We start from the raw sequence: 56,641 nt of genomic DNA on the forward strand, positions 1-56,641 counted from the left end.
CGTGTTCAGTGAAAACATCCGCCAACACCTGATTCCGCGGCACCCCGGCAATGAACAGTCGACGCGCGAAGCGTTCGACACTCCCCGGCGCCCCGCACAGCAATGCCATGGTCTGGCGCGACGCCAGGCGCAAACCGGCCAGCGCCTCATCCAACTGCTCGGCCAGCACCAACTCCACCTTCACCCCTTCCAGCGCCTGCAACGCCTCGGCCAGGTAGTGCCCGGCTGGCGAGCGCGCCACATGCAGCAGCCGAATCTCGCCCTGATGCCCCTGGCGCAGCGCCTCGCGCAGAATGCCCCACAAAGGTGCCAGCCCGGTGCCCGCCGCCAGCAGCCACAAAGGCCGCGCCTGCCAGTCAGGGTCGTAGTGCAGCGCCCCGCCGCGCAGCTCGCCCAGCCTCAACGCATGGCCTACGTGCAACTGCCGGGCCCGGTCGCAAAACGCGCCGGGGCGGCTGCAATCCAGGTGAAACTCCAGCGCCTCATCCTCTCCCGGCAGGCTCGCCAGCGAGTAGGGGCGGGCCACGTCGCCACACCACAGCACCAGGTGCTGTCCAGCCTGGTAGCGCAGCGGCCGGCCTGGGCGCAGGCGCAGGCGCAGCACGTCGCCGAACCAGTCCAGGGCAACCACACTGGCCGGCAGGCCATCGTGCAGCGGGTCGAATAACGCCACCTGCAGGTCGCCGGCCACCGAGCACTGGCAGGCCAGGCGCCAGCCCTCGTCGTGCTGGGCGGCGCTCAGGGCCTCTGGCTTGGCATCCAGGGGCTGGCCATCGAGGCAACGCACCAGGCAGGCGTGGCAACTGCCAGCGCGGCAGCTATAGGGCACATTCAAGCCTGCCTCGTTGAGGGCATCGAGCAGATTGCTGCCGCTTGGCACTGCCCATTGGCGCTCGCCCACGTAAAGTTCGGGCATGGTCAGGTTTCTCATTCGATTCAAGATTTTCCGGGGGCGCTTTGCGCCCCATCGCCGGCAAGCCGGCTCCCACAGGGGCTGTGCATTGCCGGCGAAACGCTCCCGATACAACAGCATCGCATGTCATCAGCAAAAAGGATGCCCCTTCCCTGCCGACCTTGGTCCAGACCACGTGCAGGTGTTTCCGCAGGCGGGGCACGGTATACTGCCGCGCCTTTTTTGTGCCGGCCCGACCAGCCGGCGCCTTGCCAGGCGTTCCTGACATACAGGTATGCACTGTCGGAATGCCTTTACGAATGTTCCCGTCTTTAAGAGGAGCGCGCTGCATGACCGTGATCAAGCAAGACGACCTGATTCAGAGCGTCGCCGACGCCCTGCAATTCATCTCGTACTACCACCCCGTCGACTTCATCCAGGCGATGCACGAGGCCTACCTGCGTGAAGAGTCGCCTGCCGCGCGTGACTCGATCGCCCAGATCCTGATCAACTCGCGCATGTGCGCCACCGGCCACCGCCCGATCTGCCAGGACACCGGCATCGTCACCGTGTTCGTGCGCGTCGGCATGGACGTGCGCTGGGACGGCGCCACCCTGAGCGTCGACGACATGATCAACGAAGGTGTGCGCCGCGCCTACAACCTGCCCGAGAACGTCCTGCGCGCCTCGATCCTGGCCGACCCGGCCGGTGCACGCAAGAACACCAAGGACAACACCCCAGCCGTTATCCACTACTCGATCGTCCCAGGCGACAAGGTCGAGGTGGATGTCGCGGCCAAGGGCGGCGGTTCGGAAAACAAGTCGAAGATGGCCATGCTCAACCCGTCCGACTCGATCGTCGACTGGGTGCTCAAGACCGTCCCGACCATGGGCGCTGGCTGGTGCCCGCCTGGCATGCTTGGCATCGGCATCGGCGGCACCGCCGAGAAGGCCGCGGTGATGGCCAAGGAAGTGTTGATGGAATCCATCGACATCCATGAGCTGAAAGCCCGTGGCCCGCAGAACCGCCTCGAAGAGATCCGCCTGGAGCTGTTCGACAAGGTCAACCAGCTGGGCATCGGCGCCCAGGGCCTGGGCGGCCTGACCACCGTGCTCGACGTCAAGATCATGGACTACCCGACCCACGCCGCCTCCTTGCCGGTGTGCATGATCCCCAACTGCGCCGCCACCCGTCACGCCCACTTCGTGCTCGACGGCTCCGGCCCGGCCGAGCTGGAAGCGCCGTCGCTGGACGCCTACCCGGAAATCGTCTGGGAAGCCGGCCCGAGCGCCCGCCGCGTGAACCTCGACGAGATCACCCCGGAAGAAGTCGCCAGCTGGCAGCCAGGCGAGACCATCCTGCTCAACGGCAAGATGCTCACCGGCCGCGATGCCGCGCACAAGCGCATGGTCGAAATGCTCAACCGTGGTGAAGAGCTGCCGGTCGACCTCAAAGGTCGCTTCATCTACTACGTCGGCCCGGTCGACCCGGTCGGTGACGAAGTAGTCGGCCCAGCGGGCCCGACCACCGCCACGCGGATGGACAAGTTCACCCGGCAGATCCTCGAGCAGACCGGCCTCTTGGGCATGATCGGCAAGTCCGAACGTGGCCCGACCGCCATCGAAGCGATCAAGGACAACAAGGCCGTGTACCTGATGGCCGTCGGCGGCGCCGCCTACCTGGTGGCCCAGGCCATCCGCAAGTCGAAGGTCCTGGCCTTTGCCGAGCTGGGCATGGAAGCGATCTACGAGTTCGAAGTGAAGGACATGCCGGTCACCGTCGCGGTGGACAGCAAGGGTGAATCGGTGCATATCACCGGCCCTGCGCTGTGGCAGAGCAAGATCGCCGAAAGCCTGGCGGTGGAAGTGAAGTAAAGCACCGCTCGCCGTCAACGGAACGCCCGGCCCACGCCGGGCGTTTTCGTTTACGGCGCTCGCTTGAGCGACTCAGGAAAGATCATGCGGGCAGCGCCTTGAGCCAGAACGACATGATCTTGGCCGACTGCGCCTGCTCGTCGAGATCACGCCAATGGTAGGCGGTACGCAGCGAAGGCTCATGCAGAAAGCCGCGGTTGCGCCAGAACCCCTGCAGTGGCTTATAGTCCGCCGGGCGCCGCGGGTGCCCAGAGGGGCGCTCCACCGCACAAAACGCACAGGCATCGAACTCGGCCAGCTTGTGCGCATAGGACTCGCGCTCGATGAAGAAGCGTACGCCAAGTCCCTGCCCACGGTACGCCGGCAAAAGCACCGACTCGCCGAAGTAGTAGACCGAGGCCGGGTCGCGCCCCTGGGCGAGAAACGGTTGCTGCAGCTCGGAATCGACATCCACCAACGGCATGCCGGTGGCGGCGCCCACCACCTGGCTGCCGTCTAGCGCCAGCACCACCAGGCTGCGCCCGGATTCGGCGTAGCTGGCCAGGTAATCGGCCTGGTGACTCAGGGTGCTGTCCAGGAGATAGGGAAACTCGCGAAACAGCGTCAGACGCAAGCGCGCGAGGTCATCGATGTAAGGCGCTATGGCGGCGCCATGGAGCAAACGTATTTCCATGCGGGGCGGTCCTCCTGTCGATGGCCATGACTGAGGCCCACCCTAGCATCCACCCTGCCCTGCGGCCTTTCCCCTGCGCGACAGGTATTTCTCCATGACCGCTCCTACAGGTGAACCCTGTCAGTCAGGAGATACGGGTTCCCAGCACTTTCAAAAACGCCGCCAGCCACGCCGGATGCGCAGGCCATGCCGGCGCCGTGACCAGGTTGCCGTCAACATGCGCTTGATCTACCGCGATATCGATGAACTTACCACCCGCCAGGCGTACTTCCGGCGCACACGCGGGGTAGGCGCTGCATTCGCGTCCTTCCAGCACTCCAGCCGCCGCCAGCAACTGGGCTCCATGGCACACCGCCGCGATGGGCTTGCCAGCCTGGTCGAAGGCCTTGACCAGCTCCAGCACTCTGTCGTTCAGGCGCAGGTACTCCGGGGCGCGGCCACCGGGGATCAACAACGCGTCGTAACTTTCGGCGCGCACCTGGACGAAGTCGTAGTTGAGGGCGAAGTTGTGCCCCGGCTTCTCGCTGTAGGTCTGCTCGCCCTCGAAATCGTGGATCGCCGTGCGCACCGTCTGCCCGGCGATCTTCTCCGGGCACACGGCATGGACGGTATGGCCGACCATGGCCAGGGCCTGGAACGGCACCATTACTTCGTAGTCCTCCACATAGTCGCCCACCAGCATAAGAATCTTCTTCGCCGTCATCGCATCCACTCCATCGGTTGTCTGGGAACAGTTCCAGCACGATAGTCTGCTTTGCGTGACGGCGATACACGTCGCTAGTCGCGGCGATCCAGCAGATTGGCCACCAGCCGGTCCAGCCAGCCCCACAGGCGCTGTTGCACCCGCCGCCACAATGGCCGGGCATGCCAGCGCGCCAGGTCGACCTCCAGGCTCTGGGCGAAATCGCGCTCGAAGCTGGCGGCCACGGCAGCACTCAGCGGCGGGTCGATGGCCTCGACGTTGGCCTCGAGGTTGAAGCGCAGGTTCCAGTGGTCGAAGTTGCAAGAGCCGACGCTGACCCACTCGTCCACCAGCACCATCTTCAGGTGCAGGAAGCATGGCTGATATTCGAAGATCCGCACCCCGGCGCGCAGCAGCCTTGGGTAATAGCGATGGCCCGCGTAGCGCACCGCCGGGTGATCGGTACGCGGGCCGGTGAGCAGCAGGCGCACATCGATGCCCTTCTGCGCGGCCCGGCGCAGCGAACGCCGCACACTGAAGGTCGGTAAAAAGTACGGCGTGGCCAGCCAGATGCGCCGCTGGCCACTGTTCAGCGCGCGCACCAGCGCATGCAGGATGTCCTTGTGCTGGCGGGCGTCGGCATAGGCCACCCGGCCCATGCCCTGGCCCTGCGCCGGCACCTGGGGCAGGCGCGGCAGGCCGAAGCCCTCTGGCGGGCGCCAGGCGGTACGGCGCTGGTTGGCGTGCCACTGGCGGTCGAACAAGAGTTGCCAGTCGGTGACGATCGGCCCCTCCATGCGCACCATCACTTCGTGCCACTCGCTGGTGTCGGCTTCGGGTGTCCAGAACTCGTCGGTGACCCCGGTGCCGCCGACCACCGCCCAGCGCTCGTCCACCAGCAACAGCTTGCGATGATCGCGATAGAGGTTGCGCAAGCCACGGCGCCAGCGCAGACGGTTGTACCAGCGCAGCTGGACACCTGCCGCCAGCAGGCGCTCGCGCAACGACGTGGTAAAGGCCAGCGAACCGTAGTCGTCGAACAGGCAACGCACCCGCACGCCCCGTCGCGCCGCCTGCTCCAGGGCATCGACCACCGCCTCGGCGCAGGCCCCTGCCTCGACCAGGTAAAGCTCCAGGTCGACCTGGAACTCGGCGCGCACGATCGCCAGGAGCATGCGCGGAAAGAACTCGGGGCCGTCGATCAACAGTTCGAACTGATTGCCATCCCGCCAGGGGAAGACCGGCCCCGGCATGTCAACGGGCGGTGAAGATCAGCACCGCGCTCACCGGCACCGAGGGGTTGATCGACTTGAGCCCGGCCAGCTTGCGCAGGTTTTCCAGGCCCGGCAGCAGGCCGAATTCCGAGGCGCGCAGGATCAGCGGTTCCAGCGTCACCACCTGGAAACGCCGCTCGTCAAGGCGCGTGGCCAGCAGCAGGGTGTTGTAGCTGCGAGTCTGGCCGTGCAGGGTCACGCTCACCGGCAAGCGCAGCTCCAGCTGCGCGCCGTTGGCCAGGTCGTTGATCGGGCGCAGGTCGATCTGCGCCTGCACCGTGGCCTCGGGGAACTGCTCGAAGGCGAACAGGCCATCGCGCATGCGCTCGTCACGCAGCGGGATGCCGCTGCTGATCGAGTCCATCTCGATGCTGACTTCGGCTGCGCCCTTGCGATCGACCTTGCCATGCAGCACCAGGAAACGATTGACCTCGGCGATATTGCCATTCTTGCCGGTGACGAAGGACAGGCGCGAGGATTCGCCATCCAGGTGCCAGTTGGCGTGGGCGGGCAGGCACAGGGCGAGCAGGAGGGCGGGCAGCAGGCGGGGCGGCTTGAACATGTGAAATCCTGTGAATCAAGGCCGTCAACCTTACCCGCACGGTTTCACGGCAGCAAGCGGCAGCCTTCGCGGTCGCCCTGCCAGGCCGCCTGGTTGCGCCGACCAAGGCCCTCGGCGGTGACCAGTCGTCGGGTGCCGTCCTCTTCCAGCAGGCCCAAGGGCAGGTACTGCTGCACATAGCCTCGGCAATAGTCCTCAGCAAAACCCATGACAAACCGGCACGAGCAGTATTCCTTCGCCGAGTAGGCCGAAAGAATGCCCGGGAAGTCGGCCAACGCCTGGCGCTCGTGCCAGACCCAGGCCGCCACGGCCAGCATCAACAGGAGCACGACCCGCTTCATGCGCCCTGCCCAACCACCGCGGCCAGCACCCGCTTGAGCAGTTCGTTGTGGCTGAAGCTGCCATCGCGGTCATCGGCATAGCGCACGATCACCAGCTTTTGCGCGGGCAGCACATAGAGCGCCTGGCCCCAGTGGCCGAGTGCGGCGAACGTATCCGTCGGTGCATCCGGCCACGGCACCGCCTGCCCGGGCAATGGCTGGTTGAGCCACCAGTGGCCACCGGGGTTGGCTTCGCCCGGCACAGGCTGCGCGGCGCTGAACAAGGTGCGGTTGAACGCCACCCACTCGGCCGGCAGCAACTGTTGTTCGCGCCAGCGCCCGTCACGCTGCACCAGCAGGCCGATGCGCGCCAGATCGCGAGCACTGAGATAGAGGTACGAGGAGCCCACATAAGTGCCCGCGCCATCACGCTCCCAGACCGCACTGTCGATCCCCAGCGGGGTGAACAGGGCTTGCCAGGGATAGTCGGCATAGCGCTCAGGCGCGAGCATGCCGCGCAGGCTGGCGGCCAGCAGGTTACTGTCGCCGCTGGAGTAGACGAACTGCGTGCCGGGCGCACTGGCGGCGGGCCTGGCCGCCGCGTAGGCGGCCATGTCGGTGCGGCCACGGGTGTAGAGCATGGCCACCACCGACGACTTCAACGGCGCGTACTCGTAATCTTCCTGCCAGGCCAGGCCGCTGGCCCAATGCAGCAGGTCGGCCAAGCGCAGCCCGGGATGTCGCTGCAACGCCGGATAGTAGCGGGCGGCCGGATCATCGAGCTTGAAGCGCCCCTCGCTGTAGGCCACGCCCATGACCGTGGCCAGCACGCTCTTGCTCACCGACCAGGTCAGGTGCGCCGTGTCGGCATTCGTCGGCGCGGCATAGCGTTCATGGAGAATGCGCCCGTCGCGAATGATCAACAGCGCATCGGTGCGAATGCCGACGCGCTCAACATCGCGGGGCGCGAAGGCATAGGTGTCTACGGCTTGCCAGTTGATAACGGCGTTATCGACTGGCCACTGCGCCGAGGGCCAGTCTTCGGCCAAGGCCGGGGCTGTGGTCATGGCCAGGGCAAGCATCACTGCCTTCATGGAGAGTCCTGCAAGGGGCTGCTTTGCAGCCCATCGCGGCTAAAGCCGCTCCTACAGAGATTGTGCATGACCTGTAGGAGCGGCTTCAGTCGCGATGGCGCACACAGCGGCCCAGGTTCAAAGATTCCACCAGCCTCTCAGGCTTTCATGACAATCCGGCGGCAGCCCAAGCCTTGGCCAGGCGCTTGTCGCGGGCCACGCCGGCCAGCGCCAGCAAACCCTGGTCGCGCTGCCACAATTGCGCCCAGTGATCCGGGCCCGCAGCCAACGCCCGGTCGATCTCACCCCGCAAACCCTGGAACTGGGCAAACAGGCCGCCCAGCAGCAAGTGGCAAGCCACGCTGTCCGGGCATTGTCGGCTGCCCTCGGCACAACCAGCCAGCAGCCCGATCAGCCGCAGACGCAGGTCCTGCGGCCAGGCGCACTCCTGGGCGACGCCGTGCAACCATGCCAGCAACGCGGCAAGCACATAAAGATCCTCGAGGGAACGGAAGGGTTTGACATAGGCATCCCAACCATCGCCGGCAAGCAATTCGCACGCCGCTTCCTTGAGCAGCAGCCGGCCATGGCCGACTTCGGGCATCAACGGCAGGGTCGGCAGGGCCTCCAGGCTTACACCGGGCTCCCCCGGATAAACCACCGCCAGTTGCAACTGCGGCGCCTCGCCCGGCGCTTCGTTGCGCGCCGCCACCAACAGCCATTCCGCATCCAGCCCAGCGGTGACGAAGTCCTTGCTGCCGGTCAAACGCAAACCATCGAGGCGGGTGCGCATGTCCGCCGGGCGCACACTGCGCCGTTCGGTGGCGCACAGCGCGCCCAGGCTGACCGGCGCGCTCGGCCACAGCACCCGCAGCGCCGCCTGGTAGCCGAGCAGGAAGGCCAGTCCGGGCGTGGCCATGGCGCGCCCGCCGAGTACCGCCAGCTCGAACGGTGCCACCGCGCCCAGGCGCTCGAGCAGCGCCGCGTAGGTTTCACCCAAAGTCGTCACCAGCGGCTGGCGCAGGGGGTCGTTGAGTCGTTGCAACCAAGTCATCGCAAGCTCCTTTCAGGGGTGTCACGCAAGCATCACCAAAGATTCACAGGGGTGACACCGGGCGTACCTAGGCTGACTTTGCACAACAAAGCCGACCGGCCGCAACCCTTTGGCTGGCTTATGGAGACTCACGATGACTCGGATCGCTCGCTCTGGCGACAACTGCACTGAACGCCGTCTGCAAGCCGAACGCCTGGTCGGCGCCGCGGCCCTGCAGGAAGCACAAGCCCTGCGTTTCAAGGTGTTCAGCGGCGAATTCAAGGCCAAGCTCAAGGGCGCCGAACACGGCCTGGACATGGACGACTACGACATCCACTGCCGCCACATCGGCGTGCGCGACCTGGCCACCGGCCAACTGGTCGCCACCACCCGCCTGCTCGACCACCAGGCCGCCAGCAGCCTGGGCCGCTTCTACAGCGAAGAGGAGTTCAGCCTGCACGGCCTGTTGCAGTTGCAGGGCCCGATCCTCGAACTGGGCCGCACCTGCGTCGACCCGGCCTACCGCAACGGCGGCACCATCGCCGTGCTCTGGAGCGAGCTGGCCGAAGTGCTCAACGAAGGCCGCTACAGCTACCTGATGGGCTGCGCCAGCATCCCCATGCAGGACGGCGGCGTACAGGCCCACGCGATCATGCAGCGCCTGCGCGAACGCTACCTGTGTACCGAGCACCTGCGTGCCGAACCGAAGAATCCGCTGCCCAATCTGGCGCTGCCGAACAACGTCATCGCCGAGATGCCGCCACTGCTCAAGGCCTACATGCGCCTGGGCGCGAAGATCTGCGGCGAGCCATGCTGGGACGAGGATTTCCAGGTCGCCGACGTATTCATCCTGCTCAAGCGCGACGACCTCTGCCCGCGCTACGCTCGCCACTTCAAGGCAGCGGTTTGATGCGGCGGCTACGGGCCGGCGCCCGCCTGCTGCGGCTGTTCCTGGTGCTGGCGTTGGGGCTGGCCATGGCCAGTGTCATCGCCTTGGGCGAGCGTCTGGGCCTGAACGCCTCGAGCGACCGCCGACAGCGTTGGACACGGATGTTCATGGGCCACCTGGTCGCCGCTCTGCCCTTCGACGTCAAGGTCATGGGTGAACTGCCGCAGCGGCCAATGCTGTGGGTCTGCAACCATGTGTCGTGGACCGACATCCCGCTGCTCGGCATGCTTACGCCCTTGTCGTTCCTGTCCAAGGCCGAGGTCCGCCACTGGCCGGTGGCCGGCTGGCTGGCCGAGAAAGCCGGTACCTTGTTCATCCGCCGTGGCGGTGGCGATGGTCAACGCCTGCGCGAGCAGATCAGCGAACAATTGGGCGAGCGACGCCCCCTGTTGATCTTCCCTGAAGGCACCACCACGGACGGTCGGACCCTACGCACCTTCCATGGGCGCCTGCTGGCCGGAGCGATCGACCAGAACACGCCGGTGCAGCCGGTGGCAATCCAGTACCTACGCGCAGGCCAAACCGATCCGATCGCGCCATTCATTGGCGAGGACGACCTGGTTTCCCACTTGGTGCGGCTGTTCGGGCAGGATCGCGGGCAAGTGCTGATCCACCTGTTGCCGCCGATCGACAGCACGGGCAAGGAACGAGCGGTACTGGCTTTCGAAGCGCAACAAGCGGTCCATCTGACGCTGTTCGGGGCAAAGAACGTCGAGGTGGCACCGAGGCGACAGGCTCGGGCAGCCTGAGTCCGCGATTGCGGACTCAAGACGATCGCTGTGCCTGGGCAAATGCCTGCAACTGCGGATAGAACTCGCGAAAGTCCGCCAGCAAAGGCTCATACAGCCGCTCCAACTCTCCCATCACCCCATCCATTCCCTCGGGCCGCGACAGGCGCCGGGCAATTCCGCCAAACACCTGCTCCAGGGTGGCGAAGTCGCCATAGGCGCCCAGCCAATCGTCCGCCGCCATGAACGGCGCAATCCGAGCCAGCCGGCCCGGTAGCTCCGGTTCGGCCAGCAGCACCTTGTAGAAGTCGCCGGTGAACTGCGCCAAGGGCCGCTCGGCATATTCGCCCCAATGCCGCGCCAGGCAATGGTCGAAGAACACATCCAGGACGATCCCGGCGAAGCGTCGCCTTTCCCGTGGAAAACGCGCCAGCGCAGCCAGCACCAGCGGGTGGCTGTCGGTGTAGCTGTCGATGTGCCGATGCAGCCGGATCGAAGCCTCCAACAACGGTGGAAAACGCCCCTCGAGCGCGCCCTTGACGAAATCGCCATACAGGCTGCCGAGCTGTTGCTGCGGCGCAGGGCCGCCGAGGTGTAGATGCGCGAGATAGTTCATGGCGCCAGTCTAGCAGCGTTGCAGCCTATATCGTCACAAGGCGATATAGCGAATGGCGCTTGCCTCATAACCCTTTCATATTTGTATATCGCGATGCAGCGATTTATATTTCGCCCCATCGCGATATACCGCTACACACCACGAGCCAACCATGCCCCTCGATCTCGACGAAATAATAAAAGCCCTGGCCCACCCGGTCCGGCGAGACATCCTCAACTGGCTGAAAGACCCGGCCGCGCAGTTTCCCGAGCAGCACCACAGCACCGAGCACGGTGTATGTGCCGGGCAAATCGATCAACGCTGCGGCCTGTCGCAGTCGACGGTCTCCGCCCATCTGGCGACCCTGCAGCGCGCCGGCCTGATCAGCAGCCAGAAGATAGGCCAGTGGCATTTCTTCAAACGCAACGAGGCGACCATCAAGGCGTTCCTCGAGCAAATGAGCCAAGAGCTCTGACAAGGACCTTGCAATGCCCCTTTCACTCGTGATCCTGGCGCTCAGCGCCTTCGCCATCGGCACCACCGAGTTCGTCATCATGGGCCTTTTGCCCGATGTGGCCCAGGACCTTGGCGTCAGCATTCCCGGCGCCGGCTGGCTGGTGACCGGCTACGCCCTGGGCGTGGCCATCGGCGCGCCGTTCATGGCCCTGGCCACCGCCCGCCTGCCACGCAAGGCCGCGCTGGTGACGCTGATGGGCGTGTTCATCGTCGGCAATCTGCTGTGCGCGGTAGCCGCCGACTACGACCTGCTGATGTTCGCCCGGGTAGTCACCGCGCTGTGCCACGGCGCCTTCTTCGGCATCGGCTCGGTGGTGGCGGCCAGCCTGGTGCCAGCCAACCGTCGCGCCTCGGCGGTAGCGCTGATGTTCACCGGCCTGACCCTGGCCAACGTGCTCGGCGTGCCATTGGGTACCGCCCTGGGCCAGGTCGCCGGTTGGCGCTCGACGTTCTGGGCGGTTACTGCCATCGGCGTGGTTGCGCTGATCGGCCTGATCCGTTTCCTGCCCCTGCAACGTGAAGCGCAGAGCGTGAACCTGCGCGCCGAACTGGCCGCGCTCAAGGGAGCCGGCATCTGGCTGTCGCTGAGCATGACCGTACTGTTCTCGGCCTCGATGTTCGCCCTGTTCACCTACGTCGCGCCGCTGCTCGGCGACGTGACCGGCGTCTCGCCCCGTGGCGTGACCTGGACCTTGCTGCTGATCGGACTGGGCCTGACCTTGGGCAATATCCTCGGCGGCAAGCTGGCCGACCGGCGCCTGGGCGCCACCTTGATGGGGGTGTTCGCCGCCATGGCCGTGATCAGCACCGCCCTGAGCTGGACCAGCGTCGCACTGGTGCCGGCCGAGATCACCCTGTTCCTCTGGGCCACCGCTGCCTTCGCCGCCGTGCCGGCGCTGCAGGTCAATGTGGTGACCTACGGCAAGGCCGCACCGAACCTGGTCTCGACCCTCAACATCGGCGCCTTCAACCTGGGCAACGCGCTCGGCGCCTGGGTCGGCGGCAGCGTCATCGCCCACGGCCTGGGCCTGACCCGCGTGCCACTGGCCGCGGCGGCGCTGGCAGTGCTGGCGCTGATCGTCACCTTGATCACCTTCAACCAGCGCGGCAGCGACACCGAATTGGCCGCGGCATCCCACTGATCCAAGCGAGGCTTTTGCACATGACTACGCTCTTCGACCCGATCACGCTGGGCGACCTGGAACTGCCCAACCGCATCATCATGGCCCCGCTGACCCGCTGCCGCGCCGACGATGGCCGCGTGCCCAACGCGCTGATGGCCGAGTATTACGTGCAACGCGCCAGCGCCGGCCTGATCCTCAGCGAAGCGACCTCGGTCACGCCAATGGGTGTCGGCTACCCCGATACCCCCGGGATCTGGAACGACCAGCAGGTACGTGGCTGGCACAACGTGACCAAGGCCATTCACGGCGCGGGCGGGCGCATCTTTCTGCAGCTGTGGCACGTCGGACGCATCTCCCACCCCTCGTACCTCAACGGCGAGCTGCCGGTGGCGCCCAGCGCGATCCAGCCCAAAGGCCATGTCAGCCTGGTGCGTCCGCTCAGTGCCTACCCAACCCCGCGGGCGCTGGAAACCGAGGAGATCGCCGACATCGTCGAGGCCTACCGCAGCGGCGCCGAGAACGCCAAGGCCGCCGGCTTCGACGGCGTGGAAATCCATGGCGCCAATGGCTACCTGCTCGACCAGTTTCTACAGAGCAGCACCAACCAGCGCACCGACCGCTATGGCGGCTCACTGGAAAATCGCGCGCGGCTGCTGCTGGAAGTCACCGATGCCGCCATCGAGGTGTGGGGCCCGGGCCGTGTGGGCGTACACCTGGCGCCACGCGCCGATGCCCACGACATGGGCGACGCCGACCGTACCGAAACCTTCACCTATGTCGCCCGGGAGCTGGGCAAGCGCGGTATCGCGTTCATCTGCGCGCGGGAGAAGCACGCCGATGACAGCATCGGCACGTTGATCAAGACCGCGTTCGGCGGCCCCTACATCGTCAACGAGCGCTTCGACAAGGCCAGCGCCAATGCCGCTCTGGCCAGCGGCAAGGCCGATGCGGTGGCCTTCGGCATCCCCTTCATCGCCAACCCCGATCTGCCGGCGCGCCTGGCCGCCGATGCACCGCTCAATGCGCCGCGTGCGGAGACGTTCTATGCCAAAGGGCCGGTTGGGTATATCGATTACCCGCGGATGTAGGGGCTTGCAAGGCGATCAGAAGTTGTAGCGCAAACCCAGGTTGACCCCGTACGGCTGCTCGATATGCTCGCCGTTGCTGTACTGGAACTCGCCATGCAACTGCAGCACTTGCGAGACCTGCGCCACCAGCCCCACGGCCACCTCGCCACGGGTGCCGGAGAGGTCGTTGGTGAAATGGTTGTCGTTGATCTTCACCTTGTTGCTGTTGATGAACTCATGGGCCGCCGCGACCTTCAGGTAAGGTTGCAGCGTGCTGCCGTTATCCAGCGCCAGGCTGCGCCCAACCTGCGCACCGACCTTGCCGAGCACCGAGTTGGCGCCATCGCTCTCGGCCCGCAGGCCGTTGTCCAAGGTGTAGCTGTCGCCATCGACCCACAAAGCGGACAGCTGGGTGAACGGCTCGACATACCAGCCATCGCCCAGTTTGAAGTGCCGACCAACCTCAACCGAGGCCCCGAGGCCGTCGTTGTGATACTCGCCCTTGGTCTTGCGACCATCGCTCATCACCACATCGTTGCGGTTACGGAAGCGGTTGTACTTGAGCACGGCGTCGATGTAGTAACCACTGTCGGCCATCCAGGTGCTGTAGGCGCCGACATAGTAGCTTTTGATCTTGCCGGAAGAGCCAAGGCTGTAATCCAGGTCCGACTCGCTATAGCCGCCCATCACCCCGAGCAACCAACGACCATCGTAACCAGGCAATGTGCCATCGGCGCCGAAGCTCACACCGTTCTGGTCCTGCTGGTAGGCCACGGTGCTGCCCGCCGACAGGTTGTAACGGTTGCCATAGCCGCGCATCCACAAGCCCTGGCCCAGGCCCAGGCGCAGTTCGCCCATGCGGCTGCGCAGCGACGACAGCTCGCCATACCACACGGTCGGCGCGGCGCTGAACATGCCCAGCACCGCATGAGCGCTTGGGGTCAGCACGTTGCCAGGCTTCTGCTTCAGGTACCAGTTGTCCTCGCCGTCGCCTTTTTCCAAGGTGTAGAGGAAGGTTCCGAAATCGATATCGTGCAACAGGCCAAACGTGGCATCACCGCCAGCGGTCTCGACGATGCGGTGCGGCGCCTGCCCCTCCGCCGGGTCGACACCGGTGCTGGCAATGCTCAGTTGATGATTGCCCTCTGCCGCGCCAGTCACTTTCAGCAGGTCGCCGGTGCCACTGGCCAGGTCGATGCCCATCACGAACACGCCCGAACCCTCGAGACTGTCGAGCGTCAGCGTCTTGAAACCGGGCGTGGTATCCCGGTCGGTGAAATCGACGGTGCCGTCGTCCAGCGCGAGGTCGCCCACCTGCGCATCCTGGGTCAGGATCCAGCTACCGCCGCTCTCAAGCGTCAGGCTCTTTACGTTCACCAGATTGCCCTTGAGCGACGCCCCATTGCGAAACAGCAGATTGGCCGTACTGGTATCGTCGACAACCACGTCCCCGGACAACCGGCTGTTGTCTGCCGTGAACTCGGCGGTCATGCCACGGGTGACCTCGAGGATGTTGCCATTGCCGCCGATGAGCTGGCTGTTATTGCCCACGAGGATGTTTACCGTGCCTGTGTTGCCATCCGCGGAATCGCGCACGAGGATGGCGCTCCCCGTCTTGCCTTCTACGGTCGAGCCGTCCAGGGTCATGCCCGAGTCACCACCGCCAGTGGCCGTGGTGCCCTGGCGCAATTGCACCCCCTGGGTCTGTCCGGTAATGGCCGAGCCTTGCGACGCGTTCAGTGTGGCACCGAGCATGAAGGCACCGACCCCGGTCCTGCCGGTAAGGGCCGCACCGGACAGGCTCAGGGTACTGCCCCCCGTGAACGACGCACCATTGTTGCCAATGATGGTGCCGCCTTGCACCTGCATGCGCGACTCGGTATTGCCGGACACGCCGAAGGTTCCTCCGGTAACGGTCGTGTCGACCAGGGTCGCCTTGCTCTGATCAGACAGGGCGATCCCTACCTGGGTGCCGCCACCGGCCACTGTCCCGGCATTGACGATGAGGGTCGAACGGCTGCGCACATCGATGCCCTCCGTACTCCCCGTGGCCGTGACTTCCAAAGTGCCACGGTTCTGCACGATAAAGTCGTCCGCCACCGCGCCGCTGACCACGTCGGAGCGGTTGTCGATGATCTGCGTCGCCCCGACCACGCCGGCGCTTGCCATCGCCACCAATCCGACCGCGATATTCAGAGGTACCCTTGCATGCTTTGCCTTCATATTGTTCTCCCGCCCTCGTCTCTAACCCGTACTACCGAAAGGTTGAAATCAGCCACCAAGCTGTAGCCAATTGGCCGCAGTCTCGACAAAAAAGGTAAAAACTTGTGTAGGAGAATTCTTGCTTTGCCGCCGGTAAACACTGATCCCTCTTACCTGGGCCCAGCACAGCGCCGTCGCAATTGATATCAGTCGGGTTTGAATGACCGCACCTGGGAATACAACCTTGAGCCGCCCACTTCGATGGAGTAACTGCCGAACACCGTCTTGCGTCTGTCGGCCTGGGGCCAGGTCGGATCCACCTTGACCAGGAAGGATCGCCCGTCCTTGTACACATCGAGAGTGGACTCGCGCAGGGTGGGCTCAATTGCCGGATCCACCTCCCAGCGGATCATGACTTTGTCCCCCTCCTTGATACTGGGATAGCTGAGGCTGAACTTTGGATTGTCTCCCCCGGAGGACAGGTATCCGGGGGCCGGAAGCTCGAGCTTCTGGGCAAGCACAGTCAACGCCAGGGCCTCCGACGGTGCCTCGGGCGGCTTACCACCACGCTCGACGAGGTACTTGACTTCCACCGTTTTTCCGATCGCATCCAGCAACACCACCCGTGGCAACTTGAACACCACATCCCCAGGAGCTTTGATCTCTTGCCACGGCATTTGGTAGGGGAAGTTCGGGCCGGTCCAGACCACTGCGACCTTGTCGCCAACCGCCATGCCGGAGTACCGTGGAACCGTAACGTTCACATGCGACGCATCGGCGAAATCCCGATGGAAATCGAGCTGGTCGTTGTTGTCCCCGAAGGCCTTCTCCACCGCAGGGCGTCGCAAGTCGACCGGCACCACCAGTTCGCACCGGGCAGACTCGGACTCTGCGCCCCCCTCAGCGGTCAGCGTGTAGAACAACTCGAGCGTCCCACCCACCAACTCAAGCACCAGATCCTTCTCGACGAGGTGCTCGATATCGCCGACGCGCTCCACGGGCAAAGTCCATTCATGGTCGTGAGTCGCGCCATCCGCAGCAGTGCCTTTCCACCACAACGACACTTCGTCACCCACGGCCATATGCGCGTAGGCAGCGATGCGAATGGTTACGCCGTCGTCCGGCACATCATGCGGGTCGAGCACCCCGCCACTGGCTTCATCCACGCTGGGGGCGTCGAGCTCAAGGTTGCCCGAGATAGTGATTTCCAGTACCAGCGACTTGCGCCCCAGCTGGTCGTTGACCTGGTACTCCAACAGCGCGCCACCTTGCAATGCAGCGACCGCCAAGCCATTGTCCAACTCAAGCTCAATGCCGTCGGTGACTTCCTGCACGGTCACGGTATGGCGTTTGTCTACAGGGTCCAGGCGCTCCTGGTTGGCATTGATACCCGTCCAGGTCAGCTTCAGCTGATCGCCGTCTTCAATATCGCGGTAAGGTTCAATCCTGACCTTGAGCGACGCACCCTGCAGGGCGTTGAAATCGATGTCGCCGTCCTCGTCGGCATCCAAGGCCACCGGCGCGGCCAGGGTACGTTCGGAAAGATCCACCTCGGCGTTGGCCTCTGGCGACCACAGCGAGCGGTTGTTGACCTCGTCGCGAATCTCATAGCGCACGATCAGCTTTTCGACACTGCCGACCTTTTCGATGATGTCCTTGCCGACCGTGACAGTGAAATCATCCGAGCCTGGAGGCACCGTCCCCTTGATGGATTCGCCATGCCATTGGAGCTCGTAGCGATCGTACGGCCCACGGTTGAGGTAGCCACCCATGATGATGGCCTCCACCTCCTTGGCAGCCTGGTCAGCATCGATGAAAGGCGGGATGCCTCCCGGCTTATCCAGGTTGTCGTTGAAGGGGGTGCTGGGATCGGGGTCGACACCGCCGGGCAGGCTACGCTTGACCATGACATCAAGCTTTAACGAGTCTTCTTCCTGGCTACCGATATCGTCTTCCCACTTGTACCAGACCTCGCCAGCACCGTCGGGAATCTTCGACGGCGGCACCTCGAAATCGATATAGGTGCTGGTTTCGATGCCAGCCGCCTGTGCCTTGCGCACACGCCTGATCACCGACGGGCTGACCGTCCTGCGTTCTATTTCCTCGTCGTTCCAGTACAACGTGACAAAGTCGTTCGGTTGCATGTGGATCGCCAGCACCTGAACCTTCAGTGGTGACTGTTCATCCTCCAGCAAGCGCCAGCCAATCCCCGTTCCTTCGAACGCCGCAGGGATCACAGGTTCGGGTAGTGGCACGGCGTGTTCACCGACAACGGCGCGATTGCGCGGCAGTTCTGCGGACATGGCATTGTCTCCCTGGTAGTGCCCTTGGCGAGCGGATGCGCGCCAAGGGTGTTGCCTCAATCGCGCCGGGTGGGAATCGGGCAGCTATCCTCATCGGCCCTACGCACGGAGACTATCGTGGGTTCGAACTTCGCAAGCACCAGACCGAAAGCGTTTTTGGCGGTGTAGCTCACGTGCGCGTAACCCCGACAAATCATGAAGGCGTATTGGCGCTTGAGCGTCAGTACCACCTCATTGGCATCAATATGGTGTTGCTCGAGGCGGAACGACTGCTCGGTCTCCGGGAGGCCGGGAATCGGATCGTCTGGCATCCCAAAGCCGCGCTTGCCATCGACCGTGATCACGATCTCGTCGTCAACCGCCATGCCTTTGTAGCCCGCGATACGCACCGGCAGATCGCGCTCCGCCTGCTCCCGGCCAATGGCACCATTGCCGTTGAGGTTGGTGAATTCCAGCGAAGGCAGCGGGTCCCCTCGCCCCGGCAACTCGTCGGCACGCAAGACCTCGACCATCTTGGGCGGTGAGTACGAGGTGTTTTCCGGCCCTCCAGGTTCGGTTTCCCGGGTGACGGCATAGACCATCACTACTTGGCCACTGGGCTCGCTACCCAACAATGCTGCTGGCACGGCACGGACGATAGGTAGCTGGTCAGACGCCTCCTGCGCAGTGACCGGATCGAGCGGATGAGGCGGTTGGTTCCCCCACCACAGTGCGAGTTTGTCTCCCTCGGCCAGGATTTCCTTAGCACTGACCCCCATCCAGTCAATGGTCACCTTGGCGCCTGCCGCGACATCCTCGGGGTCCAGCTTGTCGTCCTGGCCTGTGCTATCACCTTTGATCGTGGCGGGCACCAGGTCGTCATGCTCGGGCGTTTCCGGATCTGGGTCGGGGCCACCAGGCACCCGCAGATCGACCTGTACAGTCGCGGCGCCATCCGATGTACCGATCAACGAACCGGCTCGCCACAGTTCATAAGTGACGGCCACCGAGCCGTACTCCGTTTCCGCGCTGGTCAGCGGATAAGGCAGCTCAAGTATCATCAGTGGGTCCGGCGGTGGCGGAATCAGGTTGACCCGCTTCGGCTCGTCACGTTGCTTACCCCACAACACGACGATTTCATCACCGACCGCGACGTCGGAGATCTCGGGAATATGCACCTCCACTCCAGCCCGGGCATCTTCCTCGTTAAGGGTTCGAGTGGGTGGATCACCTGGCTCTTGCTTACCGTCGAAGCCAGGTACTCTGGGCACCGGCAGCAGTTTTGGGATATCCGTCAACAGCAATTCGAGCGTGTCGTGCGGGACCGAAACCAGCGACACATTCCCCGCCCGGTCGGTCGACTGGTAGGTGAAGATGATGGGTGTTCTGTCGGCCAACTTCTGCAACTCGACCAACGGCAACTGCACGGTAGTGGCATCAATTGCGCTAAGTACGGTGATCGGCCCGATCGATACCGTACTAGCACCATCGGTCATGCTGACCATGATCTGGTCACCCACCTGCTGCGACACATACCCCTTGATCTCGGTGTTCAGCAGGCCGGAAGTGAAGTCGGACACCAGAATGCGCCTCCTCTCCTCCACCACCTTGGGAAACTGCAGTTTGGCCAAGGCTCCATCGCTGCCTCCCGGAGCTTCCCGGTCGATGCGCACAAGGCGCCGGGGCCCTTTATCCCAACGGTCATCCGGGAACGGCATGACGTCATAGCCCAGGCGAAACCGTACATCCTCTCCCTCAGCCACCGAGGCCCAGTACGTGGCCGGCACGCTGAGCTCAAACTTGAAATCAGGGTCCGCCTGCTCTGCCGCAAGTATGGAGTGGAAAGCGCCAGGAATGTCGTCGAGACGCACTTCGTCCCATGTCAATGCGATGATGTAGTCGGCCACGGACTCTGGCCAGTTCGGAACGATTACCTTTAGTGCGTCCCCTTGCTTGGCTTTAGGCAGCAGATCAACGGTGCCGGTACCATCATCAATCAAATCTTCAACGATGAGATCGCCCATCGCGAATTTCGGAAAGACCAGCGTCGAAGCCTTCGTTGCTTTTGCTCTACGGGTCAACGGGTGAGCAGGCGTATTCATGACAACCCCCCTTGCATTTGGCGTGTTCAGGTGTGTGCTGTTGCGAGCGTGAACTGCGCGCTACCTGAATGCGGGCACCACCACTTTGTCGTTGGCCCGGATGATGTTCAGCCCCGGATGACGAGGTGCCGAGATCATGATCGTGGCCGCTTGGCCGCCACCGTCTGGGTGAAGCAGTAATAACAAAGTCCATCCAGGCCCACACCTGACAAAAATGCTAGGTGCGCACTGCCACAGGCCTGAACGCGGACGCTGTTTCGTCCGGGTTCACAAACACCTGTGGAGTGCAAAAGCAGCCTGAAACCGTTGTGCGCAAACAACGAGGAAGCCCTGGGCGCGGGTCACGCGCGGGGCTTCGAAATAGGGAGGGATACAACGAACGGGGCGTTGAAGCGTGGTCAAGGACGGGCGTTGATCTGCTGTTGCAGGTTCTGGATCTGGCTCTGCAAGGTACTGAGATTGCGGGTCACCTGCCCGCGAAAAGCATCGAACTCCTGCACCGAGGCCCCCCCCGCCGCTGCGGCCGGGCGATTGTCCACCTGGCTCTTGAGCACCAGCACATCCTGCTCCAGACTCTCGATCGCCGCGCTCGGGTTGCCCTGCTTTTTCAGCGCTGCCACTTCGTTGCTCAGGCTCTTGAGCTGGCCATCGAGCTTGCCGCCATCCACCTGCCCAGACTTGAGCGCTGCCAATTCGGCATTCACCGCCTTCAGTTGGGCCTGCAGTTGAGCTTGCAGCTCAGTCACCGCCTTCTGCTGCTCGCGGGTATCGGCCAGTACCTGCTCCAGGCGCTTGCCCAGGTCCCCCGCTTGCCCGGCGACGCCCTGCTGCTGTTTGCCCTGCTCGGTCAGCGAAGCCTGCAACTGGCGAATCTGCAGTTTCAACGCCTCGCTGCCGGTGCTGTTGCTGGACTCGCTGGCATCGACCTTGCCGCTGATCGCCTGCAGGCGCCCGGCGGCCTCTTCGCTGATACGGGCAAAACTTTCCTGGGTCGCGACCAGTTGCTGCTCCATCAGCGTGATCTGCTGGAAGCTCCACCAGCCAAGCCCGGCCAGGGCGATGAACGAAGCGCCGAGCAATGCCCACAACGGGCCGTTGCTGCGTGGTCGTACAGCCTTCTGGCGGCTACGGGCCACGTGGGCAGGCAGCAACTCATCGTCATCGGGGGTGCCGGCACGCAGGGTGGGCACATCGTCGAAATCATCGTGGGCGTCGTTACGCATGGGTGCATTCAACCGCGGTGGTAGCAAAGAGACATGAGTATAAACCGCCTGGGCGGCGCACTGATGACCATCATCCCGCACACAGGTTCAGCGTTGCCCCGGTTGCGCCTGCCACCAGGTGCAGAATTCATCCAACGCGGCCCACACATCGGTCCCGGGCCGATAGTCCAGGTACTGGCGGGCGCGGCTGATATCGAGGGTGAAGTCCGTGCTCATCACCCGCACCGCCGTGCGGCTCAGGGTCGGTTGCGGGCGCCCGGGCCAGAGCAGGCAGGCGGCCTCGTTGAGTGCCGCAAGGCCGTAGGCCAGGCCAGGCGAGCGATAGCGGGTGACCTGCGGCAGTTGCATGCGGCGCATCACGTAGTTGACCACATCCCACAGCGGCAGTGGTTGACCATTGCTGATGTTATAGGCCTGGCCGAGCGCCTGGCCCTCGGCGAACAGCGCGCTGAGCAGTGCCTCATTGAGATTATGCACACTGGTGAAGTCGACCTTGTTCAGGCCGTTACCGATGATCGCCACGCGCCCCTTCGCCTGCATACGCATCAACCGCGGGAAAATGCTCGCATCGCCGGCACCGGTGACGAAGCGCGGTCGCAACGCCAGCACCTCCAGGCCGAACTCCTGGGCACCGAACACCTTCTGCTCGGCCAGGTGCTTGGTCAGCGCGTAAGGGTCGTGGAAGCGGCGCGGCACCTGATCCTCGCGGATGTCCAGGCGCGAGCGGCCATTGAAGTAGATCGACGGCGAGGACAGATGCACCAGGCGTCGTACATGTTCTTTGATGCAGCCTTCGACCACGTTCTCGGTGAGCACCACGTTGCCTTGGTGGAAATCCTGGTAACGGCCCCAGGTGCCCACCGCGCCGGCGCAATGCACGACCGCGTCGACGCCCTGGCACAGGCGCCGAGCCAGCTCGGCATCGCCAAGGTCGCCGGGGATGAACTGCGCCCCGCGTTTGACCAGGTGTTCCACGCCCTCCGCCCGCCGACCGTTGACCCGCACCTCCAGGCCCTGCTCCAGGGCGAACCGCGCAAAGCGCCCGCCGATGAAGCCGCTCGCGCCGGTGACCAGAATTCGCATGTAAGACTCCGCCTTGCCCAATTTCGGATGTAGCTGACGCTTGAAGTGCCTACAAGGGCACCAGCCAATCCCGCGCCGAATGGCGCAGATGCTCGGTCAACTGGGCGAGCAACTGCCCGCCGTTGCGCCAATGATGCCAGTACAACGGCACATCGATGGGTGTATCTGCACAGATTTCCACCAGCTCGCCACGCGCCAGTTGCTTGGTCACCTGTCGTTCCGGTACCAACCCCCAGCCCAGGCCGGCCTCGGTCATGCGCATGAAACCTTCTGACGAGGGGCACAGGTGATGCAGGAAACCCTCCTGCACACCCAACGACGCCAGGTAGCGATGCTGCAGGAAATCGTCCGGCCCGAACACGACCGCCGGAGCACGGGCCAGGCGTTCGACCGCGAACCCCTGGGGAAAGTAACGCGCCATGAACGCGGGGCTGGCTAGCGCCCTGTAGCGCATCGAGCCCAACGGCAGGCTGCGCGCACCAGCCACCGGGCGCTCGCTGCCACACAGGCAGGCCGCCACCTCGCCGGCGCGCATGCGTTTCAGGCCGACTTCCTGGTCCTCAACCACCAGGTCGAGCAACACCTGCTGCTCGGCGCAGAATGGCCCCACCGCCACCGCCCACCAGGTCGCCAGACTGTCGGCGTTAAGGGCGATACGCAGGCGCTCGGGTATGCCCTCCTCATCCAGTGCCGGCACCTGACGTTGCAAGTCACGCTCGAGCAGGCGCACCTGCTGCACATGGTTGAGCAGTTGACGCCCGACCTCCGTCGGGCTGGGTGGTGTGGCGCGTACCAGCACCGGCTGGCCAACCCGCGCCTCGAGCAACTTGATGCGTTGCGAAATTGCCGACTGCGACAGCCCCAGCACCTGGGCGGCGCGCTCGAAGCCGCCTTGTTCGATCACTGCGGCGAGGGCGGCGAGCAATTTGTAGTCGAACATCGATTTCTCTAATGACTGATCAGCTCTATTTGTTTTTCTTATACCGCCGCGACCGCCACAATGGCCACCTCTTTCTTGGTAACCCGCGCCGATCCCGCATCGGCGCCCGTGGAGTGATTCCGCTATGTGGCAAAGCTATCTCAACGGCATGCTGGTGGCCTTCGGCCTGATCATGGCCATCGGTGCGCAGAACGCCTTCGTCCTGGCACAAAGTCTTCGTCGTGAGCACCACCTGCCCGTGGCGGCATTGTGCATCGTCTGTGATGCGCTGCTGGTCGCCGCGGGGGTTTTCGGCCTGGCCACGGTGCTGGCGCACAATCCGACACTGCTGGCCGTGGCCCGCTGGGGCGGAGCGCTGTTCCTGATCTGGTACGGCGCCAAGGCCTTGCGCAGCGCCTGCTCGAAACAGAGCCTGCAGCATCAGGAAGGCCAGGGCATGCGTTCGCGCCGCGCGGTGCTGCTCAGTGCCCTGGCGGTGACCCTGCTCAATCCGCACGTCTACCTCGATACCGTGCTGCTGATCGGCTCCCTCGGCGCCCAGCAGACCGTGCCCGGAGCCTACGTGGCCGGTGCCGCCAGTGCCTCGCTGGTATGGTTCTCGACCTTGGCGATCGGCGCCGCCTGGTTGGCACCGTGGCTGGCACGTCCGGCGACCTGGCGCATGCTGGACCTGATGGTGGCGGTGATGATGTTCGCGGTGGCGGCGCAGTTGATCTTCAACTGACGCCGCGAAAAAACCGGGTATCCCACGCTGGGCCGCGACAGTCACGCAGCCCACCTGTCGGCCCCAGCCAACCGCTCTGGAACCTCTATTCCCTATAGATGTTGCGTGGTTAAGCGCCGAGGCCGGTGCTATGATCCAGCCCTTGCGTCGCAAAGAGTACAAACTCGCCGACGCTCACCGGGCCGCCCGTGATCGGCCTTGCGCATACCGCGAACAGACCTGAATCAGGAGATCCACCATGGCTTTTGAATTGCCGCCGCTGCCATACGCCCACGATGCCCTGCAGCCGCACATCTCCAAGGAAACCCTGGAGTATCACCACGACAAGCACCACAACACCTATGTCGTGAACCTGAACAACCTGGTCCCAGGCACCGAATTCGAAGGCAAGACCCTGGAAGAGATCGTCAAGAGCTCTTCGGGCGGCATCTTCAACAACGCCGCTCAGATCTGGAACCACTCCTTCTATTGGGAATGCCTGTCGCCAAACGGCGGCGGCCAGCCGACCGGTGCCCTGGCTGACGCCATCACCGCTGCTTTCGGTTCCTTCGACAAGTTCAAGGAAGAGTTCACCAAGACTTCGGTCGGCACCTTCGGTTCCGGCTGGGGCTGGCTGGTGAAGAAGGCTGACGGTTCCCTGGCCCTGGCCAGCACCATCGGCGCCGGCTGCCCGCTGACCAGCGGCGACACCCCGCTGCTGACCTGCGACGTCTGGGAACACGCCTACTACATCGACTACCGCAACCTGCGTCCGAAGTACGTCGAGGCGTTCTGGAACCTGGTCAACTGGAAGTTCGTTGCCGAGCAGTTCGAAGGCAAGGTCTTCACGGCCTGATCGTTCGCCAAGCCAGCAAAAAGACCCGGCCTCGTGCCGGGTTTTTTGTTGCCTGGCATGACGCTATCGCCAAGCAAGCCCGCTGGTACCAGGGCCAACCTGACAGAATTGCTTGCAACCCATCCGCGCGCTCTTGCTCAGCCCGCATAGCGCGCTAACATCAACCTTCTGGAAAGTTGACGCAGCGCACTCAAGTCGCATGACCGCTCAACCGATATAGAGCCAAGGGCAGCCCCGTCGACGGACGTGTTGCCTGCCGGGGCGTTCGGTCGATAGTCTGTCGCCATGATTGATGGCAAAATAATGGCATGCGCATGGATTAAGGAAACCCCATTGAAGCTGGAATTCCGAAACAGCTTATCGGTCAAGTTGCTGCGGGTCGTACTGCTCTCGGCATTGGCTGTCGGCGTCGTACTCAGCTGTGCGCAGATCGTCTATGACGCCTACAAGACCCGCCAGTCCGTGAACAACGACGCCCAACGCATCCTCGACATGTTCCGCGACCCCTCGACACAGGCGGTGTACAGCCTCGACCGGGAAATGGGCATGCAGGTAATGGAAGGCCTGTTCCAGGACGGCTCGGTACGCATGGCCTCCATCGGCCACCCCAACGAAACCATGCTCGCGGAAAAGTCCCGGCCACTGCAGGACATGTCCATGCGCTGGCTGACCGACCTGATCCTCGGCCAGGAGCGCACCTACACCACGCAACTGGTTGGGCGCGGCCCCTACAGTGAATATTACGGCGACCTGAGCATCACCCTCGACACTTCCGCCTATGGCGAGGGTTTCTTGGTCAACGCGGTGATCATCTTCATCTCCGGCGTGCTGCGCGCCCTGGCCATGGGCCTGGTGCTGTACCTGGTGTACCACTGGCTGCTGACCAAGCCGCTGTCGAAGATCATCGAGCACCTGACGCAAATCAACCCCGACCGCCCCAGCCAGCACCAGATCCCCCTGCTCAAGGGGCACGAGCGCAACGAACTGGGCATCTGGGTCAACACCGCCAACCAGTTGCTGGCCTCGATCGAGCGCAACACCCACCTGCGCCACGAAGCCGAGAACAGCCTGCAGCGCATGGCCCAGTACGACTTCCTCACCGGCCTGCCCAACCGCCAGCAACTGCAGCAGCAACTGGACAAGATCCTCGTCGACGGTGGCCGCCTGCAGCGCCGCGTCGCCGTGTTGTGCGTGGGCCTGGACGACTTCAAGGGCATCAACGAGCAGTTCAGCTACCAGGTCGGCGACCAGTTGCTGCTGGCCCTGGCCGACCGCCTGCGCGCCCACAGCGGCCGCCTCGGCGCCCTGGCCCGGTTGGGCGGCGACCAGTTCGCCCTGGTCCAGGCCAATATCGAGCAACCCTACGAAGCCGCCGAGTTGGCCCAGAGCATCCTCGACGACCTCGAGGCGCCCTTCGACCTCGACCACCAGCAGATCCGCCTGCGCGCCACCATCGGCATCACCCTGTTCCCCGAGGACGGCGACAGCACCGAGAAGCTGCTGCAAAAGGCCGAGCAGACCATGACCCTGGCCAAGGCCCGCTCGCGCAATCGCTACCAGTTCTACATCGCCAGCGTCGACAGCGAGATGCGCCGCCGCCGCGAACTGGAAAAAGACCTGCGCGAAGCCCTGCCGCGCAACCAGCTGTACCTGGTGTACCAGCCGCAAATTAGCTACCGCGACCACCGCGTGGTCGGCGTCGAAGCCTTGTTGCGCTGGCAGCACCCGGAGCTGGGCATGGTCCCGCCCGACCAGTTCATCCCCCTGGCCGAGCAGAACGGCAGCATCATCAGCATCGGCGAGTGGGTGCTCGACCAGGCCTGCCGGCAGTTGCGCGAATGGCACGACCAGGGCTTCAGCGAACTGCGCATGGCGGTCAACCTGTCCACGGTGCAACTGCACCACAACGAGCTGCCACGGGTGGTCAACAACCTGCTGCAGGCCTACCGCCTGCCACCGCGCAGCCTGGAGCTGGAAGTCACCGAGACCGGCCTGATGGAAGACATCAGCACCGCCGCCCAGCACTTGCTGAGCCTGCGCCGCTCAGGGGCGTTGATCGCCATCGACGACTTCGGCACCGGCTACTCCTCGCTCAGCTACCTGAAGTCGCTGCCACTGGACAAGATCAAGATCGACAAGAGCTTCGTCCAGGACCTGCTCGACGACGATGACGACGCCACCATCGTTCGCGCCATCATCCAGCTGGGCAAGAGCCTGGGCATGCAGGTGATCGCCGAAGGCGTGGAAACCGCCGAACAGGAGACCTACATCATCGCCCAGGGCTGCCATGAGGGTCAGGGCTACCACTACAGCAAACCGTTGTCTGCGCGCGAACTGACCAACTTCCTAAAGCAGGCGCAACGCAACCAGGTTTCCGCGTTGTAACCCCACGCCAATCTTGGCCAAGCAGCGCAAACGGGCGTTTGCATGAAATGCGCGCCCGCCCCTTTACAGCAAATGCAAATCTTTCGCATGATGTTGCGGTTTCGCGTGCCACGGAGCACGGTCCAACCACACGACGCAGGAAACCAACAATGATTCGAATGCCTCTGGCCTCCGCCAGTCTGCTGGCCATCGCCATCGCCCTCGCCGGTTGCGGCGAAGGCAAGGACGACAAGGCCGCCGCACCGCAAGCCCAGGCACCTGCCGCTGCCACCACCACCGCGGCACCAGGGGCTGTCGATGAAGCCGCCGCCAAGGCCGTGGTCAAGCACTACGCCGAGATGGTCCATGCCGTGTACAGCGACTCGCTGAGCACCGCCAAGCAGTTGCAGACCGCCGTCGACGCCTTCCTCGCCAAGCCAGACGACCAGACCCTGAAGGCCGCCCGTGAAGCCTGGGTCGCCTCGCGCGTGCCGTACCTGCAAAGCGAAGTGTTCCGCTTCGGCAACACCATCATCGACGACTGGGAAGGCCAGGTGAACGCCTGGCCCCTGGACGAAGGCCTGATCGACTACGTCGACAAGAGCTACGAGCACGCCCTGGGCAACCCGGCGGCCAACGCCAACATCATCGCCAACACCGAGATCCAGGTGGGCGAAGACAAGATCGACGTCAAGGACATCACCCCCGAGAAGCTGGCCAGCCTGAACGAGCTGGGCGGTTCCGAAGCCAACGTCGCCACCGGCTACCACGCCATCGAATTCCTGCTCTGGGGCCAGGACCTCAACGGCACCGGCCCAGGCGCGGGCAACCGCCCGGCCTCCGACTACCTCGAAGGCAAAGGTGCCACCGGCGGGCACAACGACCGTCGTCGTGCCTACCTGAAGGCGGCTACCGACCTGCTGGTCAAGGACCTCGAAGAGATGGTCGGCAACTGGGCGCCGAACGTCGCCGACAACTACCGCGCCAGCCTGGAAAAAGAGCCGGCCAACGATGGCCTGCGCAAGATGCTGTTCGGCATGGGCAGCCTGTCGCTGGGCGAACTGGCGGGCGAGCGCATGAAGGTCTCGCTGGAGGCCAACTCGCCGGAAGACGAACACGACTGCTTCAGCGACAACACCCACTACTCGCACTTCTACGACGCCAAGGGCATCCGCAACGTCTACCTGGGCGAGTACACCCGTGTCGACGGCAGCAAGCTGAGCGGCCCGAGCCTGTCGTCGCTGGTGGCCAAGGCCGACCCAGCCACCGACGCCACCCTCAAGGCCGACCTGGAAGCCACCGAAGCGAAGATCCAGGTGATCGTCGACCACGCCCTCAAAGGCGAGCACTACGACCAACTGATCGCCGCCGACAACGCCGCCGGCAACCAGATCGTGCGTGACGCCATCGCCTCCCTGGTCAAGCAGACCGGCGCGATCGAGCAGGCCGCGGGCAAGCTGGGCATCGACAACCTGAACCCGGACACCGCCGATCACGAATTCTGATCAGCGTTGCGGTTCAGCAGAGGCGGCCTTCGGGCCGCCTTTTTCATTTCCATGCCATGCGCCTCCGGGAGCGGAATGGGTGAGCGCGGACATTTCCAGGTAAAGCCAATTTCATCTGGCAATTGCAAATTGCTCTTATTCAATCACCCCCGGCCTGATAAGCTTGCACGCCGGTTTTTCGCCCATGCCCAGGATCCTCGATGTCCTTGCTCCGCCTAAGCCCCCTGCTGCTGGCCTTCGCCCTCGCCGCCTGTGACGACGCCCCGCGTTTCACCCAGGCCGAGCCCGGCGAGGCGCTCTCCGGCGGCAAGGCGACGGTGCAACGCAGCGATCGCAACGCCTATTCGCTGCCCTCGGCCAACCTCACGCCCGAGCGACGCCTGGACTTCGCCGTCGGCAACAGCTTCTTCCGCAACCCCTGGGTGATCGCTCCCTCCACCACCACGGCCCGCGATGGCCTCGGCCCGTTGTTCAACACCAACGCCTGCCAGAACTGCCACGTGCGCGATGGTCGCGGCCATCCACCAGAGCCAGACGACAGCAACGCGGTGTCGATGCTGGTACGCCTGTCGATCCCCGACCAGCCGTACTACGCGCGAGTGATCGAACGCCTGGGCGTGGTCCCGGAGCCGGTCTACGGCACCCAACTGCAGGACATGGCCATCCCCGGCGTGGCCCCGGAAGGCAAGGTCCGCGTGACCTACGACAACCACAGCGTCGCCTTCGCGGACGGCCACCAGGTCGAGCTGCGCCGCCCGACCCTGCAAATCAGCCAGCTCGGCTACGGCCCGCTGCACCCGGACACCCGCTTCTCCGCCCGGGTCGCCCCGCCGATGATCGGCCTGGGCCTGCTCGAGGCCATCCCCGAAGCCGACCTGTTGGCCAACGAGGACCCGGACGACCACAACCGCGACGGCATCCGTGGCCGCGCCAACCGAGTGTGGGACGATGCCCAGGGCAAGACCGTGGTCGGCCGCTTCGGCTGGAAGGCAGGACAGCCCAACGTCAACCAGCAGAACGTGCACGCCTTCGCCGGCGACATGGGCCTGACCACCACCCTGTTGCCCAAGGACGACTGCACCGCAGCGCAGGTCGATTGCCTGGCCGCGCCCAACGGCGATGGCCAGGGCGGCGAAAAGGAGGTCAGCGACAATATCCTGCGCCTGGTCACCTTCTACACCCGCAACCTTGCCGTGCCGGCCCGGCGCAACGTCGATGCGCCGCAGGTACTGGCCGGCAAGAACCTGTTCTTCCAGGCCGGTTGCCAAGGCTGCCACACCCCGCAATTCACCACCGCCGCCAATGCGGCCGAGCCGGAACTGGCCAACCAGGTGATCCGCCCCTACAGCGACCTGTTGCTGCACGACATGGGCCCGGGGCTGAGTGACGAGCGCACCGAATTTGCCGCCAACGGCCAGGACTGGCGCACCCCACCGCTGTGGGGCATCGGCCTGAGCGAAACCGTCAGCGGCCACAGCCAGTTCCTGCATGACGGCCGCGCCCGCAACCTGCTCGAGGCCGTGCTCTGGCACGGCGGCGAAGCCCAGGCGGCGCGCGACCATGTACTGACCTTCAATGCCGAGCAGCGCGCCGCGCTGCTGGCGTTCCTGAATTCACTTTAAACGCACAAGGAGCCGGGCATGTTCCGACCCAAACTGTTGTTCACCAGCCTCGCCGCACTCGCCCTGGGCGCCTGCTCGCCGCAGGACCCACAGGCAGTGACCTCCGCGGCCATCGCCAAGCAGGTGATCCTGCCGACGTACAGCCGCTGGGTCGAGGCCGACCGGCAACTGGCCGCCAGTGCCCTGGCCTACTGTGAGGGCAAGCAGGACCTCGAGACCGCCCGCGCCGACTTCCTCAGCGCGCAAAAAGCCTGGGCCGAATTGCAGCCATTGCTGGTCGGCCCGCTGGCCGAAGGCAACCGTGCCTGGCAGGTGCAGTTCTGGCCAGACAAGAAGAACCTGGTCGGCCGCCAGGTCGAGCAACTGGTCAACGGCGAGCAGGCGGTCACCGTCGAATCGCTGGGCAAGGCCAGCGTCGTGGTCCGTGGCCTGTCCGCCTACGAATACATCCTGTTCGACAGCAAGCCGGACATCGCCAGCGCCGAACAGAAAGCCCGCTACTGCCCGCTGCTGGTCGCCATCGGCGAACACCAGAAGGCCTTGGCCGAAGAGATCCTCAAGGGCTGGAACAGCACCGACGGCATGCTGTCGCAGATGACCAAGTTCCCCAACCAGCGCTACGCCGACTCCCACGAGGCGATCGCCGACGTACTGCGTGCCCAGGTCACCGCCCTGGACAGCCTGAAGAAAAAGCTCGGCGCGCCGATGGGCCGGCAGAGCAAGGGCATTGCCCAACCGCTGCAGGCCGAGGCCTGGCGCAGCCACTCCTCGATCAAGAGCCTGGAAGCCTCGCTCAAGGCCGCCCAGACCGTCTGGGTCGGGGTCGACAACCAAGGCCTGCGCGGACTGCTGGGCAAGGACCAGGCGGCACTGGCACAGAAGATCGACGACGCCTATGCTGCTGCGCTCAAGCTGCTGGCCGACAACCAGAAGACCCTCGGCGAACTGCTGGCCGACGACGCCGGCAAGCAGACCCTCAACCAGATCTACGATGCCCTCAACGTCGTCCACCGCCTGCACGAAGGTGAGCTGGCCAAGGCGCTGAACATCCAGCTGGGCTTCAACGCCAACGACGGTGACTGATCATGCTGCGACGCCAGGCCCTGAAACTCGGTAGCGTATTGCTCAGCGCCCTGACCTTGGGTGGTTGGAGCCTGTTCCGCGGCAAAGGCAGCGAACCCTTGCTGCTTTCGGCCCGCGACGACGGCGACGGCAAGCACTACGCCGTCGGCTTCCGCCTGGACGGCACCCAAGTGTTCAGCACCCAGGTGGCCCAGCGTTGCCATGCGATCATCAACCACCCGACGCTGCCTATCGCGCTGTTCGTCGCGCGCCGGCCCGGCACCGAGAGCTATCTGGTCGACCTGCGCGACGGGCGCCTGCTGCAAACCCTCGCCTCGCAACCCAACCGCCACTTCTACGGCCACGCGGTGATCCACAAGGACGGCGAGTGGCTGTATGCGACCGAGAACGACACCAGCGACCCGGGCCGTGGCGTATTGGGCGTCTACCGCTTCGAGGGCGAGCGCCTGGTGCATAGCGGCGAGATCCCCACCCACGGCATCGGGCCCCACGAAGTGGCCTGGCTGCCCGATGGCGAGACCCTGGTGGTGGCCAACGGCGGCATCCGCACCGAGGCCGAGAGCCGGGTGGAGATGAACCTCGACGCCATGCAGCCGAGCCTGGTGCTGATGCAACGTGACGGCACGCTGCTGAGCAAGGAGACCCTGGCCCAGCAGATGAACAGCGTGCGTCACCTGGCAGTTGGCGAAGATGGCACCATCGCCGCCTGCCAGCAGTTCATGGGTGGCTCGGAAGAAACCGCCGAACTGCTGGCGATCAAGCGCCCGGGCGAGCCGTTCCAGGCCTTCCCGGTGCCGGAGCGCCAGCTGCAATCGATGGCCCAGTACACCGCCAGCGTCGCCATCCACAGCGACCTGCGCCTGGTGGCGCTGACCGCGCCGCGGGCCAACCGCCTGTTCATCTGGGACCTGGACAGCGGCGCAGTCAAACTTGATGCGCCGATGCCCGATTGCGCCGGGGTCGGAGCGGTGAAGGATGGTTTCGTCGTCACCTCCGGGCAGGGCCGCTGCCGCTTCTATGATTGCCACAAGGCGCAGTTGATCGGGCAGCCCATGGACCTGCCGTCCGGGTTCTGGGACAACCACCTGCATCTGGTCTGATCGTTCTATTGCCTGCACCGGCCCCATCGCCGGCAAGCCGGCTCCCACACCAGCAACACCCTCCTGTGGGAGCCGGCTTGCCGGCGATGGGGCCACAACAGGCAATCTATCTCCTCCCCTTTTCCAGAAAACCGACAATACTTGCCCCATCGCACGTGGGCCGGATCGCCCGTGGTCGTGCCCGACGAACAACAAAATCCACCTCCAGGGAACCGGACCATGTTGCGCCGCCGCATGCTGATCATGTTGGCCGTCGTCCTGCTGATCGTGTTGATCCTGGGGGGCATCAAGGCCTTTTCCATCTACCGGCAAGTGCAGATGTTCTCGCAGCCCAGGCCCCCGGTCAGCGTGGCCGCGGCCCAGGCCGAGCTACGCCAGTGGCAGGAGCGCCTGCCGGCGGTCGGTAGCCTCAAGGCCTACCAGGGCGTTGAGTTGAGCCTGGAAGTGGCCGGCACGGTGAAGTCACTGCATTTCGAGTCCGGGCAGCAGGTCAAGGCCGGCCAGTTGCTGCTGCAACTGGACAGCGACCAGGAAACCGCCCTGCTCGGCACCGCCCAGGCCGACCTGGGACTGGCCAAGGTCGACTTCGGCCGTGGCAGCCAACTGGTCGGCGACTCGGCGATCTCCCGTGGCGAGTACGACCGCCTGACCAGCCAGTACCGGCGCAACCAGGCCGTGGTCGACCAGCTCAAGGCGTCACTGGCGAAAAAGAGCATCAGCGCCCCGTTCAGCGGCACCATCGGCATCCGCCAGGTGGACGTCGGCGCCTACCTGCCCAGCGGTACGGTGATCGCCACCCTGCAGGATCTGTCCAGCCTCTACGTCGATTTCAATGTGCCCGAGCAGGCGCTGCCACGCCTGAGCCTCGGCCAGCGGGTGCTGGCCCAGGTGGCCGCCTACCCTGACCAGACCTTCCCCGCCAGCCTCAGCGCGATCAACCCCAAGGTCGAGGAAAGCACGCGTAACCTGCTGGTCCGCGCCACCCTGGCCAACCCCGAGGGCAAACTGCTGCCGGGCATGTTCGCTAGCCTGCAACTGCTGCTGCCCGACCCGCAACCGCAGGTCGTGGTGCCGGAAAACGCCATCACCTACACCCTCTACGGCAACTCGGTGTATCGCGTCAGCCCGAAAAAGGGCGAGGACGGCCAGCCGCTGCGCGATGCCGACGATCAGCCGCAACTGATCGCCGAACAACTCACCGTGCAGACCGGCGAACGCCGCGAGGGTTGGGTCGTGGTGCTCAAGGGCCTGCAGGCCGGCGATCAGGTCGTCACCGCCGGCCAGCTCAAGCTGAGCCCGGGCGCGGCGATCCGCATCAGCGCCGATTCGGCCCTGAAACCCGCCGCGCCTGGCGCGCAGTGAACCGGAGGCGGCCATGGCGTTCACCGACCCGTTCATCCGCCGCCCGGTGCTGGCCTGCGTGGTCAGCCTGTTGATCCTGCTGCTGGGCCTGCAGGCCTGGAGCAAGCTGCAGATCCGCCAGTACCCGCAGATGGAAAACGCCCTGATCACAGTGACCACCGCCTACCCCGGGGCCAACGCCGAGACCATCCAGGGCTACATCACCCAGCCGCTGCAGCAGAGCCTGGCCAGCGCCGACGGCATCGACTACATGACCTCGGTGAGCCGGCAGAACTTCTCGATCATTTCGGTCTACGCGCGGATCGGCGCCGATACCGACCGCCTGTTCACCCAGTTGCTGGCCAAGGCCAACGAGGTGCGCAACAAGCTGCCCCAGGACTCCGAGGATCCGGTACTGAGCAAGGAGGCCGCCGACGCCTCGGCACTGATGTACATCAGCTTCTACAGCAAGGAAATGAGCAACCCACAGATCACCGACTACCTGTCACGGGTCATCCAGCCCAAGCTTGCCACGTTGCCAGGCATGGCCGAGGCCGAGATCCTCGGCAACCAGGTGTTCGCCATGCGTATCTGGATCGACCCGGTGAAGCTGGCCGGCTTTGGCCTGTCGGCGGTGGACGTGACCAACGCCGTGCGCCGCTACAACTTCCTCTCCGCGGCCGGCGAAGTGAAGGGCGAGTACGTGGTCACCAGCATCAACGCCACCACCGAACTCAAGTCTGCCGAGGCCTTCGCCGCCCTGCCGGTGAAGACCAGCGGTGACAGCCGGGTGCTGCTGGGTGACGTGGCCCGAGTGGAAATGGGCGCGGAAAACTACGACACGGTCAGTTCGTTCGACGGCACGCCCTCGGTGTACATCGGCATCAAGGCCACGCCGGCGGCCAACCCGCTGGAGGTGATCAAGGAAGTGCGGCGGATCATGCCGCAGCTCGAAGAAGAACTGCCCTCCAGTCTGAAGGTGTCCATTGCCTACGACGCCACCCTGTTCATCCAGGCCTCCATCGACGAAGTGATCAAGACCCTTGGCGAAGCGGTGCTGATCGTCATCGTCGTGGTGTTCCTGTTCCTCGGTGCCTTGCGTTCGGTGGTGATCCCGGTGGTGACCATCCCACTGTCGATGATCGGCGTGCTGTTTTTCATGCAGATGATGGGCTATTCGCTGAATCTGCTGACCCTGCTGGCGATGGTACTGGCCATCGGCCTGGTGGTGGATGACGCCATCGTCGTGGTGGAAAACATCCACCGCCATATCGAGGAAGGCAAGACGCCCTTCGAAGCGGCCCTTGAGGGTGCCCGCGAGATCGCGCTGCCGGTCGTGTCGATGACCATCACCTTGGCTGCTGTGTACGCCCCCATTGGTTTTCTTACCGGGCTGACCGGCGCCCTGTTCAAGGAGTTCGCCCTGACTCTGGCCGGTGCCGTGGTCATCTCCGGCGTCGTCGCCCTCACCCTCTCCCCCATGATGTGCGCCGTGCTGCTGCGCCACGAACAAAACCCCAGCGGCCTGGCCCACCGCCTGGACCTGATCTTCGAATCGCTCAAGGTGCGCTACCAGCGCCTGCTGCACGGCACGCTGAACAGCCGCCCGGTGGTGCTGGTGTTCGCCGTGCTCATCCTGTGCCTGATCCCGGTGCTGCTGATGTTCACCCGCAACGAGCTGGCGCCGGAGGAGGACCAGGGGGTTATCTTCATGATGAGCAGTTCGCCGCAAACCGCGAACCTGGACTACCTCAACGCCTATACCGACCAGTTCACGCCGATCTTCAAGGGCTTCCCCGAGTACTACTCGTCATTCCAGATCAATGGTTTCAACGGCGTGCAGAGCGGTATCGGCGGCTTCCTGCTCAAACCCTGGAACGAACGCGAGCGTACGCAGATGCAACTGCTGCCCCTGGTGCAGGCCGAACTCGAACAGATTGGCGGCCTGCAGATCTTCGGCTTCAACCTGCCATCGCTGCCCGGCACTGGCGAGGGCCTGCCGTTCCAGCTGGTGATCAACACCGCCGGTGACTACCCCGCGCTGCTGGAGGTGGCGCAACGGGTCAAGGAGCGCGCCCAGGCCTCGGGCAAATTCGCCTTCCTCGACATCGACCTGGCCTTCGACAAACCCGAGGTGGTGATCGACATCGACCGCGCCAAGGCGGCGCAGATGGGCGTGTCGATGGACACCCTGGGCAGCACCCTGGCGACCTTGCTGGGCGAGGCCGAGATCAACCGCTTCACGCTGGAGGGCCGCAGCTACAAGGTCATCGCCCAGGTCGAACGGCCCTACCGCGCCAACCCCGGCTGGCTGAACAGCTACTACGTGAAGAACGAGCAAGGCCAGCTGTTGCCATTATCGACCTTGATCACCTTGAGTGACCGGGCCCGACCGCGACAGCTCAACCAGTTCCAGCAGCTGAACTCGGCGATCATCCAGGGCGTTCCGCTGGTGAGCATGGGTGAAGCACTGGAAACCGTGCGCGCCATTGCCCGCGAAGAGGCACCGGAAGGTTTTTCGCTGGACTATGCCGGGACAGCACGGCAGTTCGTCCAGGAGGGCAGCGCGTTGTGGGTGACCTTCGGCCTGGCGCTGGCGATCATCTTCCTGGTGCTGGCGGCGCAGTTCGAGAGTTTCCGCGATCCGCTGGTGATTCTGGTGACCGTGCCATTGTCCATCTGCGGGGCGCTCTTGCCGCTGTTCCTTGGGGTCTCGAGCATGAACATCTATACCCAGGTGGGGTTGGTGACCCTGATCGGGCTGATCACCAAGCATGGGATTCTCATTGTCGAGTTTGCCAATCAGTTACGGGACGAGCGGGGGCTTGGGGTACGTGAGGCGATCGAAGAAGCCGCCGCGATTCGCCTGCGGCCGGTGCTGATGACCACGGCGGCCATGGTGTTTGGCATGGTGCCCTTGATTTTGGCAACTGGGGCCGGGGCAGTCAGCCGGTTTGATATCGGGATGGTGATTGCTACCGGGATGTCGGTGGGGACTTTGTTTACGTTGTTTGTTTTGCCGTGCATTTACAGTGTTTTGGCGCATAAAGGGGGCGGGGTATTACTTCACAAACCAACACCAACTACCCACCCCACTATGAAACCCAAATAAACAAACGCCAGGGATTCATGAATTAACCCCTGGCGCCCAACACAAAAACCAATTCAACCAACCGGTCGCAGACCCTGACTCATCCCGAACAGAAACAGTAAAAGATCATGATCCGGCTGAGCCTGCGCCTGGTCAGCCTTCACCACACGAGGCAACGGGCACTGCCCGCCCTCCCCGGCCTTGCTGAACACCATGGGCCGCGGCTGCTCCCAGGCTGCCGCCGCAGCGGTTGTCACCGCCAACGCCGCAACCAGGAACAAAGCTCGAGCGATTTCTAGTTTCATTGCTCTAAACCTTTGACAGCGCTGCCAAACGCCATTTGGTAAAAATAGAGCAAGGTCTGCCATTCCGCCTCGCTGAACGACGAGTGGCGCCGCAACTGCCGCAGGTCGTTATAGGCCGCCCGCTGGCAACTGATCCGCCGCCGGCATTTCTCCAGGTCCAGCAACGCCACTTCCACCCGCGCCTGCTCACCCTCACCAAGCACCTTGACGAACACATGCTTGCCGTACAGGCAACCATGCTGCCAATGCCCCAAGTGCATGCGCGCCAGGTTGTCGGCCAGATCCTTGAGCATGCGCTCGTGTACCGCCTGCGGATAATGCTCGCGAGCCCCCGAGGCATGCCAGGCATCGAGATCGACAAAACCATCGAGGGCTTCACTGACCAGCAACGCACGCCACTGGTGATCGGCGTCACGCTCGGCACCGGCATAGACGATACGCGGCACCCGCACCCCCAACTGCTCGAAACTGTGCAAGGCATCGAGCTCGCGCAACACTGTGGGGCGCCCGAACGGATGCAAAAGGCTGCGGTAGATATGCCCGACCTGGCGCTTGGCATACAGCATGTGGCCATGGTCGTCGCTCAGCCGCTGCACACCGCTCTCGCCACCACGGCGCTGGTTGGGTTCCTCGACCCATTCGCCTTGCTGCTGCCAGTAATAATCGAACTGCCTGGAATGATGCTGGGCTACCGCCATTACTTTTACCCCTTGCGCAATACGTACACTCGCCACATGGCATAGAACGGCAGGAAGTCGAGACGTTCCTGAATCCTGAAACCCGCTGAGGAAAACTCTTCTTCAACTGTAGCCGCCGGTAACACAAATCGGTTCTGGTAGCTGTCCGGCGAGGCCCGGAGGCTGCGCCGCGCTTCGAGCTTGCGCCGACGCCATGCTTTGAAATTACCGTCCACCCACAGCGACAGAATCACACTGTCACGACTAACCCTTTGAAATTCCGAAAGAATTGTCTTGCGATGAGCGGGGTCGCCGATGTGATGGAACAGGCGCATGCAAAATATGCTGTCCACCGCGTTGTCCGGCAGGTCAATAGCAAAGGCGGAAGTCTGCAAGGGCCGTACCCGTGCGACGATTTCTGGCGGTTGTGCCGCACAGGCTGTCTCGATCATCGCGGCGGAATTGTCTGCACCAATGATGACGCGGTTGGCCTTTTCCGCCAGCAGGGGCCAGAAACGCCCGGCGCCACAGGGCAGGTCGAGGACCAGCCCCGGCTCCCCGGCCAACGCCAGGGCGCGCCGGGCCAGCTGTTCGTCGCGCTGGTGGGAAAGACGTCGAGCCAGGCCATCCTGGTGCTTGAGGAAGTACTGACGGGCATGATCCCGATCGTACTTTTCCGAAAATTCGAGTTTGATGGGGCTACGCATGGGCATCTCCTGACTCCAGTGCGCCCACCTTAGGCAGTTGGGCGTTGGCGTCAGGTCATGCCGATGTGAAAAATCTGTAGGTTAAATCCGCAGGTGTTACCGGAAGTTAATCCGGATCCAACATCCCGTCACGATCCTGGGCCATTGGAGATCCCTGGCTCAGGTCGACCTGGAAGCGGCAGCCATGGGGCAGCGTTGCCGTCAGCGTCACGCGCCAGCCCTGGTCGTCACAGATGCGCTGGACCAGCGACAGGCCCAACCCCAACCCCTCGCCCCGACGCTCGTCACCGCGTACGAAGGGCCGGAACATCGCTTCGCGCTGCTCCTCCGGGATGCCCACACCACTGTCTTCCACGCTGAAGCCGTTGGCCTCCAGGCTGAGACGGATGTAACCGCTGTCGGTGTAGTGGGCGGCATTGCGCAGCAGGTTACCCATTACCGATTGCAGGAAGGTGGCGTTGTACAGCACCGGGCTGGCGCTGACCCGGCCATCGTAGTAAAGCGCCAATCCTTTCTGTTCGATGGTATCGCGCCAAACCCCGATCAAGTCATCGCCCACCTCACGCAGGGTCGCCCGCGACGCGACCGCACCTTCATCGCGTTGGGCCCGGGCCAGCATCAGGAAAGTCTTCACCAACTCGCGCATCTCCTCGGTGGCCCGGGCGATACGTTCGACCTGACTACGAGCACGGCTCTCGAGATTGGGGTTCTCCATCAGCAGCTCGCACGAGGTGGCCAAGACCATCAGCGGGGTACGCAGTTCATGACTGACATCGCTGGTGAACAACCGCTCACGGGTCAAGGCATCACGCAGGCGCCCGAGGGTATCGTCGAAAGCGACGGCCAACTGACCGACCTCATCCGCCGCATAATCCGGCGCCAAGGGCGGCGCCAGCCCCAGCAACTGGTCACGGTGGCGGACCTGGCGCGCCAGGCGGATCACTGGCGCCATCACCCGCCGCGCCAGCAGCCAGCCGAGGATCACCGCAAGGGCGAGGCTGAGCACGAAGCCAACCACGACGACGGCGAACAGCACCCGTTCGCGCTCCTCGAAGTCGCTTTGGTCCTGCAACAGCACATAATGGCGGCCATCGACGATCTCGACCATGGCGTGGTAAGAAAGCTGGTCGCGAAACACCTCGTGGAAGCCAGCCTCCAGATGGCGTAGATCCTTGGGCAATTCGAAATCGTCACGCCCGCCACTGAAGTAGAACAACTGGTCGGGGCGTGGCCGGTGGCTCCAATCGCTGACGCTGTCCATGCGTAGCAGACGCTGCAGGTCGCCGCCGAGCACCGACGAGATCAACCTCTCCTCCACCAGATGCACGGTGGCGACGATGCCGAAGGCAAAGGCCCCGGCCACCAATGCGCTCATCAGCGCAAAGGCGATGATGATGCGCTGGGCGAGGCTCTGCTTAAACTCCATCGCGGCCCTCGGCGAGGCGATAGCCGACGCCATGGACGGTATGCAACAGCGGTTTGTCGAACGGTTTGTCGATCACCTGGCGCAGCTGGTGGACGTGGCTGCGCAGGCTATCGCTGTCGGGACAGTCGTCGCCCCACAAGGCTTCTTCCAGTACCTCGCGGCGCAACACATGAGGGCTCTTCTGCATCAGCACGGCCAGCAGCTTCAAACCTACGGGGTTGAGCTTGAGCAGGCGGCCCTGGCGGCTGACCTCCAGCGTGTCGAGGTCATAGCTCAGATCAGCGACCTGCAATGCACGCCGGCCACCACCCTGGGCGCGGCGCAGTACCGCTTCGATACGCGCGGCCAGCTCCGACAGCGCGAACGGCTTGAGCAAGTAGTCGTCGGCCCCCGAGCGGAAACCTTGCAGACGGTCGTCCAACTGATCGCGGGCGGTGAGCATGATCACCGGCGTGTCGCGGCGAGCATCCTCGCGCAGGCGCTTGCACAGCGTGTAGCCATCGATGCCCGGCAGCATGATGTCGAGCACGATCAGGTCGTAGTGTTCGGTCGCGGCCAGGTGCAGGCCGGACAGGCCATCCTGGGCACAGTCGACGGTGTAGCCCTTCATGCCGAGGTAGTCGGCCAGGTTGGCCAGAATATCGCGGTTGTCTTCAACCAAAAGAATGCGCATCGAGATCTCCTGTGCGGCGCTTCGCCGGGCGCGGCAGGCGCAGCTTACGGCCATTTGCCCGCATGGTGCCATGCCCTGAGCCGAATTCACCGGACTTGACAGTTTTTTCACCGATCATTCACGGACACAGGATAGCGGCCCCACGACAATGCCCCGTCTCTTACACCTTCTGGAGTCACCATGCAGGCTAGCGTCCCTCCTCGCCCGATCAATTTGTGGCTGTACCTGGGCATCCCATTCATCACTGTCGTGACCCTGGTCCTGCTGGAATGGACCTCACTGGACATGGACCTGGCCAACCTGCTCTACGACCCGGTCGCCGGCGGGTTCATCGGCCGCCATAGCTATGTGCTGGAAAACATCCTGCATGACCGCGTCAAGCAGGGTGTGATCCTGTTCGGTCTGCTTGCAGTGGCCGGGTTCGCCCTGAGCTTCTTCTGGAGCCGGCTGACGGGCTGGCGCCGCGAGTTGGGTTGCCTGGTACTGGCGCTAGCGCTGTCGACGGCCTTCGTCACACCACTGAAGAAGGTGACCCAGGTGCAATGCCCATGGAGTCTGACCCAGTTCGGTGGCAAGGAAGCCTACAGCAAGTTGCTCGAAGCCCGCCCGGCTACCGACAAGCCTGGCCTGTGCTGGCCCGGTGGGCATGCGGCGACCGGGTTCTGCCTGTTCGGCCTGTTCTTCATGCTGCGTGACCGCAAGCCACGCCTGGCCCGGCTCGCGCTGGCAGTGGCCTTCGTGGCCGGCTCGGTGCTGTCGATCGGGCGGATGATGCAGGGCGCGCACTTCCTCTCGCACAACGTATGGACGGCGGTGTTCTGCTGGCTGATCGGGCTGGGGTCGTACTACCTGATTCTGTATCGCCACGCGACGGCCAAACTACCTGCCGTCGAGCGCAGCGCAGCCTGACCCTTGGCAGGGGCAGGAAAACGAAGAAGCCCCGGTTCTCACGAACCGGGGCTTCTTCTTGGTACTGGGGGTAAGGCTGGCTTACATCATGCCGCCCATGCCACCCATGCCGCCCATGTCAGGCATGCCAGCAGCTGGCTTGTCTTCCGGCAGGTCGGCAACCATGGCTTCGGTGGTGATCATCAGACCGCCGATCGAAGCTGCGGCTTGCAGGGCCGAACGGGTGACCTTGGCTGGGTCCAGGATGCCCATCTCGATCATGTCGCCGTATTCGCCGGTAGCGGCGTTGTAACCGAAGTTACCCGAACCTTGCTTGACCTTGTCAGCGACAACGCTTGGCTCGTCGCCGGCGTTGGCAGTGATCTGGCGCAGCGGCGCTTCGACAGCGCGACGCAGCAGGGCGATACCGACGTTCTGGTCTTCGTTGTCGCCTTTGAGGTCAACGATGGCAGCCAGGGCGCGCACCAGGGCAACACCACCGCCAGGCACCACGCCTTCTTCAACGGCTGCACGGGTGGCGTGCAGGGCGTCTTCGACGCGGGCTTTCTTCTCTTTCATCTCGACTTCGGTGCCTGCACCGACCTTGATCACGGCAACACCGCCAGCCAGCTTGGCCAGACGCTCTTGCAGCTTCTCACGGTCGTAGTCCGAAGTGGTGTCGGCAACCTGGGCGCGGATCTGGGTGACGCGAGCCTGGATGTCGGACTCTTCGCCAGCACCGTCGATGATGGTGGTGTTTTCCTTGGACAGGATGACGCGCTTGGCGTTACCCAGGTGCTCCAGGGTGGCGGTTTCCAGGGACAGGCCGATCTCTTCGGAGATCACGGTACCGCCGGTCAGGACAGCGATGTCCTGCAGCATGGCCTTGCGGCGATCGCCGAAGCCTGGCGCCTTGACCGCGGCGACCTTGACGATGCCGCGCATGTTGTTGACCACCAGGGTAGCCAGAGCTTCGCCTTCGACGTCCTCGGCAACGATCAGCAGTGGGCGGCCGGCCTTGGCAACGGCTTCCAGAACTGGCAGCAGCTCACGGATGTTGGAGATCTTCTTGTCGACCAGCAGCAGCAGCGCGCCTTCCAGCTCGGCAACCATGGTGTCCGGCTTGTTGACGAAGTACGGCGACAGGTAGCCGCGGTCGAACTGCATGCCTTCGACGACGGACAGTTCGTTTTCCAGGCCCGAGCCTTCTTCAACGGTGATCACGCCTTCCTTGCCGACTTTTTCCATGGCTTCGGCGATGATTTCACCGATGGAGTTGTCGGAGTTGGCGGAGATGGTGCCTACCTGGGCGATGGCCTTGGAGTCGGCGCATGGCTTGGACAGGTTCTTCAGCTCGGCGACGACGGCGGCGGTGGCCTTGTCGATGCCGCGCTTGAGGTCCATCGGGTTCATGCCGGCAGCGACGGCCTTCAGGCCTTCGTTGACGATGGCCTGAGCCAGAACGGTAGCGGTGGTGGTGCCGTCACCGGCAGCGTCGTTGGCCTTGGAAGCGACTTCCTTGACCAGCTGGGCGCCCATGTTTTCGAAGGCGTCTTTCAGCTCGATCTCTTTGGCGACGGAAACGCCGTCCTTGGTGATGGTCGGCGCGCCGAAGCTCTTGGCCAGGACCACGTTGCGGCCTTTCGGGCCGAGGGTCGCTTTTACCGCGTCAGCCAGAACGTTGACACCAACCAGCATTTTCTTACGGGCGGAATCGCCGAATTTTACGTCTTTAGCAGCCATGATCGTTTAATCCTTGGAATTCTTTGGAGTAACGGGAAGTCGGGGAAATCAGCCTTCGATAACGGCCAGGATTTCGTTCTCGGCCATGACCAGCAGGTCTTCGCCATCGACTTTCACGGTGTTGCTGCCCGAGTAAGGGCCGAAAACCACTTTGTCACCCACTTTCACGGCCAGCGCACGTACTTCGCCGTTGTCCAGGATACGACCGGTACCGACGGCAACGACTTCACCGCGGTTTGGTTTTTCAGCGGCCGAACCCGGCAGGACGATACCGCCAGCGGTTTTCGATTCTTCTTCGCTGCGACGGATAACGACGCGGTCATGCAGAGGACGAAGCTTCATTGTCGATCTCTCCCAAATTGTGGTTTTCATCGGCCGGTGTCAGCACCGGCGGGTTGATTCGATCCGGCGTTGCCGGGGGTGGCCCGCACCGGGCGAACCACCTGTGTCATGTCTGGTGTCGCCACCAGAAACCTTGCGGTGACCACATACATGAGGCCGACAAAATCGATTACAAGGCTTGCAAGGAAATTTTTTCACCCCCATCGCAACAGCGGGCTTGCCTCGCGACAGCTTCAGCCATCGCGGGACAAGCCCGCTCCAACAACCCACCCTCGGTATTACTTGTCGCGGCGCTCGTACTCGCCCTCGATCACGTTCGGACGCTGGCCGCCATCGCGGGGCTGGGCCTGGAACGGATCGTCCTGGAACGCCCGTTGGCGCATGGCCTGCTCTTCGGCGCGGCGGCGCAACTTGCCGGCCACCAGGCGGCGGGTAAAGGGCAGCAGGCACAGCAGGCCCAGCACATCGCTGATGAAGCCCGGCAACAGCAGCAGGCCACCACCGACAGCGAGCATCAAGCCCTGGAACATGTCTTCGGCTGGCAGCTCGCCGCGCTGCAGGCTCTCCCGGGCACGCAGGGCGGTGGCCAGGCCGGCCACGCGCATCACCAGCACACCCAGGGCGGAACCGGCGATGATCAGCAGCAGCGCCGGAAAGAAACCGATGGCCGCGCTGACCTTGACGAAGACGAACAGCTCCAGCACGGGGAAAAGCAGTAACAGCAGTAGAAAAGCACGCATCAAGTGTTCCTCGACGGAAGAGAATCTTCCTGTAAGACCATCAGATGGATGCCTCGACGTCGGTTTTCAACCCTCGGCACTTTCCACGACCGGCCACTGGTCAGCGCGAGCCAGTAATACCAAGGCTTCGCGGACTTGTGTCGGCGTATTGCAAGTGCTCGGGAAGGCCAACCAATGCACCCCCTGGCCAATACGTAGGTGCATGCCTTCGCTGTCGATACCGACCAGCTCGGCCGGCGTGCTGCGCGGCAGCCCGGTCAACTCGACGTAGTGGGCAATAGCGTTGGCATGGTCACTGTTCATATGCTCGATCATGCTGGTCTCGGCCTTGCCGGCGAAGGGATTGGCCAGCGTGACCTGATCGAGCCAGTGGATCGCGCCGAAGCCGCCGATGTAACGGTGACGTACCGGTTCGAGTACCCAGAAGTCGAAATCGTGGGCCTTGTGGTAGTTGGCCGACTCGGGGAAGTAACGGTAGTAGCGGCCCGCGGCGGCTTCAATAGTTGCTTCGTCCGTGAGCTTGCGCGCCTCGGCCATTACCGTCAGCCGCCCCACCGCCTGGACATCTTCGGCCTCGCGCTCGCCAACCAGCATCGAGCACTTGGGATCCTTCTGCAGGTTATGGGTGTGCTGGGCGATGCGGCTGATGAGGATCAGCGGATGGCCGTCGGCGTCGAGGCAGTACGGCACCACCGAACCGAAGGGGAAACCGGGCATCGATTTGGAATGGGTGGAGAGGACGCCGCGGTACTCCTTGAGCAGCAGTTCCCGGGCGGGGCGAAGGGCGTTGGTACTCACTGTAGGGCTCCTGGCGGCGGACTGGATGGGTGACAAGATAAGCATTATCACCCACCGCTGCCACTGGGTCTGCTGCGCAGACCATCGCCGGCAAGCCGGCTCCCACAGGAGGCGAGGTGCCCCTGCGATCTACCAGGTAACGCCGAACCCGGCGGTATAGCGGGTCTTGTCCAGGTCGCTGTCGCTGGTGCCCTTGATCAGGTCCTTCTCCGCCTTGAGGTTGAGCGAGGCCCACTCGGTGACCTTGTAGCGCAGGCCCATCTCGGCATCCAGTGAGTAGTCGGCCACGCCGCCCAGCGGCTTGCCGAATTCGCCATTGGTGAAGAACTCGACCTTCTTGCCGATCAGGTAACGGTTGTAGTCCCACTTCACCGCGGCGGAATAGAAATTGTCCTTGCCACCGTCGCGGTACTCGAAGTCGGTGCGGTTGATCAGCGAACCCAGCGAGAACGCGCCGAGCTCGTCATCCCAGAACTGATAGCCCGGGCCGGTACCGACGGTACGCTGGCGGGCCAGATCCTCGATATGGTCACGCTTGTATTCCAGGCGCCCCTGCCAGAACCACTTCTCGGTGATGAAGCGGTCCAGCGCGTACTCGGCGCTCCAGTTGTTGGTGGTGGTGACGTCGTCCTTGGTCTCGCGGTTGTATTCGCCTTCGGCGTTGTGCCGCCAGCGGCCATGGCGGGCGGTGGTCTTGAAGCTGACGTCATAGTCGTCGGTGTTGTTCTCGGCGCGCTTGTAGTCCATCGCCACATCGACGTTGCCCTTCCACAGGAAATCCTCCAGCACCGGACGCGGCTTCATGATCTGCTCGATGCTGGCCAGCTCGACGGTCTTCGGTGCCTCGCCGTTGGCCAGGGTCACCTTGCCGGGTTCGGCGGCCTTCAGCGCCTTGGCCTTCTCGCCGCTGTAGGCGTCTTGCTTGACCAGCAGTTCCTGATCGCTTTCCAGCGTCTTTACCTGCTTCCAGTCCAGGGCGATCGACCCGCCGTAGGGGGTTTCCAGCAGCAGCTTGCCGCCGTCGAAGACCTTGATCTTGCCGCTCAGGCGGTCACCGTTCTTCATCCACACGGTGTCGGCGAGCACGGGCGTGCAAAGGGACGCAGCGATAAGGCACAGCAGGGTTCTAGAAGACATAAGCGCAATATGGGTTCGATTCGACGAAAAAGCCGGGCATTATCCAGATACCGACAACCTGAGCAAGGACAGACCCATCCCATGCCGATGAGTTCCACTCGCATTTGTCGCCCCCTTCTGTCCGGTTTCATCTACAGCACAGGGATCCTCTGATGTCCGCAATCGATCCGCAAGCTGCCCAGGATGTAGAAGCCCGACGAATGGCGCTGTATTCCGTCCTCGGCCAGGTGCCGTCGGGAAAGGTTGTCAGCTACGGGCAACTGGCCGAGCTTGCAGGCCTTGGCCGCGCGGCGCGCTGGGTCGGGCGCACACTTTCGCAGCTACCCCAGGACACCCGCCTGCCCTGGCACCGGGTACTGGGCGCGGGTGGCAGGCTGAGCCTGGCCCTGGGCACGCCGTCGGGCGACGAACAACGCGCCCGGCTGCGCGCAGAAGGCGTGAATGTGGCCAATAATCGTGTGGATATGGCGCGCCATGGCTGGCGTCCGATGGAGCACAGCGGTTAGAGTGCGCGCTTTGTTTTCGCAAACCTTGAGGCAGATGTTGGCCCATGCCCCGTAAAACCTGGCGCGCTGCGCTCGCTGCCTATGCCAGCCCGTCAACTTTGGTGCTTTTGCTGCTCGGATTCGCCGCCGGCCTGCCGTACATGCTGGTGTTCTCGACGCTGTCGGTGTGGCTGCGCGAGGCCGGCGTGGCCCGCGAGACCATCGGCTATGCCAGCCTGATCGGCCTCGCCTACGCGTTCAAATGGGTCTGGTCGCCGCTGCTCGACCAGTGGCGCCTGCCGCTGCTCGGCGGCATGGGCCGGCGCCGTTCGTGGCTGCTGCTGTCGCAGCTGCTGGTGGTACTCGGGCTGGTCGGCATGGGCTTCTGCGACCCGCAGAAACACCTGTCGTGGCTGGTCGCCCTGGCAGTGCTGGTGGCCTTCGCCTCGGCGACCCAGGACATCGCCGTCGACGCCTACCGCCTGGAAATCGCCGATGACCAACGCCAGGCAGCGCTGGCTGCCAGCTACATGGCCGGCTACCGGGTCGCTGCCCTGCTTGCCACCGCCGGTGCGCTGTTCTTCGCCGAGTGGTTCGGCTCCACCGGTTTCAGCTACCTGCACGAAGCCTGGACCGGTACCTACGTACTGTTCGGCGTGCTGATGCTGCCTGCGGTGTTCACCACCCTGGTGATGCGTGAGCCCCCGGTACCACTGCGCACCCAGCTGTCGGCCGCGCGCTATGGCTTGATGCACCAGCTGGCGTCGGTGTTCGTGCTGATCATCCTGCTGGTCTCGGTGCCGGCCAGTTTCACCCAGATGTTCAACACCGATTGGGGCAGCGTGGCGTTCGGCGATGCGACCATGCTCGACCTGCTGCTCGAAGACCGTGCCTTCCTGCGCCTGATCCTCTATGTGCTGCTGACCTGGGCGTGCCTGTCGTCCCTCGGTCGTCGCGGCCTGGCGCCGGTGCTCACGCCGGTCAACGACTTCATCGTGCGCTATCGCTGGCAGGCCCTGCTGCTGCTCGGGCTGATCGCCACCTACCGCATGTCCGATACGGTGATGGGCGTGATGGCCAACGTGTTCTACATCGACATGGGCTTCACCAAGGACCAGATCGCCAGCGTCAGCAAGATCTTCGGCCTGATCATGACCCTGGTCGGCGCCGGCGCCGGCGGCCTGCTTATCGTGCGCTTCGGCATCCTGCCGATCCTGTTCATCGGCGGCGCTGCCTCCGCAGCCACCAACATCCTGTTCCTGATGCTGGCCGACATGGGCCCGAACCTGGAAATGCTGGTGGTCACCATCTCGCTGGACAACTTCAGTTCGGGGCTCGCCACCTCGGCCTTCGTCGCCTACCTGTCGAGCCTGACCAACCTGAAGTTCTCGGCCACCCAGTACGCCCTGCTCAGCTCGATCATGCTGCTGCTGCCGCGCCTGATTGGTGGCTACTCCGGGGTCATGGTAGAGAAATTCGGCTATCACGACTTCTTCCTGGTCACCGCCCTGCTGGGCGTACCGACACTGATACTGATCGCCCTGCATTGGCGCCAGGAAATCGGTCGGGGAAAGCCGGCGCCGGTGGAAAGCCCGGCGGCTGAACAACACTAGGCCATTACCGGCCTTTATCGCGGGGCAAATCGCATCGGTGCGCCGATACGACTTGCCCCGCGATGTTTCTACTGCGTCACAGCTCCTTCCCCGGAGCGCCCGCCCACCACGAACCACAACGGCCACAGCGCCAACGCACCCGCCACGCCCGCCGCCAGGGCGAAGTGCATCAGGCTGGCACCAGCCCCCAGCATCGCCAGCACCGCGCCGCCCAGGCCCAGCAAGGCGATGGTGATCATCCCCAGCATCGCCGATACCAGGCCCTTGCTCTGCTCGCTGGAGAACAGCGTCATGCGGTACAGCACCGCGTTGGCCACGCCCAGGCCCAGCGCGTACAGCGACATGCCGGCCACCACACTGGTCACCGTCGGCCAGAACCAGGTGGCCACGACCATCAGCGACAGGCCCGCCAGGTAAGGCCACAGGGCGCCGCGCACCAAGGACGGCAGCGGGTAGCGATCAGCGATGCGGTTGATGATCAGGTTGCCCAGGATCAGCCCGCCGAACACCGGCAATTGCCACAGCGCGTATTCCATCGTGCTCAGGCCTTCGTCATGGATCAGCAGCACCGGCGACAGCCCGATCCAGCCGATCAGCGGCAAGCCCACCAGCCCCAGCGCCGCGCTGCCGGCGACGAAGCGCCGGTTGCCCAGCAACTGAGCGTAACCTGCCAGCAAGGGCAACAGGTGGATCGGCGTGAACGGCAGGCGCGAACCGTCGCGACGCTCCACGCCCAGCGTTTCCGGCATCAGCCGATAGAGCAGCAGCCAGCACAGCACCGCGCCAGCGGCGAAGGCCACGAACAGCCAGCGCCAATCCAGCCACTGCAGCATCAAGGTGCCCACCAGCGGACCGAGCAGCGGCGACAGCAGCGCAATGTTGGCCAGCAAGGCCATCATGCGCACGGCGTCGGCCTCACTGAACGCCTCGTTGAGCGCCGGGTAGCTGACCGTGACCACGAAGCCCAGGCCGATGCCTTGCATCAGACGCAGCAGGTTGAACAGGCCGATGTCCTGCACCCAGAAGGTCGCAAGGCAGGCCAACCCGAAGAAAATACAGCCGCTCAGCAGCAACGGGCGCCGACCATAGCGGTCGGCCAACGGGCCGATCAGCCACTGCAGCAGCACCCCACCCAGCAGGTAGAGGTTGAGGGCATGGGGAATGTATTCGGGGCTGGCCTGGAGATCGCCGACCACGACCGGCATGGCGGGCATGACCGCATCACTGGCCAGGTAGGTCAATAGTTCGAACAGCGCCAGGGTCAGGCCGAACAGCAGGGCGCGCAATGGGGTGATATACAGCAGAGGTTTCATGGCGGACATCGGGTTGGTAGGCAGGATCAGGGTGTATGCCAGATATGGCAGCACCTGGCTGTGAACAAGTGTAAAAAACAGGGCCGCTTCGCGCCCCATCGCCGGCAAGCCGGCTCCCACAGGGTCAATGGTCAACCCGTGGGAGCCGGCTTGCCGGCGATGGGGCGCGAGGCGGCCCCGATTTCGCGGACGCTTACTGTTACGCCACGGTCTCCTGCACCACGCGAATCACCCGCTGCGGAAACGGAATATCGATCCCTTCAGCCTTTAGCCGGTCGCGGGCATGCTCGTTGAGCATGAACATCACGTCCCAGTAGTCGGCGGTCTTGGTCCAGATGCGCAGCGACACGGTGATCGAGCTGTCACCCAAGGTCGAAATCACCGCCTGCGGCGCCGGATCCTGCAGTACGCGCGGATCCTGGGCCAGCTCCAGCAGCACATTGCGCGCCTTCTGCAGGTCGGCCTCGTAGTCCACGCCCACGTCGAACACCACCTTGCGCGTCGGCTGGCGGTTGGTGTTGGTGATGATGCCGTTGGACAGGCTGCCGTTAGGCATGATCACGGTCTTGTTGTCGCCGGTGCGCAGCACGGTGTGGAAGATCTGGATGCTGTCCACGGTGCCACTGACACCCTGGGCCTCGATCCAGTCACCGATACGGAACGGGCGGAACATCAGGATCAGCACACCGCCGGCGAAGTTCGCCAGGCTGCCTTGCAAGGCCAGGCCGATGGCAAGGCCGGCGGCACCGATGGCGGCGACGAACGAGGTGGTCTCGATACCGATCATCGACGCCACGCTGACCATCAGCAGCACCTTCAGCACGATGTTGGCCAGGGTGCTGATAAAGCCCTGCAGCGCGGCGTCGGCACGCAGGCCCACCAGCTTGCCAAGACGGGCACTGAGCTTGTTGATGATCCACCAGCCGATGGCCAGGGTGAGCAGTGCCAGCAACAGGCGGCTGCCGTATTCCATGATCAACGGAACCCAGGTCTGCGATTGGCGGACGAGCTGATCGACTTCAGCGTTCAAATCCATGTTTATCTCCTGATGCCGAACGGCAAGTACACAGTGAAGCGGGCAGCGCAAAGCCAGCGGCCCGGACCCCGATGGACATCAATGCGCCATCAAGGTTCCGGGCCGCCGTGCGATCAATCGCGGAAGTTGTTGAACTGCAGCGGCATGTCGAATTCTTTGGTGCGCAGCAGAGCAATGGCCTCCTGGAGGTCATCGCGCTTCTTGCCGGTGACGCGAACCTGCTCGCCCTGGATGGCGGCCTGGACCTTGAGCTTGCCGTCCTTGATGGTGGCGACGATCTTCTTGGCCAGGTCCTTGTCGATGCCTTCGCGGAACTTGGCTTCCTGCTTCTTCTCCTTGCCCGAAGGGTAGGGATCCTTGGTTTCCAGGCATTTGACATCGATCTTGCGCTTGACCAGCGCCAGGCGCAGGATTTCCAGCATGGCCTCGAGCTGGAACTCCTCCTCGGCGGTCAGCAGGACGGTCTGCTCTTTGTCCTTGAACTCGAAGGTGCCCTTGCCCTTCAAGTCGTAGCGACGGTCGAGGTCCTTGATGGCGTTGTCGACAGCGTTCTGCACTTCGTGCTTGTCCAGTTCCGATACCACGTCGAACGAAGGCATGGTTGATCTCCAGAAAAAAAAGCGCGCTCGGCCTGAAGATGGAGCGCGTCGGGTTTGATGGTTAAAATGCGGACTCATTATAACGGGTTGCGAAACGCAGATGAGCAGCACCTGGCATATTCTCGGCGCCGGCAGCCTCGGCAGCCTGTGGGCCTGCCGCCTGGCCCGCGCCGGCAAGGCGGTCCGTTTGATCCTGCGCGACCAGCAGCGTCTGGCCGCCTACGAACGCAAGGGTGGACTGACCCTGGTGGAACAGGATGCCCAGCACCACTATGCAATCCCCGCTGAAACGTTTGACGCGCCCGGCCCGATCCATCGTCTACTGGTCGCCTGCAAGGCCTACGACGCGGCACCTGCCGTGGCGCGTCTGGCCCCCAGGCTGGCCCAGGGCGCCGAGCTGATACTGCTGCAGAACGGCCTGGGCAGCCAGGACGAGGTTGCCGAACAGGTGCCCCACGCCCGCTGCATCTTCGCCTCCAGCACCGAGGGCGCATTCCGCGAAGCCGACTGGCAGGTGCGCTTTGCCGGCCACGGCTTCAACTGGCTGGGTGATCCGGCCAGCCCCGGCATGCCGTCCTGGTTCGACGACCTGCACGACGCCGGCATACCGGCCCAGTGGGCGCTCGACATCCCTGCTCGCCTGTGGCGAAAACTGGCGCTCAATTGTGCGATCAACCCGCTGACGGTACTGCACGACTGCCAGAATGGCGGCCTGCTCGGGCACCTGACCGAAGTCGATTCGCTGTGCGACGAACTGGTCAACCTGCTGCACCGTTGCGGCCAGCCCGAAGCGGCCAGCGACCTGCACGAGGAAGTACAGCGGGTGATCCTGGCCACCGCGGCCAACTACTCTTCCATGTACCAGGATGTCCGCCATGGCCGGCGCACCGAGGTCCACTACCTGCTCGGCCACGCCTGCCGCGCCGCTGGCCGACACGGCTTGGCAGTGCCGCAACTGGAACACCTGCACCGGCGCCTGGTCGATAACCTGCAGGCGCGTGGCCTGCGCAGCGACTGATCCTGCCCATTCATCGGAAACGGACACCCTCAGACCCATGACCCTGCGTCAACGCCTGGAAAACCTCCCGGTCGGGCAAAAGCTGCTGGCGGCCCTGCTGGTGCTGCTGGTGACCATCCTGCTGGTGGCCAACCTCGCCTTCATCAGCGCAGCCTACTGGATCACCCAGGAGAGCATGGCGCCTCAGGCCCTGCAGACCATCGGCAAGCTGGTGTCCAATCCGCAGTTGTCGGCCCGCGCCGGCGACACGCCGGAAACCGCCACCGCGCTGCTCAAGGAACTCGACAGCTATACGCCTCTGCGCGCCGCGGCGATCTATGGCGGCGATGGACGTCTGCTGGCGCAACTGCAGCACGGCGACCCACTGACCCTGCCCAAGCGCTACCGCAACATCGACGGCTGGCGCCTGATGGAGTTTCGCAGCACCCAGCTGATCCGCCTGCCACGCAACGCCGCGCCCCCAGCACACCTGCTGCTGGTGGCCAGCAGTGAACTGCCCACGGCGTTCTACACCGGCACCCTCTCCGCCAGCCTGGCGATCCTGGTGTTCAGCGTGCTGCTATGGCTGCTCATCGCCAGGCAGATCAAGCGCCTGATCACCCTGCCGATCAACCGCCTCGAAGAACTGACCCGCCAGGTCACCCGCGAGGAAAGCTATGCCCTGCGCGCCCAGCGCGGCAACGACGACGAAATCGGCGGCCTGGCCGAAGCGTTCAACACCATGCTGTCGCGCATCGAAGCCCGCGAACAGCAGCTCAAGCGCACCCGTGACGAGTTCCAGGATGCCTACGACCAGGCCCAGGGCCTGGCCGAGGAAACCCGCCATACCAACCGCAAGCTGGAACTGGAAGTCCAGGTGCGCAGCAAGATCGAGAAAAAGCTCACCGGTTTCCAGAACTACCTCAACAGCATCATCGACTCGATGCCCTCGGCGCTGATCGCCCTCGACGAACAGCTCTACGTCACCCAGTGGAACCACGAGGCCACGGTGCTCTCCGGGACCCCGCTGGACGAAGCGCTGAACCAGCCGATCTTCCTTGCCTTCGAGCCGCTCAAGCCGTTCCTGCCGCAGCTCAAGGAAAGCGTGGAGAAGCACCGGGTCGCCAAGATCGAGCGCGTCACCTGGCCCAAGGGCGAAGACCTGCGCCACTACGCGCTGACCTTCTACCCACTGATGGGCGGTGGCGGACGCGGGGTGGTGATCCGTATCGACGACATCACCCAGCGCCTGTCACTGGAAGAAATGATGGTGCAGTCCGAGAAGATGCTCTCGGTCGGCGGCCTGGCCGCCGGCATGGCCCACGAGATCAACAACCCGCTGGGCGCGATCCTGCACAACGTGCAGAACATCCGCCGCCGCCTGTCGCCGGACCTGCCGCGCAACCAGGAGCAGGCCAGCGAGCTGGGCATCGACCTGCCGGCCGTCAATCGCTACCTGGACAGCCGCGAGGTGCCACAGTTGCTCGACGGCATCCAGCAAGCCGGCGCACGGGCCGCGAAGATCGTCACCCACATGCTCAGCTTCAGCCGCCGCAGCAACCGTCAACTCGCCCCTTGCGACCTGCCGGCGTTGATCGACCAGGCGGTCGAGATCGCCGGCAACGACTTCGACCTGGCCATCGGCTTCGACTTCAAGGGCCAGGCCATCGTCCGCCAGTTCGACCCACAGCTGGGGCCGGTGCCCTGCACCGCCAACGAACTGGAGCAGGTGCTGCTGAACCTGCTGAAGAACGCCGCCCAGGCCATCCACCAGCGCCCGCAACCCAGCGAGCCCGGGCGTATCACCTTGCGCACCCGGCTCAACCCGCCCTGGGCGGAAATCCAGGTCGAGGACAACGGCGTCGGCATGCCCGAGACGGTGCGCAAGCGCACCTTCGAGCCGTTCTTCACCACCAAGGAGATCGGCCAGGGCACCGGCCTGGGCCTGTCGGTGTCGTACTTCATCATCACCAACAACCACAAGGGGCAGATGGAGGTACAGTCCACCCCCGGCCAGGGCACCTGCTTCACCCTGCGCCTGCCCCTGAACCAGGCCCAACCGGCCCCCCTGAACACGGAGACATGACATGGGCTATCGCCTGTCGAAGATCTATACACGCACCGGCGACAAAGGTGAAACCGGCCTGGGCGACGGGCGCCGGGTGCCCAAGGACCATCCGCGCGTCGAGGCGATCGGCGAGGTCGACAGCCTCAACAGCCAGCTCGGCGTGTTGCTGGCGGGTCTGGCCGAGGCAGGGCTGGGCGAGCTGATCGAAGTGCTGGCGCCTTGTCAGCATCGGCTGTTCGACCTGGGGGGCGAGTTGGCGATGCCCACTTACCAGGCGCTGAACAGCGTTGAAGTGGAGCGCCTGGAGGCTGCGATAGACCGCTGGAACGACGAGTTGGGGCCACTGAAGAACTTCATCCTGCCGGGTGGGTCGGCACTGGTGGCCCAGGCGCATGTGTGCCGCAGCCAGGCGCGGGCGGCGGAGCGGCGGTGTCAGCAGTTGAATGCCATTGAGCCGCTGGAAGGGGTGGGGTTGGCGTACATCAACCGGCTGTCGGACCTGTTGTTCGTGGCAGCGCGGATCATTGGGCGACGGCAAGGCATTGCTGAAATACTTTGGCAGGCGGCCGAGAAGCCTCAGGGCTGAAGTCGCCGGGGCTGCTTTGCAGCCCTTTCGCCGCGGTTCGTCGCCACGACAAGCCGGCTCCCACAGTTACATCGCCGACCTTCGCTCAGTGGCGAACCTGTGGGAGCCGGCTTGCCGGCGAAAGGACCGCAAAGCGGTCCCTCTCACGAGTGACTCAAATCTCGGGCCAGAACGCCCGAATCCCCGCCACGCCCTGAGCACCGGCATCCCACGCCTGTTCCCGCTCACCCGGCCCGACCCCACCCAACAGGAACACCGGGCGGCTGATCGTGCCGATCAAGCGCTGCGCCTCATCCCAACCGAGCGGTGTGGCATCCGGATGAGTCTGGGTCGCCTGCACTGGCGACAGGGTGACGAAGTCCACCCCCATCTGCTCGGCCAATGCCAGCTCCTCGGCACTGTGGCAGGACGCCGCCAGCCAGCGCTCCTTCGGGAATGGCCGGCCCTTGGCCGCGTACTTGCGCAACTGCGCGGCGGTCAGGTGCCAGCCGGCCGACGGGAAGTCGCCCAGCCATTCCAGCGGCCCCTTGAGCATCAGTTGCGCCTTGCCTGCGCACAGGCCAACCGCGTCCACCGCCACATCGCGGTACTTCGGGTCGTACATGTCCGGTGCGCGTAGCTGGATCAGCCTGATACCGCTGGCCACGGCCTTCTGGATACCCTTGAGCAACTCAGGCACTTCCAGGCCGTCCGGGGTGATCAGGTATTGATCGGGCAAACGCGCGGCGGCGACGATCGGCTTGTTGGCCTCGGGGAACGCATACTGCCCCAGGTCACGCGGCGCCACCCAGGCCAAAGGCTGGCCCTCTGCCCCGTGAGGTTCGCCGGTAAAGGCATTCACCTCACGCACATCGAGCAACACCTGCTTGTCCGGGTAATCGTGGCTGACCTTGATCAGCGGGCGCGAGCTCGTGACCTCAATGCCCAGCTCCTCACGCAGCTCACGGGCCAGCGCCGCCTCGACGCCCTCCCCCGCTTCTACCTTGCCGCCGGGGAACTCCCACAAGCCGCCTTGATGCTGAGTATCCGCACGACGGGCGATCAGGATGCGACCATCGGCACCGCGGATGACCGCGGCCACTACATGAATCCGTTTCACCCTTCACGCTCCGCCAGGCCCGCCCGCTGCCAGGCCTGGAAGGCCGGCCACTGGTAGATGGTTTCGATATAGGCGGCGGCCTCGGCCGGCACCTCGACGCGGTAGCTGCGCAGGCGCACGGCCACCGGGGCGAAGAAGGCATCGGCCAGGGTCGGCCGGCCAAACAGGAACGGGCCGCTATCCTTGGCCACCAGGCGGCACTCGGACCATAGGGCGACGATGCGGTCGATGTCGACCTGCACATCCAGCGGCACGCTTTCCAGCGCCTGGTCGCGGGACAGGTCGAACGGCATGGCGCCGCGCAGGGCGAAGAAGCCGCTGTGCATCTGGGCACAGGCCGAACGGGCCTGGGCGCGAGCGGCGATGTCTTCCGGCCACAGGCATGCTTGCGGGTGCTGCTCGTTGAGGTATTCGGCGATGGCCAGGGAATCGGCGATCACGCCATGCTCGGTCTTGAGCAGCGGCACCTTACCGGTGGCAGAGAACGCCAGCAGACGCTGACGGGTATCGGGCTGGTTGAGTTTGATCAGGGTTTCTTCGTAGGACACGC

51 protein-coding genes (2 of these 51 only partly in view) are annotated in these 56,641 nt (G+C 64.1%); 21 read left to right on the top strand and 30 right to left on the bottom strand.

All coding sequences use genetic code 11. From position 1 onward, the window contains the following. A protein-coding gene (locus tag KSS90_RS20835) for an iron-sulfur-binding ferredoxin reductase (protein WP_217867093.1) crosses the window boundary here: on the bottom strand, positions 1–916 show its 5' portion. It extends 5 nt beyond the left edge of the window; 916 of the gene's 921 nt are visible here — the first part of the coding sequence; the start codon lies at positions 914–916; its stop codon lies off the left edge, out of view. A 326-nt stretch (positions 917–1,242) separates the two neighbouring features. Here KSS90_RS20835 and KSS90_RS20840 point away from each other — a divergent pair, with 326 nt between their 5' ends. Further along, complete coding sequence (locus tag KSS90_RS20840; RefSeq protein WP_217867094.1) at positions 1,243–2,766, top strand: fumarate hydratase; 1,524 nt, start codon at positions 1,243–1,245, stop codon at positions 2,764–2,766. 82 nt (positions 2,767–2,848) lie between these two features. Here KSS90_RS20840 and KSS90_RS20845 read toward each other — a convergent pair whose 3' ends face one another. The 7 genes from KSS90_RS20845 to KSS90_RS20875 all read right to left on the bottom strand — a co-directional run bounded on the left by KSS90_RS20845 (position 2,849) and on the right by KSS90_RS20875 (position 8,404). Continuing rightward, complete coding sequence (locus tag KSS90_RS20845) at positions 2,849–3,439, bottom strand: GNAT family acetyltransferase (protein ID WP_217867095.1); 591 nt, start codon at positions 3,437–3,439, stop codon at positions 2,849–2,851. A 124-nt stretch (positions 3,440–3,563) separates the two neighbouring features. Further along, the gene (locus KSS90_RS20850) at positions 3,564–4,142 is read right to left on the bottom strand and encodes a DJ-1/PfpI family protein (protein WP_217867096.1); all 579 of its coding nucleotides are present in this window, start codon (positions 4,140–4,142) and stop codon (positions 3,564–3,566) included. A 74-nt stretch (positions 4,143–4,216) separates the two neighbouring features. Further along, positions 4,217–5,374, bottom strand: a complete 1,158-nt coding sequence (locus KSS90_RS20855) for a phospholipase D-like domain-containing protein (protein ID WP_217867097.1) — start codon at positions 5,372–5,374, stop codon at positions 4,217–4,219. Position 5,375: 1 nt separating this feature from the next. Beyond that, complete coding sequence (locus KSS90_RS20860) at positions 5,376–5,957, bottom strand: YceI family protein (RefSeq protein WP_217867098.1); 582 nt, start codon at positions 5,955–5,957, stop codon at positions 5,376–5,378. Between the two features lie 44 nt (positions 5,958–6,001). After that, positions 6,002–6,298, bottom strand: coding sequence for an amidase (locus KSS90_RS20865; RefSeq protein WP_217867099.1), 297 nt, complete (start codon positions 6,296–6,298; stop codon positions 6,002–6,004). Further along, the gene (locus KSS90_RS20870; RefSeq protein ID WP_217867100.1) at positions 6,295–7,371 is read right to left on the bottom strand and encodes a serine hydrolase domain-containing protein; all 1,077 of its coding nucleotides are present in this window, start codon (positions 7,369–7,371) and stop codon (positions 6,295–6,297) included. Before KSS90_RS20870 ends, KSS90_RS20865 begins: the two co-directional genes overlap by 4 nt. A 145-nt stretch (positions 7,372–7,516) precedes the next feature. Then, positions 7,517–8,404 carry an acyl-CoA dehydrogenase middle domain-containing protein gene (locus KSS90_RS20875; RefSeq protein ID WP_217867101.1) on the bottom strand — a complete coding sequence of 296 codons (888 nt, stop codon included), beginning with the start codon at positions 8,402–8,404 and terminating at the stop codon, positions 7,517–7,519. 133 nt (positions 8,405–8,537) lie between these two features. Between KSS90_RS20875 and olsB the strand changes: the two genes are divergently transcribed. After that, entirely contained in the window at positions 8,538–9,293 is a 756-nt protein-coding gene (gene olsB / locus KSS90_RS20880; RefSeq protein WP_217867102.1) for an L-ornithine N(alpha)-acyltransferase, read from the top strand. Further along, positions 9,293–10,081, top strand: coding sequence for a lysophospholipid acyltransferase family protein (locus KSS90_RS20885; protein WP_217867103.1), 789 nt, complete (start codon positions 9,293–9,295; stop codon positions 10,079–10,081). Before olsB ends, KSS90_RS20885 begins: the two co-directional genes overlap by 1 nt. A gap of 16 nt (positions 10,082–10,097) precedes the next feature. Here KSS90_RS20885 and KSS90_RS20890 read toward each other — a convergent pair whose 3' ends face one another. Further along, positions 10,098–10,676 carry an acyl carrier protein phosphodiesterase gene (locus tag KSS90_RS20890; RefSeq protein ID WP_217867104.1) on the bottom strand — a complete coding sequence of 193 codons (579 nt, stop codon included), beginning with the start codon at positions 10,674–10,676 and terminating at the stop codon, positions 10,098–10,100. A gap of 151 nt (positions 10,677–10,827) precedes the next feature. Between KSS90_RS20890 and KSS90_RS20895 the strand changes: the two genes are divergently transcribed. The 3 genes from KSS90_RS20895 to KSS90_RS20905 are packed head-to-tail and all read left to right on the top strand — an operon-like array spanning position 10,828 to position 13,383. Next, the gene (locus KSS90_RS20895) at positions 10,828–11,130 is read left to right on the top strand and encodes an ArsR/SmtB family transcription factor (protein WP_023628827.1); all 303 of its coding nucleotides are present in this window, start codon (positions 10,828–10,830) and stop codon (positions 11,128–11,130) included. Positions 11,131–11,143: 13 nt separating this feature from the next. Further along, entirely contained in the window at positions 11,144–12,313 is a 1,170-nt protein-coding gene (locus tag KSS90_RS20900) for an MFS transporter (RefSeq protein WP_217867105.1), read from the top strand. Positions 12,314–12,333: 20 nt separating this feature from the next. Continuing rightward, positions 12,334–13,383, top strand: a complete 1,050-nt coding sequence (locus tag KSS90_RS20905) for an alkene reductase (protein ID WP_217867106.1) — start codon at positions 12,334–12,336, stop codon at positions 13,381–13,383. Between the two features lie 15 nt (positions 13,384–13,398). On the opposite strand, the gene KSS90_RS20910 is transcribed toward KSS90_RS20905, so the two are convergent. The 6 genes from KSS90_RS20910 to KSS90_RS20935 all read right to left on the bottom strand — a co-directional run bounded on the left by KSS90_RS20910 (position 13,399) and on the right by KSS90_RS20935 (position 23,194). After that, positions 13,399–15,531 carry an autotransporter outer membrane beta-barrel domain-containing protein gene (locus tag KSS90_RS20910; RefSeq protein WP_217867107.1) on the bottom strand — a complete coding sequence of 711 codons (2,133 nt, stop codon included), beginning with the start codon at positions 15,529–15,531 and terminating at the stop codon, positions 13,399–13,401. 239 nt (positions 15,532–15,770) lie between these two features. Further along, positions 15,771–17,867: a hypothetical protein gene (locus tag KSS90_RS20915; RefSeq protein WP_217867108.1), complete on the bottom strand. Its 2,097-nt coding sequence runs from the start codon at positions 17,865–17,867 to the stop codon at positions 15,771–15,773. A gap of 56 nt (positions 17,868–17,923) precedes the next feature. Further along, entirely contained in the window at positions 17,924–19,948 is a 2,025-nt protein-coding gene (locus KSS90_RS20920; RefSeq protein WP_217867109.1) for a hypothetical protein, read from the bottom strand. A 398-nt stretch (positions 19,949–20,346) separates the two neighbouring features. Next, entirely contained in the window at positions 20,347–21,171 is an 825-nt protein-coding gene (locus KSS90_RS20925; RefSeq protein WP_217867110.1) for an ATPase, read from the bottom strand. A gap of 87 nt (positions 21,172–21,258) precedes the next feature. Further along, positions 21,259–22,254 carry an NAD-dependent epimerase/dehydratase family protein gene (locus KSS90_RS20930; RefSeq protein WP_217867111.1) on the bottom strand — a complete coding sequence of 332 codons (996 nt, stop codon included), beginning with the start codon at positions 22,252–22,254 and terminating at the stop codon, positions 21,259–21,261. Between the two features lie 49 nt (positions 22,255–22,303). After that, complete coding sequence (locus tag KSS90_RS20935) at positions 22,304–23,194, bottom strand: LysR family transcriptional regulator ArgP (RefSeq protein ID WP_217867112.1); 891 nt, start codon at positions 23,192–23,194, stop codon at positions 22,304–22,306. Positions 23,195–23,318: 124 nt separating this feature from the next. On the opposite strand from KSS90_RS20935, the gene KSS90_RS20940 reads away from it, so the two are divergent. The 9 genes from KSS90_RS20940 (at position 23,319) to KSS90_RS20980 (ending at position 36,880) form a co-directional block, all read left to right on the top strand. Continuing rightward, positions 23,319–23,918, top strand: coding sequence for a LysE/ArgO family amino acid transporter (locus KSS90_RS20940; protein ID WP_038705505.1), 600 nt, complete (start codon positions 23,319–23,321; stop codon positions 23,916–23,918). Between the two features lie 238 nt (positions 23,919–24,156). Beyond that, positions 24,157–24,753 carry a superoxide dismutase gene (locus KSS90_RS20945; RefSeq protein WP_046856954.1) on the top strand — a complete coding sequence of 199 codons (597 nt, stop codon included), beginning with the start codon at positions 24,157–24,159 and terminating at the stop codon, positions 24,751–24,753. A gap of 333 nt (positions 24,754–25,086) precedes the next feature. After that, positions 25,087–27,138: a putative bifunctional diguanylate cyclase/phosphodiesterase gene (locus tag KSS90_RS20950; RefSeq protein WP_046856955.1), complete on the top strand. Its 2,052-nt coding sequence runs from the start codon at positions 25,087–25,089 to the stop codon at positions 27,136–27,138. A 149-nt stretch (positions 27,139–27,287) separates the two neighbouring features. Further along, the gene (locus KSS90_RS20955) at positions 27,288–28,622 is read left to right on the top strand and encodes an imelysin family protein (RefSeq protein WP_217867113.1); all 1,335 of its coding nucleotides are present in this window, start codon (positions 27,288–27,290) and stop codon (positions 28,620–28,622) included. A gap of 200 nt (positions 28,623–28,822) precedes the next feature. Continuing rightward, positions 28,823–30,244 carry a di-heme oxidoreductase family protein gene (locus KSS90_RS20960; protein WP_217867114.1) on the top strand — a complete coding sequence of 474 codons (1,422 nt, stop codon included), beginning with the start codon at positions 28,823–28,825 and terminating at the stop codon, positions 30,242–30,244. An 18-nt stretch (positions 30,245–30,262) separates the two neighbouring features. Then, complete coding sequence (locus KSS90_RS20965) at positions 30,263–31,327, top strand: imelysin family protein (protein WP_046856958.1); 1,065 nt, start codon at positions 30,263–30,265, stop codon at positions 31,325–31,327. Between the two features lie 2 nt (positions 31,328–31,329). Continuing rightward, positions 31,330–32,427, top strand: coding sequence for a DUF1513 domain-containing protein (locus KSS90_RS20970; RefSeq protein ID WP_217867115.1), 1,098 nt, complete (start codon positions 31,330–31,332; stop codon positions 32,425–32,427). 219 nt (positions 32,428–32,646) lie between these two features. Further along, positions 32,647–33,789, top strand: coding sequence for an efflux RND transporter periplasmic adaptor subunit (locus tag KSS90_RS20975; RefSeq protein WP_217867116.1), 1,143 nt, complete (start codon positions 32,647–32,649; stop codon positions 33,787–33,789). 13 nt (positions 33,790–33,802) lie between these two features. Further along, positions 33,803–36,880 (top strand): multidrug efflux RND transporter permease subunit, encoded by a 3,078-nt coding sequence (locus KSS90_RS20980; protein ID WP_217867117.1) that lies wholly within the window; start codon positions 33,803–33,805, stop codon positions 36,878–36,880. A gap of 53 nt (positions 36,881–36,933) precedes the next feature. Here KSS90_RS20980 and KSS90_RS20985 read toward each other — a convergent pair whose 3' ends face one another. The 5 genes from KSS90_RS20985 to colR form a co-directional block, all read right to left on the bottom strand. Then, positions 36,934–37,164, bottom strand: a complete 231-nt coding sequence (locus tag KSS90_RS20985; RefSeq protein ID WP_023629764.1) for a hypothetical protein — start codon at positions 37,162–37,164, stop codon at positions 36,934–36,936. After that, positions 37,161–37,862 carry a lipopolysaccharide kinase InaA family protein gene (locus tag KSS90_RS20990; protein WP_217867118.1) on the bottom strand — a complete coding sequence of 234 codons (702 nt, stop codon included), beginning with the start codon at positions 37,860–37,862 and terminating at the stop codon, positions 37,161–37,163. The genes KSS90_RS20985 and KSS90_RS20990 overlap by 4 nt, the downstream gene beginning before the upstream one ends. Before the next feature lie 5 nt (positions 37,863–37,867). After that, positions 37,868–38,548: a class I SAM-dependent methyltransferase gene (locus tag KSS90_RS20995; RefSeq protein ID WP_217867119.1), complete on the bottom strand. Its 681-nt coding sequence runs from the start codon at positions 38,546–38,548 to the stop codon at positions 37,868–37,870. Positions 38,549–38,654: 106 nt separating this feature from the next. Then, positions 38,655–39,974 (bottom strand): sensor histidine kinase, encoded by a 1,320-nt coding sequence (locus KSS90_RS21000; protein WP_217867120.1) that lies wholly within the window; start codon positions 39,972–39,974, stop codon positions 38,655–38,657. Then, positions 39,964–40,647: a two-component system response regulator ColR gene (gene colR / locus KSS90_RS21005; RefSeq protein WP_217867121.1), complete on the bottom strand. Its 684-nt coding sequence runs from the start codon at positions 40,645–40,647 to the stop codon at positions 39,964–39,966. Before colR ends, KSS90_RS21000 begins: the two co-directional genes overlap by 11 nt. A 180-nt stretch (positions 40,648–40,827) precedes the next feature. On the opposite strand from colR, the gene KSS90_RS21010 reads away from it, so the two are divergent. After that, complete coding sequence (locus KSS90_RS21010) at positions 40,828–41,556, top strand: phosphatase PAP2 family protein (RefSeq protein ID WP_217867122.1); 729 nt, start codon at positions 40,828–40,830, stop codon at positions 41,554–41,556. 81 nt (positions 41,557–41,637) lie between these two features. Here KSS90_RS21010 and groL read toward each other — a convergent pair whose 3' ends face one another. From groL to KSS90_RS21035, 5 genes are all read right to left on the bottom strand, one after another. After that, positions 41,638–43,278, bottom strand: a complete 1,641-nt coding sequence (gene groL / locus KSS90_RS21015) for a chaperonin GroEL (RefSeq protein WP_046856989.1) — start codon at positions 43,276–43,278, stop codon at positions 41,638–41,640. A gap of 48 nt (positions 43,279–43,326) precedes the next feature. Next, positions 43,327–43,620, bottom strand: coding sequence for a co-chaperone GroES (locus tag KSS90_RS21020; RefSeq protein ID WP_003260750.1), 294 nt, complete (start codon positions 43,618–43,620; stop codon positions 43,327–43,329). 278 nt (positions 43,621–43,898) lie between these two features. After that, on the bottom strand, positions 43,899–44,360 hold the full coding sequence (locus tag KSS90_RS21025; protein WP_217867123.1) for an FxsA family protein: 462 nt from the start codon (positions 44,358–44,360) through the stop codon (positions 43,899–43,901). Between the two features lie 66 nt (positions 44,361–44,426). Then, positions 44,427–45,158: a HugZ family pyridoxamine 5'-phosphate oxidase gene (locus KSS90_RS21030; protein WP_217867124.1), complete on the bottom strand. Its 732-nt coding sequence runs from the start codon at positions 45,156–45,158 to the stop codon at positions 44,427–44,429. A 129-nt stretch (positions 45,159–45,287) separates the two neighbouring features. After that, positions 45,288–46,295, bottom strand: a complete 1,008-nt coding sequence (locus KSS90_RS21035) for a DUF481 domain-containing protein (RefSeq protein ID WP_217867125.1) — start codon at positions 46,293–46,295, stop codon at positions 45,288–45,290. Positions 46,296–46,447: 152 nt separating this feature from the next. Here KSS90_RS21035 and KSS90_RS21040 point away from each other — a divergent pair, with 152 nt between their 5' ends. Together KSS90_RS21040 and KSS90_RS21045 are read left to right on the top strand one after the other, a co-directional pair. Then, a complete protein-coding gene (locus KSS90_RS21040; RefSeq protein WP_217867126.1) occupies positions 46,448–46,801 on the top strand; it encodes an MGMT family protein in 354 nt (117 codons plus the stop codon). Between the two features lie 44 nt (positions 46,802–46,845). Beyond that, positions 46,846–48,393, top strand: coding sequence for an AmpG family muropeptide MFS transporter (locus tag KSS90_RS21045; RefSeq protein WP_217867127.1), 1,548 nt, complete (start codon positions 46,846–46,848; stop codon positions 48,391–48,393). A gap of 68 nt (positions 48,394–48,461) precedes the next feature. Here KSS90_RS21045 and KSS90_RS21050 read toward each other — a convergent pair whose 3' ends face one another. The 3 genes from KSS90_RS21050 to KSS90_RS21060 all read right to left on the bottom strand — a co-directional run bounded on the left by KSS90_RS21050 (position 48,462) and on the right by KSS90_RS21060 (position 51,341). Next, a complete protein-coding gene (locus tag KSS90_RS21050; protein ID WP_217867128.1) occupies positions 48,462–49,706 on the bottom strand; it encodes an MFS transporter in 1,245 nt (414 codons plus the stop codon). A 199-nt stretch (positions 49,707–49,905) separates the two neighbouring features. Beyond that, positions 49,906–50,742 carry a mechanosensitive ion channel family protein gene (locus KSS90_RS21055; protein ID WP_217867129.1) on the bottom strand — a complete coding sequence of 279 codons (837 nt, stop codon included), beginning with the start codon at positions 50,740–50,742 and terminating at the stop codon, positions 49,906–49,908. 113 nt (positions 50,743–50,855) lie between these two features. Next, a complete protein-coding gene (locus KSS90_RS21060) occupies positions 50,856–51,341 on the bottom strand; it encodes a YajQ family cyclic di-GMP-binding protein (protein ID WP_186661546.1) in 486 nt (161 codons plus the stop codon). A gap of 100 nt (positions 51,342–51,441) precedes the next feature. On the opposite strand from KSS90_RS21060, the gene KSS90_RS21065 reads away from it, so the two are divergent. From KSS90_RS21065 to KSS90_RS21075, 3 genes are read left to right on the top strand one after another with little or no spacing between them, the layout of a single operon-like run. After that, a complete protein-coding gene (locus tag KSS90_RS21065) occupies positions 51,442–52,359 on the top strand; it encodes a putative 2-dehydropantoate 2-reductase (RefSeq protein WP_217867130.1) in 918 nt (305 codons plus the stop codon). Between the two features lie 37 nt (positions 52,360–52,396). Next, positions 52,397–54,424: a sensor histidine kinase gene (locus KSS90_RS21070; protein ID WP_217867131.1), complete on the top strand. Its 2,028-nt coding sequence runs from the start codon at positions 52,397–52,399 to the stop codon at positions 54,422–54,424. Position 54,425: 1 nt separating this feature from the next. Continuing rightward, positions 54,426–54,992 carry a cob(I)yrinic acid a,c-diamide adenosyltransferase gene (locus KSS90_RS21075; protein ID WP_217867132.1) on the top strand — a complete coding sequence of 189 codons (567 nt, stop codon included), beginning with the start codon at positions 54,426–54,428 and terminating at the stop codon, positions 54,990–54,992. A 154-nt stretch (positions 54,993–55,146) separates the two neighbouring features. Here KSS90_RS21075 and KSS90_RS21080 read toward each other — a convergent pair whose 3' ends face one another. Together KSS90_RS21080 and KSS90_RS21085 are read right to left on the bottom strand one after the other, a co-directional pair. Continuing rightward, complete coding sequence (locus KSS90_RS21080) at positions 55,147–56,091, bottom strand: Nudix family hydrolase (protein ID WP_217867133.1); 945 nt, start codon at positions 56,089–56,091, stop codon at positions 55,147–55,149. Continuing rightward, positions 56,088–56,641: the 3' portion of a glutathione S-transferase family protein gene (locus tag KSS90_RS21085; protein ID WP_217867134.1), read on the bottom strand. It continues 79 nt past the right edge of the window; 554 of the gene's 633 nt are visible here — the last part of the coding sequence; its start codon lies beyond the right edge, outside the window; it ends in the stop codon at positions 56,088–56,090. The genes KSS90_RS21080 and KSS90_RS21085 overlap by 4 nt, the downstream gene beginning before the upstream one ends.

Origin of the sequence: Pseudomonas maumuensis (assembly GCF_019139675.1) — a bacterium.
Lineage (GTDB): Bacteria > Pseudomonadota > Gammaproteobacteria > Pseudomonadales > Pseudomonadaceae > Aquipseudomonas > Aquipseudomonas maumuensis.

Excerpts from the sequence above, each read along its gene's own strand:
- KSS90_RS20840 (WP_217867094.1), top strand. The coding sequence starts at position 1,243 with ATGACCGTGATCAAGCAAGACGACCTGATTCAGAGCGTCGCCGACGCC.
- KSS90_RS20845 (WP_217867095.1), bottom strand. The coding sequence starts at position 3,439 with ATGGAAATACGTTTGCTCCATGGCGCCGCCATAGCGCCTTACATCGAT.
- KSS90_RS20850 (WP_217867096.1), bottom strand. The coding sequence starts at position 4,142 with ATGACGGCGAAGAAGATTCTTATGCTGGTGGGCGACTATGTGGAGGAC.
- KSS90_RS20855 (WP_217867097.1), bottom strand. The coding sequence starts at position 5,374 with ATGCCGGGGCCGGTCTTCCCCTGGCGGGATGGCAATCAGTTCGAACTG.
- KSS90_RS20860 (WP_217867098.1), bottom strand. The coding sequence starts at position 5,957 with ATGTTCAAGCCGCCCCGCCTGCTGCCCGCCCTCCTGCTCGCCCTGTGC.
- KSS90_RS20865 (WP_217867099.1), bottom strand. The coding sequence starts at position 6,298 with ATGAAGCGGGTCGTGCTCCTGTTGATGCTGGCCGTGGCGGCCTGGGTC.
- KSS90_RS20870 (WP_217867100.1), bottom strand. The coding sequence starts at position 7,371 with ATGAAGGCAGTGATGCTTGCCCTGGCCATGACCACAGCCCCGGCCTTG.
- KSS90_RS20875 (WP_217867101.1), bottom strand. The coding sequence starts at position 8,404 with ATGACTTGGTTGCAACGACTCAACGACCCCCTGCGCCAGCCGCTGGTG.
- olsB (WP_217867102.1), top strand. The coding sequence starts at position 8,538 with ATGACTCGGATCGCTCGCTCTGGCGACAACTGCACTGAACGCCGTCTG.
- KSS90_RS20885 (WP_217867103.1), top strand. The coding sequence starts at position 9,293 with ATGCGGCGGCTACGGGCCGGCGCCCGCCTGCTGCGGCTGTTCCTGGTG.
- KSS90_RS20890 (WP_217867104.1), bottom strand. The coding sequence starts at position 10,676 with ATGAACTATCTCGCGCATCTACACCTCGGCGGCCCTGCGCCGCAGCAA.
- KSS90_RS20895 (WP_023628827.1), top strand. The coding sequence starts at position 10,828 with ATGCCCCTCGATCTCGACGAAATAATAAAAGCCCTGGCCCACCCGGTC.
- KSS90_RS20900 (WP_217867105.1), top strand. The coding sequence starts at position 11,144 with ATGCCCCTTTCACTCGTGATCCTGGCGCTCAGCGCCTTCGCCATCGGC.
- KSS90_RS20905 (WP_217867106.1), top strand. The coding sequence starts at position 12,334 with ATGACTACGCTCTTCGACCCGATCACGCTGGGCGACCTGGAACTGCCC.
- KSS90_RS20910 (WP_217867107.1), bottom strand. The coding sequence starts at position 15,531 with ATGGCAAGCGCCGGCGTGGTCGGGGCGACGCAGATCATCGACAACCGC.
- KSS90_RS20915 (WP_217867108.1), bottom strand. The coding sequence starts at position 17,867 with ATGTCCGCAGAACTGCCGCGCAATCGCGCCGTTGTCGGTGAACACGCC.
- KSS90_RS20920 (WP_217867109.1), bottom strand. The coding sequence starts at position 19,948 with ATGAATACGCCTGCTCACCCGTTGACCCGTAGAGCAAAAGCAACGAAG.
- KSS90_RS20925 (WP_217867110.1), bottom strand. The coding sequence starts at position 21,171 with ATGCGTAACGACGCCCACGATGATTTCGACGATGTGCCCACCCTGCGT.
- KSS90_RS20930 (WP_217867111.1), bottom strand. The coding sequence starts at position 22,254 with ATGCGAATTCTGGTCACCGGCGCGAGCGGCTTCATCGGCGGGCGCTTT.
- KSS90_RS20935 (WP_217867112.1), bottom strand. The coding sequence starts at position 23,194 with ATGTTCGACTACAAATTGCTCGCCGCCCTCGCCGCAGTGATCGAACAA.
- KSS90_RS20940 (WP_038705505.1), top strand. The coding sequence starts at position 23,319 with ATGTGGCAAAGCTATCTCAACGGCATGCTGGTGGCCTTCGGCCTGATC.
- KSS90_RS20945 (WP_046856954.1), top strand. The coding sequence starts at position 24,157 with ATGGCTTTTGAATTGCCGCCGCTGCCATACGCCCACGATGCCCTGCAG.
- KSS90_RS20955 (WP_217867113.1), top strand. The coding sequence starts at position 27,288 with ATGATTCGAATGCCTCTGGCCTCCGCCAGTCTGCTGGCCATCGCCATC.
- KSS90_RS20960 (WP_217867114.1), top strand. The coding sequence starts at position 28,823 with ATGTCCTTGCTCCGCCTAAGCCCCCTGCTGCTGGCCTTCGCCCTCGCC.
- KSS90_RS20965 (WP_046856958.1), top strand. The coding sequence starts at position 30,263 with ATGTTCCGACCCAAACTGTTGTTCACCAGCCTCGCCGCACTCGCCCTG.
- KSS90_RS20970 (WP_217867115.1), top strand. The coding sequence starts at position 31,330 with ATGCTGCGACGCCAGGCCCTGAAACTCGGTAGCGTATTGCTCAGCGCC.
- KSS90_RS20975 (WP_217867116.1), top strand. The coding sequence starts at position 32,647 with ATGTTGCGCCGCCGCATGCTGATCATGTTGGCCGTCGTCCTGCTGATC.
- KSS90_RS20980 (WP_217867117.1), top strand. The coding sequence starts at position 33,803 with ATGGCGTTCACCGACCCGTTCATCCGCCGCCCGGTGCTGGCCTGCGTG.
- KSS90_RS20985 (WP_023629764.1), bottom strand. The coding sequence starts at position 37,164 with ATGAAACTAGAAATCGCTCGAGCTTTGTTCCTGGTTGCGGCGTTGGCG.
- KSS90_RS20990 (WP_217867118.1), bottom strand. The coding sequence starts at position 37,862 with ATGGCGGTAGCCCAGCATCATTCCAGGCAGTTCGATTATTACTGGCAG.
- KSS90_RS20995 (WP_217867119.1), bottom strand. The coding sequence starts at position 38,548 with ATGCGTAGCCCCATCAAACTCGAATTTTCGGAAAAGTACGATCGGGAT.
- KSS90_RS21000 (WP_217867120.1), bottom strand. The coding sequence starts at position 39,974 with ATGGAGTTTAAGCAGAGCCTCGCCCAGCGCATCATCATCGCCTTTGCG.
- colR (WP_217867121.1), bottom strand. The coding sequence starts at position 40,647 with ATGCGCATTCTTTTGGTTGAAGACAACCGCGATATTCTGGCCAACCTG.
- KSS90_RS21010 (WP_217867122.1), top strand. The coding sequence starts at position 40,828 with ATGCAGGCTAGCGTCCCTCCTCGCCCGATCAATTTGTGGCTGTACCTG.
- groL (WP_046856989.1), bottom strand. The coding sequence starts at position 43,278 with ATGGCTGCTAAAGACGTAAAATTCGGCGATTCCGCCCGTAAGAAAATG.
- KSS90_RS21020 (WP_003260750.1), bottom strand. The coding sequence starts at position 43,620 with ATGAAGCTTCGTCCTCTGCATGACCGCGTCGTTATCCGTCGCAGCGAA.
- KSS90_RS21025 (WP_217867123.1), bottom strand. The coding sequence starts at position 44,360 with ATGCGTGCTTTTCTACTGCTGTTACTGCTTTTCCCCGTGCTGGAGCTG.
- KSS90_RS21035 (WP_217867125.1), bottom strand. The coding sequence starts at position 46,295 with ATGTCTTCTAGAACCCTGCTGTGCCTTATCGCTGCGTCCCTTTGCACG.
- KSS90_RS21040 (WP_217867126.1), top strand. The coding sequence starts at position 46,448 with ATGTCCGCAATCGATCCGCAAGCTGCCCAGGATGTAGAAGCCCGACGA.
- KSS90_RS21045 (WP_217867127.1), top strand. The coding sequence starts at position 46,846 with ATGCCCCGTAAAACCTGGCGCGCTGCGCTCGCTGCCTATGCCAGCCCG.
- KSS90_RS21050 (WP_217867128.1), bottom strand. The coding sequence starts at position 49,706 with ATGAAACCTCTGCTGTATATCACCCCATTGCGCGCCCTGCTGTTCGGC.
- KSS90_RS21055 (WP_217867129.1), bottom strand. The coding sequence starts at position 50,742 with ATGGATTTGAACGCTGAAGTCGATCAGCTCGTCCGCCAATCGCAGACC.
- KSS90_RS21060 (WP_186661546.1), bottom strand. The coding sequence starts at position 51,341 with ATGCCTTCGTTCGACGTGGTATCGGAACTGGACAAGCACGAAGTGCAG.
- KSS90_RS21065 (WP_217867130.1), top strand. The coding sequence starts at position 51,442 with ATGAGCAGCACCTGGCATATTCTCGGCGCCGGCAGCCTCGGCAGCCTG.
- KSS90_RS21070 (WP_217867131.1), top strand. The coding sequence starts at position 52,397 with ATGACCCTGCGTCAACGCCTGGAAAACCTCCCGGTCGGGCAAAAGCTG.
- KSS90_RS21075 (WP_217867132.1), top strand. The coding sequence starts at position 54,426 with ATGGGCTATCGCCTGTCGAAGATCTATACACGCACCGGCGACAAAGGT.